Origin of the sequence: Lacrimispora sp. BS-2 (assembly GCF_040207125.1) — a bacterium.
Classification (GTDB): domain Bacteria; phylum Bacillota; class Clostridia; order Lachnospirales; family Lachnospiraceae; genus Lacrimispora.
The window spans coordinates 4,148,530-4,206,200 of the sequence record NZ_CP157940.1; the positions used below are offsets into that span (position 1 = coordinate 4,148,530).

Consider the following 57,671-nt stretch of genomic DNA (forward strand, 5'->3'; position numbering starts at 1 on the left):
GATAATAATAAACACCGGAGAGCTGTATCCAACCGGTCATCATATGTCCGGAATCATTAAAATAATACCAGGAGCCGTCAATCTGTTTCCAGCCATGGGCCATCTTTCCATTGTTGTCCATGTAATACTTGTTGGTTCCGTCACTGAGCCAGCCGGTCATCATCCGACCTAACACGGACTTGGAATCTACATTTAAGTAATAGTAGGCATTATCGATCTGCTTCCAGCCGGTGACCATCTTGCCGTCAGAGCCGAAATAAAACCAGTCACTTCCAATCTGCCCCCATCCAATGGTGCATTTACCATTTTCTTTAAAATAATACCAGCCGCCGTCCATTTCCCGCCATCCGGTGGACATGGAACCGTCGCCTTTCATGTAATAATAGTCATTGCCTATTTTTAGCCAGCCTTTTACAAGGACACCTGTGTCATCCATGAGGTAATAATATTTTCCGCCGTCTTGTATCCACTTGGTAGCCATGGCGCCGTTGGAATGAAAATAGTACCAGTTTCCGTTGATCTGCTTCCAGCCGGTAGCCATAATGCCTGTGGAGAGATCAAGAAAATAAAAGGTTCCGTCGGATGTCTTTACCCAGCCTTTATGAGCGGAACCATCCTGGTCTATATACTTCCACTGAGAACCTTCCGCAACCCAGCCGGTGGCTCCCCAGGCCGTATCTGCCGGTATCAGGGCAGCGGTTCCTACAAGCCCTGCTATGAGCAGCGCCGTCATCTTCTTTCGGTATTGCATACCGTCCTTCCTCCTGTTCTAGCTATTTTATTCACATAGTATAGTCCGCAGTGCAGCAAGTAAAACCTGCGGTTTTACTTGCTCACGGGCATTCGCCCTATGAAATAAGGCAGGAGAAGATTTTCTTATGTGCGGGCACAACGAAAATCTTCTCCTGCCTTATTTCGCACTGCTCATCGCTTTCGTGTACATTATAACACAGTACCGACAGGAATACCTAAACATTTTATTACGATTTGCGGACATTTTCCAAAATTCTCATATTATGGGAGGTAAAAAGCACTTCCCATAATCGGATGGACGGGCTGAAAACAGCCCTTTTATCGAAACTTGCGTTGCAAGTTCCGATAAGCTATATTTTGGAGATTTCGGAGCACTTTTTGTAATAGTGTTTCGCATAACGATACATGATTATGGTATATTCGCCAAATTCCTCCCCTAAGGCTGCCTTGTATACTGCCCAAAGGCTCCACAGGAAGCCGCCAAGAGCCATATAAGCGTAAATGGTGAACCGCTCTTCATCAGAAGGCTCCCGTTCCAGGTAGATCCTTATGAGGTCATCTGTTTCTTCTTCATTTAAATAGGAGTAAATCGCGCTCATGCCGATGTCTATAAGGGGATCGCACATTCCGGAATATTCCCAGTCAATTAAGCGCACGCCACCGTCTGGCATCATTAAAAAGTTGTCGACTACTGTATCAATATGAGAAAGGACCTTTTTATGTCCCAGACTGTCCAGCCGGTTCATAAGCTCAGTCATCTGCGTGCGGACCAGGCTGTAATCGTCAAACAGGATATCCCCGTGGGCCTTACATAGCTTTTCATAAAAATCGATCCGTTCACGAATGTCAAAGGAATGGTCAACCTTAAGACCGGATTTGTGGAGCTTTCGGACAACCGCCATGCAGCGTTCCATTTCTTCCCGGCAGTAAGGATTGGCATTGTGGGTGTCTTCATAAAATTCCGCAATCTTATATCCGGTTTCTCCATTAAAGTAAATAACCTTTTCCGTGATATCCAGTTTGCCCAGGACGTCATAAACCGCTTTTTCCTGCTGCCGGTTGATCAGGAGATCCGTTCCGGGTCCCGGGATGCGGCAGATATAATGGCGGTCCTTGATCTTAAACAGGAAGGATTTGTTGGTCATTCCCGATTTTAAGCACCGTATTTCTGTGATTTCTGATTCTGGCACATGGAATACTGTAGATACTAATTCCATGGCTTCATTATCGGAATGGCGCTGGTATTTTAGGTCAAAGAGGCGAAGCTCTTCCAGGTTTTCAAATTCATATACCTCGTCAGCCGGTCTTCGGTTGATGAATAAATCAATGTCCTGTTTTGCCTCGTGAATATGAGGAAGCCTTTTAGCTGCTTCTCCGGATAACATTTCCATGTAGACATTTTCCCAGTAGAATTGCTCTGTTCCAGGAAGCTGGTAATAATTCTCTAATACGGTCAGGAACTGCTCTGAGAATGATTTTGAGAAGAAAACAGGCCCGTACATCACCCATTTGTCCTGGCCGCCAACGGATACATTTAAAATGCGTCCCTTCTTATTATAATCAAGACACCATTCAGAGGTTTCCCCTTCCATGAATGACGCAGAGTACCATGCGCCGCCTTCGTAGGCGTGATACATGTTGTGGCGCATCCAGTTGTCAGAAGAAAGGACATACATATTTCTTCCACGGAGAAGCTCACGGGCGTGATAAATGGTGGTCAGTGTGTTTTTCTGGGAATATTCAGGATTATATAAAAGCTTAACCTGATATTTGTCTATAAGATATTCAAATTTTTCTTTTAAGTATCCGACCACAATGGTAATATCCCTGATTCCTGCTTCGTGAAGCTGGCGGATCTGCCGTTCGATCATGCGCTCTCCGAATACTTCCAGCAGACCTTTGGGGGTTTCGAAGGTTAATGGGACGAAACGGGAGCCGAAGCCGGCAGCGATGATGACCGCACCGTCTACTTTATTATTATTTAGAAGGGCTTGTCCTGCTGGGAGCAGTTCGTATAAATCATTACTATTTCCAAGATTAATATATTTTTTTTCTATGCATTCCTTTATTAGGTTATTAACGGTTCCCAAGGAAACGCTAAGCTCTTTCGATAAATCTCTCTGTGTGACTGCCGGGTTTTCCAGAATGGAACGGCAGATGATGACGTTACGATCCATAGTCGTGTGACCTCCATGTAGTTTATAAGTGGTAAATTGGTGTGGGGTGTTCAGATTTTGAAATTATTATTAATATATGAACATTATACCATTGAAATGGTAAATTGCAATAGGAGATTGTGATGAGATTATATATGGAAGATTGTATATAGAAGGTTGAAGGGGAGGGTTGTAATATAATTGCCTTTGAGGCTTAGTTATAGAGACCTGAAGATTGATTATAATATGCTGTTTAATCTCTTGTACTATTTAGCTCTATTATTAACAAGGATTATTATATATAGAAGTGAAAATGGTGGGAATTGATTAAAAGGGATCATTGTTTTCTACTGATGGGAGTCTTTCTATAATAGTGTTTATGAAGGTAAAACCGGTGAATAAGTCTTAAAATACAAGATTGTACTTATATAAATACAATTTTTTCGAGAAAATACATTTTCGTAATGATTATGTAAGAAAATGCACAGAGAAATGTTATAGCATTTTTCCACAAATTGTATTATACTATACCATGTGATGGAGGAATTGATAGCTTCTGGCGGAAATGTAAATATTTTTTTGATTTTGCAAAAAATGCAAAAAAAGTAAAAAAGGTATTGATAATTTCCATTATAGGAAGTATAATTACCTCGTAATGCAATTAGGAATTTCGAAGAGTATTTCAAAAAGAAAAAAGGAGAGTGCATTAATTATGAGAAAGCAGACAAAATTAGTTGCTGTATTATCTACAGCAGCACTGCTGGCATTAGGCGCTTCCATGTCCTCTTTCGCAGCAACTGGCTGGCAGGAAGAAAATGGTACATGGGTGTACTATGATAAGAGCGGCGACACAGTAACAGAGAAATGGGAAAAGTCCGGTGATAACTGGTTCTATCTTAATGAAGATGGTGAGATGGCTACCGATGTTGTTGTTGAATACAACGACAACTACTATTATGTAGATGAGAACGGTGCTATGGCAGCCAATAAGTGGGTTTCTGTAGAAAATGAAGATTATGGCGATGATGATGATCAGCCAACAAATCATTGGTATTATTTTGGTGCTAACGGTAAGGCTTTTAAGGCTTCCACTAATAGCAGCAATGCAAGCTTCAAGATCATTAATGGCAAGAAGTATGCTTTTGATGATGAAGGTAAGATGCTTTATGGTTGGATCGGCACAGATGGTGAGAGAAAAACCGGCGATGATGCTTGGCAGCAGGGTGTTTACTACTGTGGCGATGAAAATGATGGCGCTCAGGCTGTAGGTTGGGCTCATCTTGAAATCATAGATGACGCTTATGCTTATGATCAAACAAGTGAAGGCGCATCCAGCTATAATGTATTTGATGATGAAAATCAGACACGTTGGTTCTACTTTAAGACTAATGGAAAGAAGACAACCAAGGAAAAAGGCACAACCATCAATGGCAAGAAGTATAGCTTTGATGCTGATGGACGTATGAATGCTGAATGGGTTATCTTTGAAGCAAGCCCAACAAAGGCAACAGCAACTAGTGCAACAGCTGGAAAAGATGGTGGTCAGGGTGCAACTGGTTATACCGAAAGCTGGAGATACTATGGCTCCCCAGAAGATGGAGCAAGAGTTACTAAGGGTTGGTTTAAAGTTGTTCCGGATTCATACTTAAATACTGGCGATTATGAAGATGATGAAGATGCATGGTACTATTCCGATAAAGACGGAAAGTTAGTTGCTTCTAAGATTCAGACTATCAATGGTAAGAAGTATCTGTTTGATCACAAAGGAATCATGAAATCCGGTCTTAAGTTCATTAAGGTAGAGGGCAAGACCGTTATTGATATTGCTTCTGATGATAAGGAAGACAGATATGATACTGGCAGCGATTTCAAGGACAATGCAAAAGCATGGATTGAGAAAGACTATGCAGCATACTACTTTGGTTCTGGTGATGATGGTGCTATGAAGACTGGCAAGCAGACTGTAGGCATCGATGGAGAGAACTTTACTTTCCTCTTCAACAAATCCGGTGGTTCTCAGGGCGCTGGTAAGACAGCTATCGATAGCAACAAGTTTTATCTTGCAGGTATGCTTTTAACAGCTGATAAAGATGATAAATATGCAGTTGTTAAGAAGGAAACAAGTGATAGTGGTAAAGTATCATACAAAGTTATGACTTCTGATGAGTTCATTAAGGAAGATGTTGTTAAAAATAAAGTGACAACTGTTAATAATAAAGAGTATGATGCATACTATCCAGTTGAGGATACTAATTCTGAGTATAAGCTGATTAATACTGCTGGTACTATTCAGAAAAACAAGGATAAGGCAAAAGATGGTCTTGATTATTGCTTTAAGTTAAAGGGAGATAAGATCGAAGCAGTTTATTTAGAGAAATAAATTATTTTGAATAAACCTTTAGCAATACAAAAACCGGTAACAGGGAAACCTGTTACCGGTTTTTTGTGTTATTGTCTTGGCTTTTGTCAATTGTTGGGATGGGGGTGGACAAAATTTATTTACTGTCCGCCATATTATATGTGAATATACTGGTATATTTATATAGAAATGCTTTAGAATATTAAAGAAATAGTCCATTTAGAGGATAAAAAGGGCTTTAATCATAAGTTGCACAAAAGAATAGAAAATGTTATACTTGGTAAAACTGCATGATGATGAAAGGAAGATGCTATGTCTGTAAAAAAGGAAAAAGATGCAAAAATCATAGGCACAAAGAAAGATTTTTTATCAACAGTATTGGGAATCTATGTATTTCTAATAATGGTAGCATTGCCTCTGGTAATTAGGAACAAATATTTTGATATATTGGTTACAAAATATTACTTTTACTGTATATGTACGATTTCCATGTTGATATTGGTGCTGGTTTTTGTCTTTATTGATAGGGTTAGAGTGTTCTCACTTTTTAAGTCATCACAATCTGATAAACTTTTAAAGGGTAGTGATTACGCAGCTTTAGCGTTTTTGCTTATTTCCATTATATCAACAGTTAACTCAGACTATGTATATGAATCTTTTTGGGGTAACGAAGGAAGATTGACAGGACTATTCTTAATTAGCTTATATGTGATCTCATACTTTTGTGTCAGCAGGCTTTGGAGATTTAAATCATGGTATTTTAATTGGTTTCTTGTTGCGGGCATACTTGTGTGTATATTTGGCATAACTGATTATTTTCAGATGGATATATTGCATTTCAAAGTTCTTATGTTAGAATCTCAGAGATCAATTTTCACTTCCACGCTGGGGAATATCAATACGTATACTGCTTACGTGGGTATCATTATGGCTGTATCAATGGTCTTATTTACAACGAGTAAGAAAACCATACAGATAATCTGGTATTATATTAGTATGGTGATTAGCTTTTTTGCTATTATTATGGGCGTAAGCGATAATGCATATCTTTCATTGGCTGCTTTATTTGGCTTACTTCCCTTGTATTTATTCAAATATAAAAGTGGAATTAAAAGATATTTAGTTGTTTTAGCCACATTTTTTACAGTAATTCAATGCATTGATTGGATCAATATTTATTGGAAAGATATGGTTTTGGGAATTGACAGTACCTTTAATATGTTAGTGGCGTTTAGAGGACTACATTATCTGGTTATAGGGCTTTGGATAATTACTGCTTTTTGGTATTACATCGATATTAAGTACAAAACAGTGGAGATAGATTACGGAAATGTATTTCGATATGTATGGCTAGGAGTTATTGCATTTATTGTACTTGTTTTTTTGTATATGTTATATGATAGTAATATTGCGGAGAATTATGAAAGATATGGAAAGCTTTCTTCTTATCTTCTTTTTAATGATGAGTGGGGAACTCATAGAGGATATATCTGGAGAAATGCTATGGAATGCTTTTCTAAATTTTCGTTATGGAAGAAATTAATTGGATATGGTCCTGAGACATTCGGTATACTATTACTGAGAAAAACTGCAAACAACCAGTATCTGGAGATTTTTGATAATGCGCACAATGAATATTTACATTGTCTGATTACAGTGGGAATTGTCGGCTTAACATCATATGTAGCGTTGTTTCTGGCTTGTATAAGAAATTGTTTTAGAAGCGGAAAAAATAATCCTTATATTATAGCAGCTGCCTTTGGTATTATTTGTTATAGTACACAGGCTTTTGTAAATCTTAACCTCCCTATAACTGCACCCATTGTGTGGCTTTTATTAGGGATAGGATCCGCGAAATCAATTGAAGAGTAGTTTGATTATAGAGACTCTCAAAATCAATGGTTGTAGTAAGCAAACATTGATTTTGAGAGTTTTTAAATGTCTCTTTGCAAATAGCTGAAGGGGCTTTGAGCATCCAGTCATTAAATTCCTTTCATTACTGATTACTTTTTTCCAGCTGGCAGATATTATAAAATTATTCTTAGTTCTTCCACTTACGACCTTCAGCTTATTGTAACAGATTAGAATTAGCCTTCCGCAAGTGGCAGAAATAATGGTTTGTTGAAGGTTTCTTATATCACCTTTTTAATTAAAAGGTAATATCTTCATAAAATATTAAATAATAACAGTCCTTTTTACTGTCTATAAGATTGTACTTAGTATATAAAATATGATATACTAAATTAACTTGAGAAAAAATGCAATTAATAATTATGATAAACAAAGGTGTTTTAGATGAAAGTGAATCAAAAATATAAGCGGCTAATTAAACTTTTTTTTACGTTTGGGATTACTTCTTTACTTATTATTTTATATGGCTGGACATGGATTGGACATTATAACAAAATCATCGAATTTCCTTTTTTTAGAAGAGGAAACTGGATGATGATTTTTCTGTATGGAGTCCTGCTTGTTCTTTTTATGACTACATACGGAGGCTTTAAAGTCGGCTATTTGAAAAAGGGAAATCTTATTTATTCCCAGGTTTTGGCAGTAGTATTTACTAATGTTTTTACTTATTTGCAGATTGCGGTACTGGACAAACACTTTCTTAGTCCATGGAAACTTATCTGCATGACCTTGTTGGATTTCCTGGTGATTATAACCTGGACGTTGATATACCAATGGATTTATGGAAAGATGTTTCCTCCCAGAAAGATGCTTTTGATTTCAGGAAAAAGGTCTGATTATCATTTAGTTGAAAAGATAAATTCAAGAGAGGATAAGTATGTAATATGTCAGATTATGAATATAGAACAGGGCCTTTCTGCTTTGCAACAAGAGATTTTTAATTATGACGGTGTCATAATAGGAGATATATCGTCTCATGAACGAAATCTTCTGCTAAAACATTGTTTCGCAAATTCTATTCGTACATATAATGTGCCTAAAATATCAGATATTTTGTTAAAAAGTTCAGTGGAGTTAAACCTTTTTGATTCCCCTCTGTATTTGTCTAGAAATGAAGGTATGACAATCGAACAGCAATTTTTTAAGCGAGTGGTTGATATTGTAGGATCTTTGGCAGGCATTGTGGTATCAAGCCCTCTTTTTATTGTAATAGGACTTAGCATTAAGCTTACAGACCGGGGACCCATATTTTTTAAGCAGACCAGATTAACAAAAGATGATCAGGTTTTTGAAATTTATAAATTTCGGACAATGATACAGAATGCGGAAAAAGATGATGGCCCACGCCTGGCAGCTGAGGGAGATTCAAGAATATTACCGGTGGGGCATTTGCTTCGCAGGACGAGGCTGGATGAGCTGCCCCAGTTATTTAATATTTTAAAGGGTGAGATGTCATTTGTTGGTCCGCGCCCTGAGAGACCGGAGTTGGCAGAAGAGATTATCAGAGAGATTCCGGAATTTTCATATCGTACCAAGGTAAAGGCCGGTTTAACCGGATATGCTCAGATTTATGGAAAATACAACACTACATCTTATGACAAGCTGAAGCTGGATTTAACATATATACGGAATTATTCTTTTCTTCTCGATTTGAAATTAATATTTATGACCCCCAAGATTATGTTTATGAAAGAATCTGCCGAGGGTATTTTACCAGACGCAGAAAATCAAAGGAAGTAATTATGAAAATTTTAACAGTTATTGTTCCCACTTATAATGTAGAGAAATACCTGGATCAATGCTTAAAATCTTTTGTGATACCGGATATCATGGAAGAATTGGAAGTGTTGATTGTAAATGACGGGTCAACAGATACCAGTCCTCAGATTGGGGAAAGATATGCAAACGATTATCCTGGAACCTTTCGCATGATATCTAAGGAAAACGGAGGACACGGTTCAACAATCAATACTGGAATTGAAAATGCTGAAGGAAGATATTTTAAGGTAGTGGATGGTGATGACTGGGTTATTGCGGAAGGACTTAAAAACCTGATATGTTTTCTGAAGACTGTGGAGGCTGATATGGTCCTCAGCAATTATTATTGGGTAGATGATTTGACTAGAAAGGTGAGCAAAGAGGTCCCTAAGGTATGTCCAGAGGATTTGTACGGAAAAATTGTTTCGTTTAACAGTGTTTCAAATCAGATATTTTTTAAGATGCATGCTATTACATTCCGGACAGAAATTCTTAAAAAGATTCCTGATAAAATAGATGAACATTGTTATTATGTTGATATGGAATATATAACATTTCCTATTCCTTTTATCAAAACTGTCGGAGCTGTACCTGACTTTGTTTATATGTACCGTATTGGACAGCCGACTCAGAGCGTTAGCATGGAAAATATGAGAAAGCGCTGTATGCAGCATGAGAGAGTTGTAAACCGTTTGTTAGAATATTATGAAAAACATATGGATGTATCTAATGAAGCGAAGAATTGTATGGAAAAAATAATTGCTAGAAGTGTAACAAGTCAGTATAAGATTTACATGAGCTTTAAAGAAAATAACCTAGATAAGATTATTTTTTATGAGAAAGAATTGAAAAAGAAATATTTTAACATATTTCAGAAAATAACAAATCCGGCAGTATTAGTATTGAGATGGTCAAATTATAAATTATATTATTTGATCTCGCTGGTAGTTCGCCATTCCATTAAGTAACCCAATTTGCTGAGTGAATTTTATATATACGGAGCCAAGAATGAAAAATATTAAAATATATATTACACATACTCCTAATAAAGAGAACCAACTAATACAGCTCCCCATGATTCAGAATATAATAGCCGGCGCAGATTATCAGACTGAGCCGGTTCCGGAGGGCATGATTCTTGATAATACTGGAGACCATATTTCTTTACTAAATAAAAGTTATTGCGAATTAACTACTCAATATTGGGCATGGAAAAATCAAGAATCTGATTATTATGGTTTTTGCCATTACCGCCGGCTTTTTTCTTTTAATGAAGAAGAACTGAAAGAAGATGGTTGGGGAACTATACCTTTGAACTATTTAAATCATGAAAATCTTAAAAAATTAAAGTTTGATGAGAAAAATATTCGAAGTGTAGTTGAAGCGTATGACTTTATCATAGCGAAAGGAATCAATGTTAAGTTATTAAAAGCACGAACGGTAGCAGATCACTATAAAAAAGCTGAAGAGTTGAATTATAAAGATTTTGAGACGATGATGGATATTATAAGAGAGAAGTATCCGTTTTTGTATGACAGCGCAAAAGCATATGTGCAAGGTGATACGTTTTATCCATGCAATATGTTTGTTATGAAAAAAGATTTATTTCACCAATATTCGGAGGTCTTATTTGGTATATTGGGGGAATTTGAAAGAAAGTGGGATATTTCTGGCTATTCAATCCAGGCAATGCGGACTATCGGACATTTGGGAGAACGGATTGCTGGAATTTATTACACTTATATTCAATCACTAAAAACATATAAAACAAAAGAATTACAAATTGCTTTATTTAAGAATACTCAAAGACGCATTGCTGTGATGAATGATAAGGAGGACTCGGTAATCCCTGTTGTTGTAGCAGCAAATGATTTTTATGTTCCATATATGAGTGTATGTATTCAGTCTATCATTGAGTCAACAAAGAAGCAATTTTGTAAAATATTTGTGTTTCACACAGATATCAGTGCTGAGAATCAAAAACTGCTTTGTCTTCAGGTAAAAAAGAGTTCTAATATAGTGTTGAATTTTATTCAAATTGGAGAATACGTTGATAATTACAGGCTGCAATCCAAAGACCACATAACAGTTGAAACTTTTTACCGCTTCCTGATATTGGATATTATGAAGGAATATGAAAAAGTGATTTATTTGGATTGTGATTTAATTGTATGCCGGGATTTATCTGAATTGTATGAGACAGACTTGGAAAACAATTATATTGGTGCTGTCTATGATGTGGACTTTGCAGGGCAGCTTAATAGTCCATGGCTGCGTATAAAAGAGTATGAGCGTAAAACCTTGCATCTGAAAGATCCTTATAAATATTTTCAGGCTGGTGTCCTTTTAATGAATATCAGTAAGATGAGAAAGGCGATTACAGCGGAACAATTGCTGGAAATGGCAACTACTGGGATTTACAAGTATTCAGACCAGGATATATTAAATATTGTATGCGAAAACCGAATCACCTATTTGAATATGTCATGGAATGTGATTACGGATTGCAATGGCAGAAGAATTTCAGAGGTAGCCAGCAGAGCACCGGCTAATCTGTTTGAACAGTATATGGAGTCACGAAAATCTCCGTCGATTATTCACTATGCAGGAATACAAAAACCATGGAAGAGAGCTTCTGAAGATTATGGATGGATATTTTGGGAGACAGCCAGGCGGACTCCGTATTATGAACAGATTTTGGAGCGTCTATGTGCAGGCCATGATTCTCAAAAGAAGATATCCAATGCAGGAAATGGCGGTTTAGTCAAGCGTGTGGGATATTGTTTGTTTCCAGTAGGGACAAAACGGCGGGAACTAATTAAAAAAATATATTTTTCAATTGTAGATTAATATTGAACAATATAGAAAATGAGGAGAGTCATGAATTCGTTAGTAAATCGAATTATAAATTGTTATCGGTATAAAGATTTAATTATCCAGCTTGTTCAAAAGGATGTGAAGTTAAAATACAGGAGAAGCTTTCTTGGTTATATTTGGAGTATTTTAAATCCACTACTAATTATGTTGGTCATGATAATTGTTTTTGGTAATATGTTTGGATTCGCAACGCCTAATTATCCTGTATATTTATTAATTGGCCAGACCTGTTTTAATTTTCTGTCGGAATCCACAAACCAATCCATGTTTTCAATTATTGGGAATTCAGCCTTATTAAAAAAAACATACGTACCTAAGTACGTTTTTACAATTTCAAAAATCAGCAGTTCCATGGTAAATATGATATTTGCCATGGGGGCATTGGTGATTGTTAGTATAATTTGCAAGGTACCATTAAGCTGGTATGTACTCTTTGTTCCTGTTGTTGTGTTGCAATTGTATATTTTCTGTATGGGTTTAGGGCTGTTTTTAGCCCAGGCTACTGTCTATTTTAGGGATGTTCAACATATTTACAGTGCCTTTTTGACTGCTTGGATGTATTTGACTCCAATATTTTACTCGGCGAGTACTCTCCCGGAACCTTTGTTTAAAATTATTAAATATCTTAATCCCATGTATGGCTATATTACTCAGTTCAGAATAGTTGTATTAGAAGCGCGTATGCCTGATGCTCAGTTGGTTATCCAAGGGACAGGAGTGGCACTAATCATGCTGTTATTTGGGGCATGGTGTTTTTATAAGACACAAGATAATTTTATATTATATATTTAACCGTTGTAAGGAGAGGCAGGTCTTGAAAAAAAAAGAAAACATTGTTATGGGCAATAATGAATATGCAGTTCAGGCTACGGATGTGGTGGTTCGTTTTAATATGGCATCTGAGCGCATAGATAATCTGAAAGAATATTTTGTAAAGCTGATACAGCATAAACTGATGTTTCAGGAATTTTTAGCAATAAAAGATGTGACTTTTGATGTTAAAAAGGGTGAGGCATGGGGATTAATAGGGACCAATGGATCCGGGAAGTCTACATTACTTAAACTGATTTGTGGAATTATGAAGCCTTACAAGGGAAATGTCACTGTTAACGGAACAATTGCACCTTTAATTGAACTTGGAGCAGGATTTGATGGCGAGCTTACGGCAAGAGAAAATATTTTTTTGAACGGAGCAGTATTGGGGCATTCAAGAAAATACATGCAAGAGCATTTTGACCAGATTGTGGAGTTTGCAGAATTACGGGATTTCCTGGATATGCCAATTAAGAACTATTCTTCTGGTATGGCAGCACGATTGGGATTTTCTATTGCTACAGTAGTAAAACCGGATATTTTAATTGTTGATGAGGTTCTGTCCGTGGGGGATTGGGCTTTTCAGCAAAAGTGTCAGATAAGAATGAAAGAGATGCTGAATGCCGGTGTAACGCTTTTATATGTATCCCATGATATAGAATCTGTAAAGCGGCTTTGTACGCATGCACTTTGGCTTGATAAGGGAGTTAAGCGCATGGGTGGAGAGGTCAATGCTGTATGCGATGCATATATGGAGGCACTGGAGTAATTATAGTGTAAACTGCTAAAAGGGTAAAGTGAGGTGATTACAAATGAAGCAAAGCATTAACTTTAATAAGAAAAATTGGATTTCATTAAAAATAGATCTATTGTCATTGCCTGTTTTACTTTTGCAATTTAATTTACTGCTCAAGTTATTTTCCAATGTGATTGCTCATTGCAGGAGCATGCAATTGTATGTTTTAAAATTATTGAATGATTGTGCAGACTGGATTTCTGAAACTGTCAGATCCAATATTCAAACTCTAAAAGTATTTTACAAAGATTTTAAATTGAAAAACTTTCATTTAAATATCAACAACAAGGACATGTTGAGAAGATGCGGGAATCTTCTGTTTTTTATGTCGCTGAGCATTTTTTTCTTTCAAAATACCTTGGGAGTCAGTGTTTTAAATCTTGTTGGGGATTGGTGGAGATTAACTTTATTTTTAAAAAAGATCTGTGTTTTCATTGCTGTATTAAAAATAGCATTAGATATGGCTGCATGTCGATATGATTTAAAAGAATTTTGTGTAATTACGGTCATTAGTGTTTTACAATATGTAATTTATTTAAAAACGGGAAATATGGCAATGGTTGTTTTGTGGGTGTTTATTTTAGCTGCAAAAGACGTTGATTTTGACCTGATTATTAAATATTCTTTTATTATCAATGTTTATCTTATGGTTTTTGTGGTTACCAGCAGTCTTTTCGGAATAGTAGAGGACAGAATCTATATTCGTGCTAATGGAGCTTATCGGTATAGTTTGGGGTATCAGTATACTACAAATATAGCAAATCTTTATATGCATATGATTTTTATGTATGTGTATTGGAAGAAAAAAAGGATAAGTATTGTATCAATGATTTTGTTGATGATAGTGAATGTCCTCATTTTCAGACTGACTGACACGAAAAATGCATTTGCTATGGGCTGTATGGTATTGATTGGTGCTTTTATAATAAAAGTGTCTGTCTATTTTTCAAAACCTCATAAATGGATAAATTGGGTATATCTATGTTCCATACCATTTTTTGCAGTTGTATCTGTTGTAGTAACCAGTTTCTACAATAAAGATGTATCTTGGATGAATACGATAAACAACATTTTAAGCGGAAGGTTGAAGTTGGGGTATGAAGGAATTAAACAATATGGAATAGGCTTATTCGGGAATAAAATTGAATGGGTGGGTGGGGGATTTATTTATGAAATAGAAAATAAGAGTTATAATTATGTGGATTCCTCTTATGTTCAGTTTCTTTTAGAATTTGGTATGATTGCCTTAATATTAGCATGTATTTATTTTATAAAGCTGAATTATAAAGCGATAAAAAGGAAGGATGTCTGGTTCGGCCTGTCCATGTTTGTGATTGCAGTGCACAGCATTTCCGACCCTCAGCTTATGTGGCTGGAGTGTAATCCCTTTCTTTTATATGGACTAAGCAAGTCCTACGAGATGTCCGATGGTACAGAAACTAGTTCATTGATGCCCGAAAGCTGGAAGAAAGTAATAAATAAATGCTTAATGATAGGCGCATTTATTGCCGCATTATATTTCAGCTATAGAATCTGCCGCATTATACGTACTTGGATGACAATGTATCAGTTTTATGAAGTCGAAAGACAAAAATATTTTATTTTGTTTTATATTATTTTGGCAGGCATAATAACATGTGCAGGAATAAATATTGGTAAAGTGAAAATTATAAACCGGCTATTTACGGCTGGTAGCATACTGACAATTAGTATAGGCTTTTGTCTTATCCTATATATGATTACTGAAAAGCAGACGGATTACCAGAAGGATATAGAAAAAGGAATTGATTTGGTGGAAAACATAAAGGCACAGGGGATTCGGTTAGATTCGGTTTATGTGGATGACATTCCTTATTGTTATGAGAGAAAGTTGAAGAATGTTTCTGTAATTATGGGCAAGATGCCCCAGAAGGGCGAGAATGCTATAGTATTTACTAAAAAAGGAAATATTAATCAATTTCTTTATAATCATCAATATTATGGCAGCTTACTTTCTAATAAGGAATATGTGTTTGTAAGCAGTGAAGAATTAAAAGGTGAGATAGAAAGACAGGGCTTTGACTTAAAAAGATATTATGATGGAATCGAGTCTGTAAACTTAAAAAGCCTTGCTAGAATAAACCGGCTTCCTATAATATACCTGGAAAATGGAAAAAAGGCCATAGAGGTTAACGGAAATGAAGAATCTTTGATTTATGGACCATATCTGACTATTTATAAAGGGAAATTAAAGGTCACATATGAATTAACACTGCTTGATACGGATGTTGGAGTTGGTGAAGTGGCAAAAGCAAGAATATCAAGTGATTATGGGCAAAATATAATGACTTATAGAAGTATAGACAAAGAGGAATTTAATGATAAAAATCAATTGACTGTGAGTATGGTTCAGGACATTGGAGATAGTGCGAATATGGAGTTTCTACTCTTCGCTGTTGGAAAATCAAAAATAGCAATTTCATCAATAATTTATCAAATAATCAGCGAATAAATAAGGCTGATATGCAAGGAGAATATTAGAAATGAGCGAAATAAAAATATTTGTTACTCACACACCTAATAAAGAAGATTACAGAGTCAGAAATAGTCTTTTAGTAGATGTAATTGCTGGCTCTCATTATCAAATAAAGCCATTAGACGGCGACTATGTAATGGATAATACTGGTGATAATATATCTATAAAAAATAAAATGTACTGTGAATTAACAACACAATATTGGGCATGGAAAAATGTTGAAGCGGATTATTACGGCTTTTGCCATTATAGAAGATTTATGTCGTTTGCTAATGTGCAGGCAGAGACTCCGGACATCAGAGAGCAAATTTGTGTTAAGGTATTAAATGACTATACGGTAAAAAAATATAATTTGGATGATGAAATCTTAACAAAGAAATTTATAGAGCAATATGATTGTATTCTTCCTATGCAACAGGATCTGAGAAAGTTGCCGACTCCCAAGGGAAGGAAAAAAAATGTATACGATCATTTTGCAGGGCACGATAGACTTTTTATGAACCAGGACGATTTGAATAAATTACTGGAAGTAATTAATGATCTATTTCCGGAATATAGTGATGACGCCAAAGTATATATGGGGAACCCATATTTTTGGGGATTTAATTGTTTTGTTTTAAAAAAAGAGTTGTTTAATAGCTTATGTGAATTTGAATTTGGGGTCTTAGAAGAATTGGAGAAAAGGATTGATCTTAATCTATACAACCAGCAAATGACCAGAATATATGGTTTTATGGGGGAAATCTTATCAAGTATCTTTTTTTTCCATTTGCAAAAGGCAGATAAATCGTTGCGTGTGGCAAATGTTCGGCTGATATATTTTGAAGATACAAAAGATATCAAGCCTATATATCCGGTGGCGGACAGTAAAAAGCCGATTGTATTTAATATAGTTGGGGTAGAACCTTACTTATTTACTGTGACCATTCAATCTTTTTTGGCCAGGGTGAGAAATGACATTCCATATGATGTTATTATTTTACATGGAAATCTTTCGGACGGATATGCAGTTACCTTTAAAATGCTATTTGGGAATCATGAAAATATTCGAGTAAGCTTTATTGACACCAAATGTGTATTTGGTAATGTACAGGATTTAAAATCAAATAAAGTGGATGCACGTTTGCTGCTTCCTTGGATACTGACGGAGTATTCTCAGATTATTTGTATTAACTGGAACACCCTGTTTCAATGTGAACTTGAAAAAATTATAAATATGGAAATAGAGCCTGTCTGCATATCCGGAAGCAGAGATATTAGAATGCTTGGAAAAGTTAAGGGGCTGGATGATTCCTATGAACTGTTTGTAGAAAAGGAGTTGGGCATTCATAACATTTGTGATCTCATTGATACTGACATAATTTATATGAATTTGGATAAAATCAGATCCAGATATACAATGCAATCACTTTTTCAGCGGATAAGTGAAGTTAAAGTTCCATTACATTTTAGTGAATATGCCAATATGCTGTTTGAGGACAGGCAGGTATTAGATGCTTGTTTGTGTGTTTACTATACAGAGAGTATGAAGGAAAACAATTTAATTAGACAGGTTCCGCTGTTTATATTTAATGAATATAATAAGGCTAAGTTAAACCCATTGGTTTTAAGTTATTCTCCTGACTTGATTTGGAGTTTTGAGTCAAAAGATTTTATTGATAAATATTGGAGCCTTGCAGCGGAAACTGGATATTATCATAAGCTGATTGGTTATTTTGAGGGATATTCAAATGATAATAATAAGGATATAAATAGAGGACCGTATATTCTGAAACAATTAAGAGGTGGAATTCAATGTGTGAAAGACCATGGGGTTATTTATACTTTTTGTTATTCTCTAAAAAAGATGTTTAATTAAAAAATGATTAGGGTTCAAAGGTATTTACACCCAAAACGCCCGTACTACTCCCAATTCAACCTAACTTATGATAAAATAAGGTCAACATATATTAGAGGAGCTGTGTTTAGTTATGTCATCTGATTCTCCTTTAAAATAGGAGCTAACAATGTAAAAAAGGTACTAAAAATGGTGGCCGAAAAGGCTGCCATTCAATTAACTGTCAATATACCATGCTTATACATGGTCAAACAACTCCCCATACTGGTAATAAACATTAAAGGGAAACTGAAGATGTTTTTGCGTATATTTTCTATTACGATATTATCAAGGTTCAATATCCGGAAAACACACCGGATAAAAATATATACTGTACCGGTGGCACTTAGACGGCACCTGATTAGCAGGCATTAAATAAATGAACAGGAATGGATTAATATGAGAATACAAATCGAAGAAAATATAGGAAAAATTGAAGGACTTACTTTAATTATTCCAGAAATAATTAGAGATAATAAAGGTACGTTTATGGAGACCTTTAATGGGCAAGCATTAAATTCAGTCGGGCTATCCTCCAAGTTTGTACAAGATAATCAAGTTTTCAATATTGGGAGTGTATTACGAGGATTACATGTTAATATTAACAATCCTCAGGCAAAGCTTATAAGAGTTTTGAATGGAAGTATTTTTGATGTTGTTGTTGATTTGAGAAAGAGCAGTTCAACATATACAAAATGGTATGGAGTTGAGCTGAATTCAGAAAATAGAAAACAGTTATATATTCCCGAGGGTTTTGCGCACGGGTACTATGTCCAATCTAACACAGCAGAGGTATTATTCAAGGTTACAACACATTGGGTTCCCAATGATGAAATTGGAATAGCATGGGATTCAAAAGAATTAGGTATTCAATGGCCTCTTAAGGACCGGACAAAGCCTATTATGAATGAAAAGGATGCGAATAATAAGTCATTTGTGGATATATTTGGGAAAAGGTGAGTATTATGAATGTTTTATATACATGTGATGATAATTATATTTGGGTAATGGGGATTTCAATAATATCTCTTTATCAAAATAATACTGAGAATGATGATTTGAATGTGTTTTTATTAGGTGATCATATTTCTGATGTAAATAAAAATATTTTAAAAGATATTGCTGGAAAATATAATCGCATAATTAGCATTATTGATATCCCAATGTTAGATATCCCGAAGGAATTAGTTTCAAGGCGATGGCCGATTAGTGCCTTCACTCGATTGTTTTCAGCGGAATTGTTACCTGATAGGTTAGATAAAATTTTATATCTTGACTGTGATACAATTATTAATAGTGATATTAAGGAACTAGAATCTATAGATATGCATCACTATATCTTTTATGGAGTTAAAGATTGTATAGGTAGTTCATATAAAAAAAATATAGGTTTATCTAATAATGCACTATATGTGAACGCAGGAGTATTACTAATTGATTTGAATGAGTTAAGAAAAGTAAACGTTTATGAAGTATTAAGTAATTATTTAAAAAGATATATAGCATATATAAATTATGCAGATCAAGATTTATTAAATGGTGCTTTTGCTGGATATATTGGGATTCTTGATCCAAAATATGATGTGATGACTATCATGTCAGTTTATACTTATGAGGAAATTAAAACATTAAGAAAGCCCACAAATTACTATGAAAAAAAAGAAATTATTAATGCAATAAGTGAACCGGTAATTATACATTATACAACAAATATGCTAACAATAAGACCTTGGTATAATAATTCAAATCACCCATATATGGACTATTTTATAAGATATTACCAGATGAGTCCATGGAGCGATAAAAAATTAGATGACTTTATATTTAAGACAAAAGAATCAAAAATAATAAGGATTATACAGATGTTGCCTAGAAGAATAGCCAATAAATTATTAGGAATTATTCACTCTGAATTAAATCCTAAATATATTTTTTTAAAGGCTAAAATAAAGTTAGGCAAAATCTATTGACTATATGGGAGGTGTTTATTATGGTTACAGTAATTATACCTATATATAATCAACTAAAATATGTAAAACGTAGTATAGATAGTGTAATTGACCAGATATATTCAGATTTACAAATAATATTAGTCAACGATGGATCTACAGATGGATCTGCAGACGTATGTGATGAATATTTAAAGAAAGATAGTAGAATTACAGTAATACATAAAGCAAATGGTGGTTTATCATCTGCAAGAAATGCTGGTTTAGAAGTGGCGCAAGGTGAGTATATAACATTTTTGGATAGCGATGATTATTTATCGAAAACGTTTATAAAACATAGTATAGAAATGTGTGAAAAGCACAATGCAGATATTTCTGTTATGGATATGATTTATATTGATGAAGAGATGAATGATGAGATTGAGGATAATTTAGAAGAGAAAGTTTTTCCTCTGTCTCCTAAAAAAGCAATAGAAGCTTCATTATATCAAAATCTTTTTAGTTGCTGTGCACCAGGGAAATTATACAAAAAACATATCTTTGAAGATATCCGCTTTCCGTTAAAAAAATTATCTGAGGATTTAGCTATTAGTCATAGATTATTAAATAAAGCGAATAAAATCATTTATTCAAATCTTAAGGGATATTACTATAGGCAACAGCAAAAAAGTATAATGCATATTTTTAATCCTAGTAGATTAGATGCGATACAGTGGGCACACGATATTGAAAAATTTTGTGAAGATAACTATCCTGATATTATAGTTGCAGCTAAATGTAGGACGTTCAATATTGCAATTCATCTATTGTTAGATATTTCTAAAAATAGTAATTTTGATAAAAATTTTTCACCTATACTATGGAAAGATATAAAAAGAACACGAAAAACAGTTTTACTATGTAGAACAGTTAGATTTAGAGAAAAGGCAGCTGCCATACTATCTTTTGGGGGAAGTACAATTCTTAGAAATGTATGGAATAGCAGATTGGCTATAAAAAAATTTTAATTAATAATTAGGTGGTGATTAAGATTAGCATTTATATTCTACTTACAATTGCTGTTATAGTATTTGGGCCTGTTTGTAAAATAAATCTAAGATATGGTAACCAATTTAAGGTGCGCGGTATACAACTATATTTATTTCTTATGTTTACTATGTTTACTTTTTTAATGTCGTTAAGAGCGCTATCTGTAGGTGTTGATACTGCTCCTTATTCTAGGATTTATGGGATTATTATTAATTCAGGATCATATAAAAATGCGTTAACAAGAGCACCCTTATCAGCACCAATATATATTCTGATTTGTAAAATATTAGGTTCTTTTTCGAGTAATCCACAAATACTGATAGTTTTTTCTTCGTTATTTGTTAATACTGGACTTTTTGTATTTATAATGCGAGTGTCAGATGACGTAGTTATGTCTACGTTCTGCTGGATGGGACTTGCTTTATTTTATTGTAGTATGAATGGTAATAGACAGTGTATGGCTTTGGTTCTTGTATTAAATGCCTTAGTTTATTTAACACATAACATAAAATCTATAAAAGGGTGGATACTTGTGTTGATAGCACTGGGGATCCATTCGACTTGTTTAATATCACTTGTTGCGATAGCTGGTATTATTATAGCTAATAAGCTTAAGGAAAATCAACTAATATTCATAGTTTCGGCTATTGGAAGTGTTATGGCCTCAATATTACTAAATAAAATCATCCCCTTATTTTTGCGTTTGTTTCCAAGATATAGCATGTATGTAACGGGCGAGTCACCATTTTCAATCTTTGTAAGTAATGGCGGAGGACGTATAGTTTTAGTTTACATTTTTTTATTGGGTATTTGTATCGTGTGGTTGCTAACAAATAAAAATAGTAATATTTCATTAGATGTGTTTCATAGTAAAATGTTTCCGGCTGTAATCTTTTGTTCTTTTTTTGGTATATTAAATTGTAAAAATGAGTTGATTAATAGAATGCTCTGGTTTTACATTGCTATATTTATCAGTTTTATCCCAGCATCTTTAAAAAAATATAGGGGTATAGTGAAATTTGCTTTACAGACAGGAATTATAGTGGTGTTAGGAGCTTATAGTATCTTTTCTTTACTAGAAAACCATAATGGTGTGGTACCATATACTTTTTTTGGAAAATAGGAGATTTAAATTATTATGAAAATTATGTATATAGTATATAAAGTATTTAGTAAAGTTGGTCAGAAAATATCTTATAGAATTAATAAAAATAGAATTGATAAAAATAGAATTAATAAAAATAATAATTTAAATTATTATGAATTAGATAGTGATAGATTATTCAAAAGTTTTAAGAGACTTCCAGAAAGCATTACTAAACAATACTCTAAAGGTATTTGGGTTAATAGTCAATATTCAGCAGGATTAAAACTCGGTTTTGTAACAGCATCAAGTATTGTAAATATAAAAATACTATATAAGAAAAAAAGTGTATTTAATCATATGTCAATTAAAGGAATAAGTGGTGTGGATGTTTATGTCAAAAATGACTCATCATATAAATGGATAACGTGTATATCTCCATTATCTAATATTGAAATGATAGCTGAATGCGAATTAGATTTGCAAAAGGGAGATAAGCAAGTTGAGTTATTTCTACCGCCTTTTGCACAGATAGAACGTATTTTAGTTGGAGTAGACCACGATTATAAATTAAATATGGTAACTAATTCATATAATGATTCAATTTTGATTTATGGTTCTAGTATATCTCAAGGAAGTGCAGCATCAAGGCCATCTATGTCGTATGGAAATATTATTGCAAGGAAATTAAAGTGTGACATAGTTAATATGGGATTTTCGGAATCTGCAAAAGGGGAGGAAGAATTAATTAATTATATTGCATCTATAAATTCTAAAGTAATTATTATGGAATATGATCATAATGTCACTGTTGAAGAGTTAAAGAAAACCCATTATAATGTATATGAAATTTTTAGAAAATACAATCAAAATAGTTTAATTATAATGATGACGAGGTTTTCAGGTGGTCTATCAATAACTTTGTCAGAAGAACGTCAAAGAATAGCTATTGTTAAAGAAACATTTGAGCGTGCTATAAATAACGGAGATTATAATGTAGAGATAGTATATGGAAATAACATCTTTCCGAGCTGTAAGGATGACTATTTTGTTGATGATAGACACCCGAATGATATAGGAATGATGTTAATAGCAGAATGTATTTGTGATGTTATTTGGAAAAGAGGACTTTATGATTGAAGAAATTAAAAAGTTAATGAAGTTAATATTGCCGGCGAACATTATTTTGCAAATAAAAATGAAATCGGATATCTTTTACTATTCTAAATTAATAAAAGAGATAGAAATAGAACAGAATTCTTGTGCATTTATTATAGGGACTCCAATACATACTAACTTAGGTGATCATTTAATTACTTTAGCGGAAAGATATTATATAAGCAAAATTGGTTTTGATAAAAAGGTGATTGAGATTCCTACCGAGATGTATCAATTATACAAGAAACGGTTGGAGAGCGCTATTTCTAGTAATTCTGTCATATTTATAAACGGTGGAGGCTGGATGGGGAACCTTTGGCCTGTTGAAGAGTTACTAATTCAAGATATGCTCTCTACTTTTCAAAAAAACAGAATAATAATTTTTCCACAAACTATCTATTATGATAAAAATATGCTACCATATTCTGAACTAATAAGATCTTCTAGGAATGCATTATTAAAGTGCGATAATTTAACTTTATTTGTAAGAGATAGACAATCATATGATTTTGCTGTTAATAATTTTGGAGTATGTACTTTTTTGGTTCCGGATATAGCATTAGCTTATTATAACAAAGCACCAAGAATCCCAAATGAAGATCGAAAAAATATTGCGGGAATTTGTCTTAGAGCAGACAGAGAAACTAGTAGAAGTAATGAGGTAGAGCAAATTGTTCTGAAGCTGTTGAAAAAGAATGATTTAATTACTGAGAAAATAGATACAATGTCTAAAAAGAGGGTTCCATTTTCGATAAGAGAAGAAACTGTACATAATCGTTTAATGGAGTTCTCCAAAAGAAAGATAATTTTTACGGATAGATTGCACGGCATGATTTTTTCCTTTTTGACAGATACTCCATGTATTGTTTTGGATAACAAGACACAAAAAGTTTCTGGTGTTCATAAGGAATGGTTAAAAAATTGCCCTCATATCTTTACTATTCTCAATGAAGTTGATGAAGAGAAATTGAATGCATTTATAAAAAGTGTAATTTACAATAAAGTTGATTGTGAAATTACATATAAATCAGAATTTGATTGCCTAAAGGAGGAAATATTAAATGGCAAAAATAAAGCGACTTGTGTTGGGATTAATACCGAATCAAAAGTGTAATCTAAAATGTGAGTATTGCTATATATCACAGGTAGAAGCATGGGATGAACCAACGTCTCTTAAATTTTCACCTAAGCATATCTCTAAATGTTTATCCAAAGAAAGGCTGGGTGGGATTTCGCTGATTAATCTAACGGGAAATGGTGAAACTATGCTTCAACCAGATATTGTAGAATTGATAGGTGCTCTTTTACAAGAAGGACATTATGTTGAAGTTGTGACAAATGGAACGGTGACAAAACATATTAATAAAGTATTAGAATATCCTGAAGAATGGTTATCACGTCTGTTTTTTAAAATTTCATTTCATTATAAGGAATTAAAGCGTTTAAATATAATGGATAAATTTTTTGATAATGTAAAAGCTATTCATAATGCGGGAGCTTCATTTTCCCTAGAATTAATGGCATACGATGAAATTGAGAAAGATATAGAAGATATAAAAGCGGTTTGTAAAAAAAATGTAGGGGCTGTCTGTCAGGCGACTATTGGTAGAAATGATAAAAGAAAAGACAAAGGATTATTATCTAAACATAGTAATGCGGAGTTTAGAGCAGTTTGGAAATCTTTAGATTCAGATATGATGGATTTCAAATTAAAGGTTATTGGTATTAAAAGAAAAGAATTCTGTTATGCGGGATCTTGGAGTTTGTTCGTAAATATGTATACTGGAGAATCCCAACCATGTTATTGGCAACCATATAACCAGAACCTATTTAAAAATCCAGATAAACCTATTAAGTTTGTGCCGGTAGGATATACTTGCACACAACCATATTGTACGAATGCACATGCACATATGACGTGGGGAATAATACCAGAATTAAGGACTCCTACATATTGTTCGATGAGAAATAGAAAATGTGATGGTGGAGAGGAGTGGTTAACTTCAGGCTGTAAAGAGTTTTTTAGTTCTAGATTATGGGAATCGAATAAAGAGTATACAAAATTTGATAAATTCACTCACACTATTTCTTATCCATTTAGATTAATAAAATGGTTTTTACGTGACTATAAAAATAATGTTAGAAGATTGCAAAACTATATGAAGAGGATTGATAAATAGAGAATGTTAAAGAATAAATATATGAGACTAGTCAATGATATGGCAGTATTTACTGTTGGTACAGTATTAACTAAACTTGTTCAATTTGTATTAATGCCTTTATACACGACCTATATGACGACTGAAGCATATGGGGTTGCCGAGTTAACAAATAATATGTCGGAATTATTGTTTCCGATTGTTACTTTGTGTATATATGAAGCTGTATTTAGGTATGTTATAGGCTCTAAATATTCTAAGGAAGAAATAGTTACCTCAAGTATAAAAGTTCTTTTCTTATCTTCATTATTTGGGGCAATACTTGTATTTTTTTTACATTTTGTATTGCATTATAAATATGCATTTTACCTATATCTAATTCTTTATGCGTATTCGTTTCGTATGCTGATAGCATATTATGCTAGAGGAAAAGGATATAGTAAATTGTTTGCAATTAGTGGAATAGTTAATGCGTTTTTTTTAGCCTTATTTAGTGTCTTATTTCTTGTATATTTCAGATGGGATGTGAAAGGCTACTTATTAGCTATTGCCTTTTCATATATTTTCTCAATGCTTTTTTTGTTGATTGGAGGTGGCTTATATAAAGAAATAAGATTTAATATAAAAACAAATCTGATTACAAGAGAGTTATTAAGATATAGCATGCCATTAATTATCTACAATGTAGGCTATTGGATTACAACAATGTCTGGCCGATATATACTATTATGGAATACAGATGTATCAACTGCAGGTGTATATGCAGCTGTAATAAAAATGGCATCCGTAATTAATATGCTACAGCAAGCTTTTTATGCAGCATTTCAACTAAATACATCAAGAGAATACGAAAGTTTAGATAAAGAGAATTATTTTTCAAATATATTTAGATTATATGCAGCAAGTATAGTTATGTTTGGCTCTGTTATTTTATGTTTTTCGCCTTTGCTTGCAAAAATAACATTAAAATATGAATTTTATGCAGCAAAAGAATTTTTACCGCTTATTTTATTCATTGCTATAATTGATTGCTTGTTTTGTTTTTTAAAAACAATGTATACTACATACAAATATACAAAAAGGGCTGTGCCAAGTATGTTGATAGGGTCGATTGTTAACGTTGTAGTCTGTCTATTAACTGTAAATAAATATGGTATATGGGGGATTTGTATAGCAAGCTTATTATGTTATATTTCTCAAGCTTTGTATCGGGTTATAGATGTTAAAAAATTTGTAAATATTAGATATGATTGGAAAATTATAATTTCAGGATTAGCGGCTTTATCTATTCAAGTTATTCTTCTTACTAAAGAAAATATTTCAGGCATAGTTATTGCATGCTTTATTGCTATACTTGTATTTGTTTTTAACTTTATATATTATAAAAAAGAAATAATGCAAGTTGTAAACAAAGTGGTTAAAAATATATAATAATATCACTGAAGTGATTACTCATATTTACGGTTGTGAATGGAACACTGAGGGCTAGTTCTATTGATCTACTAGAGGTTGTGGCATGGTTTGTTTGTTAAACGGAATGAATTGTTCGATGTAATAAAGGTAAATTGGACTTTAGTTGATATTTTCATTAATCTACAAAGATTATGTAACGCTGCAAACTCAATAAAATTTACTATTTTATCAATAAAAAGGAAATTATCATGCTTCATGTTTACTTATAAGATAATTTATAATATAATTTTCTTATCATGACCTTAAGGGGAACACTTATGTATCAAAAGAGAAAAACGATTGAAAACATACTAATATTATTAATAGATATTATCTGCATATGGATAAGCATTTGTCTAGCCTTTGTAATCCGCTATGGTTTGTTTTTGGGTATTTATAGAAACAGAGATAGTCTATGGCAGGTAATTATCATCACCCTATTATATGGATCAGTTGTATTTATTACTGATACCACAAGGCATTTTTTTCGAAGGGGTTACTTTGAAGAAATTACATCAGTAATCCGGGGGCAGTCAATGCTTTCTATTTTCTGGGTTGTGACATTATTTTTGCTTCATAGGAGTAGTGAATTATCCAGGTTAGTTTATGGATATTTTATTATTTTAAGCGTAATATTAATATTCATTGGCAGAATCTCATTCAAGCTTTTTATGATAAAAATCTATAAAACCAGTAAATACAGCAATAGGCTTCTTGTTGTGACTACTATGGAAAAAATAGAAGATGTAATTAAAAATGTCATCGAATATAATGAGTGGAGTCGGATACTGACAGGTATTGCTTTAACAGACCAGTCTTTAGTGGGAGAAGCGATATGCGGCATGCCCGTTGTTGCAGACAAAGATACTCTGATCGATTATGTTGTTCACCATAACGTGGATGAAGTTTTTATTAACGATACCTCTGCAATTTCCGGCAAACTATTGGAACAATGGGTTTCTGTGCTGAGAAATATGGGAATTATTGTAGATGTAAATATAGATATTTTTGATATTACTGAGGGGGGAGAAAAGGCACTGAACCGTGTTGGAAAATATTCTGTGGTCACCTTTGCCAGAAATATTTTTTCTACCAGACAAATCGCTGCAAAAAGGCTGTTGGATATTACTGGAAGCATAGTTGGCATTATCATACTGGGGATTACAGCGATTTTTGTTGCCCCTGCAATAAAAATGGAATCTCCCGGCCCGGTATTTTTTGGACAGACCAGAATCGGAAAAAATGGCCGGAAATTTACGTTTTATAAATTTCGCTCTATGTATCAGGATGCGGAGCAAAGAAAAAAGGAACTGATGAAAAAAAATGAAGTGAAAGGACTTATGTTTAAGCTGGAAAATGATCCAAGAATAACCAAGGTAGGCAACTTTATCCGAAAGACCAGTATTGATGAGCTTCCTCAGTTTTGGAATGTATTACGTGGAGATATGAGTTTAGTGGGGACCCGGCCACCGACGGCTGATGAATATGAGCAATATGAGGCAAAGCATAAATGTCGACTAAGTATGACGCCTGGTATGACTGGATTGTGGCAGATCAGCGGCAGAAGTGATATTAAGGATTTTGATGAGGTAGTGAAGCTTGATATGCAGTATATTGACAACTGGTCAATTTTAAAGGATATAAAGATCCTGATATTGACAGTCTGGGTAGTATTGATCGGTAAGGGATCCAGATAAACAAAGATACGAAGGAGCACAGCATGAATAATACATATGAACAGGAAATAGATTTAAAAGATCTAATATTTCACATATTAAAGAGATGGCGGTCGGTTTTGTTTATTGCGGTTGTTTTGGCAGTTTTAATGGGAGGCAGTAAATTTGGCCAGGGGGCATTGAAATATCAGGATAAACAGTATTTGGCTGAGTTACAGGAGACTTATGACACGGACCTTATGAATTACCGCGTAACGAAAGAAGGATATGAAAGAAATATAGAGACTCTTACTCAAAACATTGATTATGAAGAAAAGTATGAAAAGAATTCTGTTTTATTTAAGCTAGACCCATATAATAAATGGGTGGCGAAAATGGATTTGTTTTTGAAAATAAATGAAGAAAAAGGTGTAATTACCATGGTCGACCCGGCAGATAGCCTGGTAAAAGCATATTCCTCCATTTTAAGAAGTGAAAGCTCTCTTAAGGAAGCTTCAAAGGAAAATGACATAGAGACCAGGTATTTAAGAGAACTGATTAATATTGAGGAAAATATTGATGGAAATATGATTACTGTTTCCGTCACTTATAAAGATGGTGAGGGAGCTCAGAAGATATTAGGCAATATTCTGGAAGGTGTCAATGCCAGGCAATCAGAATTGAAAGACAGCCTGGGGCCCCACCGTGTTATTCTTATGAATGGTGAAACCAGCATGGTGGCGGACCAGGAGCTGGCTGAAAGCCAGAATAAAAGAGTGGATAGCTTCTCAGAGATGCAAACAAGTCTGAAAGAAGTTCAGTTATCTTTAGATGAGCTGGAGGAGCCGCAGGCGCCAACTGGTCTGTCTTTTAAAGGAGTTCTCAAGTCTGCAGCTAAATATGGTATTTTGGGAGCAGTTCTTGGCGGATTTCTGACAGCATTCTTCTGGTGCGTTATATATGTAATAAATCCCAGATTGCATTCAGCAGAAGAATTTAAAAACCGTTTTGGGGTAAAGATCTTGGGTGCATTTTTTCAGGAAGGAAAAGAGAAAAAAAACTTGGGAATTGATGCCTGGTTTGAGAAGCTAGAAGGAAAAGAGTCTGTTTCCAGAGAAGATGTCTTAAAGAGGATTATTGCGAATATTTCAATTTATATGGAAAAGGAACGGACAGTGCTGTTGACAGGGACAGCGGAACTGGATATATTAAGGAGCATTGAGACGGAGCTTAAGGATAGCTTCCCAGGAGTGAGCTTTGAAGTGAGAGCGGATATGAACCGGAATCCTGAAACCCTGATCGCACTTCCTGCTGCAGATGGCGTGATCTTAGTTGAAAAATGCGGGGTTTCAAAATATAAAGATATTGAAGATGAATTAGAAACCATTTATGATTTGAACAAAAAAATAATAGGATGCATTATTCTTTAATCTGATTTAATAAGACGTTATAAAAAGATATAAATTTGATAATCGGTTCCGCCTTCATTATAAAATTTGGCGGAACCGGTTAATCACTCATTCTGTCAACACATCTTCATAGAATAGATGAGAAACAGCTTCGCTTATTCAACCCCATTTTGGAAGAAACACCATACTCAACAGGGTTCATCATTTTTATTAATGAATCTGAGACAATTCTTTTTCAGCCATTTTCATGGCTGATTCAATGACCTTATCCATGTCATAGTATTTATATTCACCTAAACGTCCCCCAAATATCACTTTGGGCTCTTTTTCTGCCAGGTCTGCATATTTCTGAAACAATTCCTGATTCCGTCCATCGTTCACTGGATAATAAGGCTCCATGCCCTCGCTCCATGCGACCGAATATTCTCTGGTAATGACCGTTTTAGGCTGGGTACCGAATTCGAAATGTTTGTGCTCGATGATACGGGTATAAGGCGTTTCCCTGTCCGTGTAATTAACCACTGCAACTCCCTGGTAGTTGTTCGTGCCCAGGATCTCTGTTTCAAACTTTAGGCTTCTATATTCTAGCTTTCCAAATTGATATCCGTAAAAGGCATCGATCATTCCCGTATATATCACCTTTTCTCCTAGTTCATCATAGGTTTCCCGGTCTTCCAGGTAATCTGTGTCAAGTTTCACATCACAGCCCTCAAACAACTTTTCAATGATCACGTTGTAGCCTCCAATGGGTATTCCCTGGTATAGATCGTTGAAATAATTGTTGTCATAGGTAAAACGGACAGGAAGTCGCCTGATGATAAAGGCAGGAAGTTCTTTACAGTCTCTTCCCCACTGCTTTTCCGTATATCCCTTTACCAATTTCTCATAAATATCCGTTCCCACAAGGCTTACAGCCTGTTCCTCCAGATTCCGGGGTTCTCCAGAAACAGAGGCTTTCTGCTCTTCAATTTTTGCCATGGCCTGGGCTGGAGTAGATATGCCCCACATCTTGCTGAAGGTATTCATATTAAAGGGGAGATTGTACATCTCTCCCTTATAGTTGGCAACGGGACTATTGGTATAGCGGTTAAATTCTGCCAGCTCATTTACGAACTGCCACACCTGCCGGTTGCTGGTGTGAAAAATATGGGCGCCGTAGCGGTGTACATGGATCCCTTCTGTTTCCTCACAGTAAATATTGCCGCCCATATGGTCCCTTTTTTCAAGTACCAGGCATTTTTTGCCCTTTTTTCCGGCCAGATAAGCAAATACGCCGGAGTACAGGCCGCTGCCTACCAGAACATAATCGTATTTTTTCATGGTTTTATTCTCCTGTTCCTGTTATATAACACTTTTTTATTGTGATATTACTAAAATAACTTTTTAGGATAAACTCCTTCTGAAACTAGTTTTTTTATTGCTGCGGATACGGCTGCTTTATCTTCTTTATAGGTTACGCCAAACCATTTATCTTTGGATTCAAGAACCCGGACCCGTGCTTTTCCGGAACGGACAAGCTTGTCTATGATTTTAGGAAGTAAATATTCCTTTTTTTCATCGCCTTCTTTTAATTCATCTAAAAATTGGGGAAAGTCTCTTTCCAGTTCTTTTATAAAGGCAGGGGAAAGTCCCCACATATTCATGGACACATTCTGTTCCAGGGAAATTTTTATTAAGTTTCCATATTCATCCCGTCCCTCTGCGAAATCTGTACGACGGTTGATTTCGTAGGTTTCTGTTACTTCTTCTAAGGTTCCGTTCTCATCCACCTTGCATATGCCCCGGGTAACTCCTCCGTTATCGCTTAGGGTATTGCCTAAAATAAATCCGCTCATGCAGATGTCAAAAGGAACGGAAAGTGGATTCATCTCATTTACAAGATATTCGTGAATTTTTAAAAATCCTTCCTTACCGTAATAGTCATCTGCATTGATCACAACAAATGGTTCGTGAATGACATCTTTGGCACACAGGATTGCTTGTCCTGTCCCCCATGGCTTCAAACGATTGTTAGGTTTGGTGTAACCAGACGGGAGATCATCCAGCTCCTGGTACGCATATTTAACCGGTGCGATCTGTTCAATTCGCCTCCCTATTATTTCCTTAAAATCTTTTTCCAGATCTTTTCTGATAATAAAAACAATTTTGTTAAAGCCGGCTTCAAGCGCATCGTGTATGGAATAATCCATGATGATTTCATTGCTGGGGCCTACCGGCTCTAACTGTTTGATTCCCCCTCCAAATCTGCTTCCGATACCGGCAGCCATAATTACTAGTGATGTTTCCTGCATGATTTATTCTCCCTGTATATATTAATATTGTTATAGAATAGCATGTGCCACTGGGTTTTTTGCAAATATTTATAAAAGAATGTCTTGTTAAGTCCCAAATAAGGCAGTAGATAAAATTATGGAAGTAACTTGCTATATATTTTTTCCATACAATTTTTTACGTAGCAGATGCTGAATTCTTTTGCCCTTTTGCTGTTCCATTCGCCCATTTTTTTTCTTGCCGAATTTTCCGTCAGCAATAACCGGATCGCTTTGCTGAAGCCGGATATATCATTAGCTCGTTTTACAACAATCCCTCCGGAGCAGTAATTGAACGGTTGATTTTCGCAGTTTCCGATCAGATCTCTGCTTCCTCTGATATCTGAACATATAACAGGGAGTCCATATGCCATGGCCTCCAGCAGAGCCATGGGGAGTCCCTCCTGATAGGAAGGAAACAGGAATACATCGGCAACTTGGAAAATCTCCATCATATCTTCCCGGTATCCTAAAAAGGATATACAGTCGGATACCTGAAGGCTCTCTGCAAGTTTTTTTAGGCTGTCATTTAGTATTCCATGTCCGCAAATAATATAGTGATATTCAGACGATGATAATGCCGGAGCTTTTTTCTTTAAATCCGCAAGCGCTCTTATAATAGTTTCATGATTTTTCCTCTTTATCAGTTCTCCGGAAGAGAGCAGAACTATTTTATCTTGAGAAATTCCCAGTTCTGTTTTCTTTTTATCTTTATCTATGCTTTTTCTGGTTTTTTCAAGATCTATTCCTACTCCTGGAATGTAATCAACATATTTAGCGTGAAAATGCTTTTTTGCCCGTTCATAATCTTCTTTATTGATACAAATCTGTTCATCGGTAAAGCGGGACAGAAATTTTTCCATGGGATAGTAGCATAGCCAGTTTATGAGAGAGGCACCTTTAAAAAAGTGAAATCCATGTGCAGTATATATGACGGGGGCTGTTGTGGTTGCATGAGCAGCCAGTCTTGCAAGAACGCCGCCCATTGGGGTGTGACAGTGTACAAGGTCAAAATGTTCCTTGTTCATCAGATCCTTTAACTGACGGAAAACAGTGATATTGTGAAGGCTGAATGGGGTTCTGATAAAATCGACCTGATGCGGTATAATGTTTGTTCCATCCAGTCGTTTATTATCATTCCCATAGGAAGGTGTCTTATAATTGGCAGCATAATGTATTTCATACCCCATGCTTTGGAGAATATTTACATTTGACATTTCAAATTGGGGAACGAATCCGCTGACAGTCGTGACTAAAAGCGCTTTTTTAGTTAGTTCCATTTGTATTCACCATACCTTTGATTGATAGTGGTAGTATACCATATTTTTCATAATCATTTTGAAAAGTATGGAAAAATTAATAAATTATTAGGTATTTTGTATATTGAAGCACATTTCTTCTGTACAGTTTTTCGTTCTCATGATTTTCTTATATGAAAAATCAAAAAGCTTCATATAAATCAATATCGTTTGGAGATCAGGCCGGAATGAGAAACAGCAAAAAATCGTAGGAACTTTATCTTGAAATGGAATTGGTCAAGAAAAATTTCGACTATTTAAAGATAAAATAGAATCCATTCCAAATAAAAATTAAAAAACCTCTTGCAATTTGCCCCTACATAGAGTAATATATAACTACATAGAGATAATATAGATGAATATAGGAGAAGGCAATGGCAAAAACAGAGTTAAAAATCCTAATCGGCCTCCATCGGGCCGTAAACTACATTGACCGCCAATCAACCAAGATTTTTTCAGAGTATAACCTGACCATGGGCCAATTTGCTGTATTAGAAGCATTGTACCACAAAGGGGACATGACCGTTGGCCAGGTTCAGGAAAAAATACTAAGTTCCAGCGGTACCATTCCTCTTATTATAAATAACCTTGAAAAAAGAGGGTATCTTATAAGGAAAGCAGACAGCAAGGATAAGAGGCGGTGCATTCTCCATATCACAGCTCAGGGACAGGAATTGATTGGACAGGTTTATCCAAGAAATGAAGCCAGAATTATCGAGTTAATGGCTCATTGGACTGATGAAGAAAAAGAACAGTTAGCAGTTTTATTAAAAAAGTTTGGAGATGAGATTAATGGAGAGAAAGATTAAAAGACAGGTGAGAGGTTTTAGAACCCAGGACGGTGCCGGCGTAAACCTGGTCAGGGTATTAGGACATGAAACAATGGAGGAATACGACCCCATACTGATGCTGGATTCCTTTGACAGCACAAATCCCGATGATTACGCGGCCGGATTCCCTATGCACCCTCATCGGGGCATTGAAACCATCAGTTATGTATACCGCGGGCAGATGGTCCACAGGGACAGCTTAGGAAATGAAGATTCTATTTCCGATGGAGAGGTCCAGTGGATGACAGCAGGTTCCGGCATCCTGCATGAAGAGAAATTACCCGCATCAGAACGAATGCTTGGAGTGCAGCTGTGGCTGAATTTACCATCAAGGCATAAAATGACCGCTCCTTCCTACCACAGCATCAAAAATGCTGAAATTGAAGAGATTGATCTTAAAAATGGAAAGCTCAGGCTCCTTGCCGGGCAATACAAGGACAGAAAGGGATACATGGGCAGATATCTACCTCTTGATTACTACGATATCCATCTTGATCCCAATGCGTCCATTGTCATAGATACAGAGCCAGACCGCTCGGTCATGCTTTTCACCCTGTCAGGAGAGGTTTCAGTCGGCGGCGAACTGGTAAGAGAGAAGACAGCGGCAAAGCTTACCTCTGGAGACAAGGTAGAGATAAAAAGCGCTGAGAAGAATGCCCAGGTATTATTTATAAGTTCAACGCCTCTTGGAGAGCCTATAGCCTGGGGCGGACCTATTGTAATGAATACGAAAGCTGAGTTACAAAAAGCTTTTGCGGACCTGGATCAGGGTACTTTCTTGCAAAAGAAAATGTCATATGATAACGAATAAAATATTCTAATTAAATAAGGAGGAATTAAAATGGGCATTATTGAATCATTAGAAAAGCGAAGAAGCTATTACAGCATTAATAAAGAACTTCCCGTTAATACCGGCGAAGTCATTAAGCGGATTGAAAAATTAACAGAACTGGTACCTGATGCTTTTAATATGAAAAGCTCCCGCATTGTTGTAGCTTTAGGAGAAAAGCAGGACTTATTATGGGACTCTATTTACGATGTTTTTGAGGGTAAGGTTCCAAGAGAAAAGATTGACAGCTTTAAAGCCGGTGCAGGAACCATCCTTTATTTCTACGATCAGGAGGTCGTAAAAGGCTTGCAGGGACAGTTCCCACTGTATGCGGACAATTTCCCGGCCTGGGCTATGCAGGCCAGTGCAATGCTTCAAATCAGCATCTGGAGCGGGCTGCGGGAATTAGGGATCGGTGCTTCCTTACAGCATTATAACCCGGTTATAGACCAGAAGATCCATGAATTGTTTAATGTACCGGAAAGCTATCTGCTGATCGCCCAAATGCCTTTCGGAGGGATTGTAAAGGAGCCTGATTCAAAAGATAAGGAAGACATTTCCAAACGGGTCCGGATTGAAAGATAAGCGAAAAAATTCATTCGTAATTTGGAGAAAAGCAAGTGTATGGTTTAATCATATGCTTGCTTTTTGTTAAACAAGGATTTAAACGGCTGACTGTATCAGGTAAGACTTTATTCTCAAATTAAACTGTATCTTCCATACCTCCGCACATGGCCTTTAAAAGCTGCTGGAGCCTTAGATTCATGGTCAACCTAAATTTTCGGCACATGTCTCATAAAAAGGCTTGAAGCGGCCTTAAGAGCGTTTTCAATGGTGGCAGCGATATCGATGGTAAGAGCCAGCTTTTCTCTGCCCGTCTACGTGAGATATGAGGATCACTGATTCCTTTTCCAGGTATCAGCGATTCCAGCTTTTGTTTTCATTGGTTCCATTGCAGAGCAATGAGACGGAATCCGGTTCTATGATTAATTATAGCTAGAGACAGCAATTCTCCGCCAGTTTCATAATCCAGTCATGTTCAATTATGTCTATAACATACACCTCCAACAATCTGCGAAGGCGTCCAACAGCTCACAAAATCTCCTTCCCCACAAGCTTCAATAGGCGACTCTTCATCCTAAATATCAAAAGAATAAAATGAAATGTTACATTTAGTCATTAAAATGTTCTCAAAATTGATCAATTTTTTACGAATATTATCGACAATCCCATACAGCACATATAGTATCTTGTTTAATTAAAATAAATAGATGTAGTATTTTCGTTTCTTTTTATAAAAAAATATGCCTAAATTATTAAGGAATAACAAATAAATGTCGAATATTGCGATTAGTTTCGCTTTTCAAACAATTAAAAACGGCTTATAGTGATTACAAGAAAAGCGAAAAAAAGGAGGGTTTTCTATATGACAGATGCTGAGAAGCTAAGGATTATAGAGATTGAGAATGAGAGGCTTATGGAAGAGAATGAAAAACTCCATAAAGTGATTAAAAGGTTAAATCAGACGCTTAATAGATTGATAGGTCGTTACATAAGCGCAAACGAGGTTGCCTGATCAGGGATAGCCGGGGAGTGCGGGGGCACTCCCGGGAAGTATCCCAGTCAGGGATCAATTCCGGTTTTGGAATTTTCTTCACTACCGGGATCAAACCCTTTGGTCTTGCGCATCAGTTCCCAGATAGTCTGGTGCATCCATTCAATAGTTTTATTCAGCTTTTCATTTTCTATTTCTAATTCGGTAATGTGTTCCCCCATACGGGCGATAATCTCCCTGTTGTTATTGACCTTGTGTGGCGCCAAGAGGCGCCGGACATAGGGAGAAGATGCTGCAACAATATGGGCGGAAAGCAATTCGTCCCTTGCTTCGCAGGAGAGATCCATAAAATCCTGATAACTGATGGATAATGTTACCATATCCTCCCTGCACTTGGGGCAAACTGCGTTCCGCTGAAGCTGATAATATCCATAGTAACCGCATTTAGGACAATAGTACACGGACAGTTCTCTCATCGGTCTCCTCCTTTTTTTTACCATAAAGACAATCTACCTCTATAATATATAACGTAAAATAATTCAAATTATAACGCAGAAAGGTGCAAATTATATAAAAAATTGTAATTTTATAGAAGCTACACAAAAACCTCCGTATTATTGGTGCAAAATGCATAAAAGAGATCCCCACGCTGTAAACGTGCGGACCTCTTTATAATTGAACGGATGAATCTTTTGTAATATATTTTTACTTTACTGGATAATGCCGTTTACATCGACAACCCATACTTTGTCATTGGAATCCTTATAATCCTTATATCCTGCTCCAAGCTCTGGCTTTGTAGCTGATTTGGAAGAGGAAGTTGCTTTCTGGAGGGAACCGCTGGCATTTACAAGATACTGCTTGCCATCAAAGGAAATAGGAGCAACCTTTAAGTCGGCATCAGCTTCTTTTCTTAAACCATATTCATACAGGATGTTGTCACGGACACCGTGAACTCCCTGTCCTTTGTTAGTACCTTCTGCCTGGAAGAACCATACCTGGTCTTCATCAAGATCCTCGTTGTAGATCGTCTGCTTTCCGGTAGCCATAGCGCCGTCTGTTCCAAAATAGAAATTGGCAATTCCGCCGTCTTCTAAGTTCACGACTTTCAGTCCGGTCTGCATTTCTCCCTTTGTATTAAACGCATATTTTTTGGAATCAATGGTGAATAATTCAAGACCATTTGCTGCACAGAAAGGAGCGCCATTCTTGAAGTAGAATGTATAAGTCTCTCCCTCTTCGCTGAGTCCTGCAATACCTTCGATTTCCTTCCAACCGTTAACCCGTGCACCGTTATCTGGATCATAATACTGGTATCCAGCTGCTGTAGCTGCATCGGCAGTTGCTTCGGATTCGGTTGCAGTAACAGGAAGCTTGTACCAACCGGTCTGCATGATTCCGCTTACAAAGGTATAATAGTTTCCATCGATCTTTCTGTCGACCTGGTTTTCCACCATACGGCCGCTCTTATCAAAATAGTACCAGGAGTGGGTTTCGTCAAGATCGTCGGAGTCATTCTCAAGCTTAATCCAGCCTGTCTTCATAACGCCGTCATTCTCTTCTCCTAAATAATAAATACCTCCTTCAATTTCGATTTTACCGGTCTGCATTTCACCCTGGTCGTTGAAGTAGTATGAATTATCGTTGATTTTCTGCCATTTGGAAACAACTTCCTTACCGTTTTTTCCATAGTAGTGCCATAAAAACTCAGGAGCATCAGCTGCGTCCCAGAAGTTTTCATTGTACATGGAAATCCATTTGTCAGAAACCCTTATCCCATTTTCGTCTACGTAATATTCATCGATTTGTGCATTAGTGGCTACATTGCCGTCTTCGTTTAAGTAGTACCAGTCTTCGCCGCGCTTTTTCCAGGCATCGGTTACGTAACTGTCATTATCTTCATAAAATTTCCAGCTTCCGTTTTCCTCAACCCAGCCGATTACCTTCGCATAGGCGGTGGCTGCTGTGCTGATTAAGCCCAGCTCTGGAGCTGCTACGGTTAAAACACCCGCAGCGGATAATACAGCCATCAATTTTAAATGCTTTTTCATAAATATGTTCTCTCCTTTTTTGCAATAAGTTTTATCGTGGCCGAAAATCCATAGTTGCATTACTCTGCGATTATAACGTACCTGGAAGGCACATTGATAGTGTGGTTTGCTGGCAGATATGGAAGGAGATAACATAACAAGAAAAAAGAAGAGAAAAGCCAGGGGTATCCCCATAGGCGCAAAGGGAAAATTACATAATAAGGTATTTGGGGAGAAAAATGGAAGCTTTAAGAAAGTAAGAAAACTTTAATAGGAAAATGGAGGGGAGGTGTGGTATAATCTTCACGAAAGCAATGAGCAGTGCGAATTAGAACGCGGAAAAATTTTCGTCGTGCTCGCACGTAAGAAAACTTTTCCGCGTTCTAATTCATAGGGCGAATGCCCGTGAGCCTGTGAAGCCGCAGGATTCGCAGGCTGCACTGCGGACTAGCGGGTTGCATTACGGGCTTACAGGCTGCACTGCGGACCAGCGGACTGCACTACGAACTAAAAAAATAAAATAAACATTCCTCCAAAATACCCACCAGGTATACCTACATGCCCAAAGACCCCGGGCGGGGAAGAGGAAAGGAGAGAAAATCCATGAGAATGAAAGTATCCAACTACATCTCCCAAAAGCTGGTAGATTCCGGGATTACACAGGTATTTACGGTTACCGGCGGCGGAGCCATGCATTTAAACGACGCTTTAGGGCATCAGGAGGGAATGCACTGCTTATATAACCATCACGAGCAGGCATGTGCCATTGCTGCAGAATCCTATGCCAGAATAGAAGGCCGCATAGCGGCTGTCTGCGTGACCACAGGCCCTGGCGGGACCAATGCCATTACCGGAGTGCTTGGAGGTTATCTGGATTCGATTCCCATGTTAATTTTATCAGGCCAGGTGCGCTATGACACAACGGCCAGATGGTCGGAAGTCGGGATCAGAGCCATGGGAGACCAGGAGTTTGATATAACAAAGGCTATTGACTGTATGACAAAATACAGCGAGATGGTAATTGACCCCATGAGGATCCGTTACACTCTGGAAAAAGCCATTTACCTTGCCTTATCCGGCCGCCCCGGCCCCACCTGGCTGGACATCCCGTTAAACGTCCAGGGCGCCTATATTGAAACAGATGACTTGATCGGTTTTTCAGCGAAAAATTATGAGCAGGGCGGAGACGGCTGGACTTGTGAAAACGAAGCGAAAATAAAAGAAGACGAAGCAGGCTCCGGCGAAAAACGCCAGGTCCTTCCCCCCAAGGTAACGTCAGATGTTGCCCGCACCATTTTAGATAAAATAAAATCCTCTTCCAGACCGGTAATTAATGCAGGCAACGGAATCCGTATCGGACAAGCCCATGAGGTATTCATGCGGGTAGCAGAAAAGCTGGGAATCCCCGTTGTGACAGGATGGAACAGCCAGGACTGCATAGAAGACGAACACCCTCTATATACAGGGCGTGGCGGCGGAATGGGAGACCGTGCAGGAAACTTTGCCATTCAAAACAGCGATCTGGTTCTTTCCCTCGGAAGCCGCTTAAGCATCCGGCAGGTAGGGTACAATTATACGACTTGGGCCAGGGATGCCTATGTGATCGTCAATGATATCGATCCTGAGGAGCTGAAGAAGCCTTCCGTTCATGCCGACATGAGAGTCCATGCCGATGTCAAAGGTTTGCTGACAGCTTTGGAAAAGCTTCTGGATTCAGAATACCAGTCTTCTCCCCAACACCCTCTTTTTTCCGGCGGAAAAGGTCTTAACAACATGACCTGGAACGAGACCTGCCGGATGTGGAAGGAAACATATCCGGTCGTGCTTCCAAAGCATTACAGCAATGGAGACAATGAGGAAGCCAATGTTTACGCATTCATTAACAAACTGAGCAGCCGGGTTCCTGAAAACAGGGTCACTGTAGTAGGAAACGGTTCAGCCTGTGTTGTTGGAGGACATGCCTATATTATTAAGAAGGAGCAGCGGTTCATATCCAACTCAGCAGTTGCCTCCATGGGCTATGATCTCCCAGCCGCTATTGGAGCCTGTATGGCGGAACATGGAAAAGACATAATTCTGGTTACAGGTGACGGAAGCATTCAGATGAACTTACAGGAGCTTCAGACCATCATTCATCACCGTATGCCAATTAAGATATTTCTTATTAATAATGGAGGATACCATTCCATCCGCCAGACCCAGAAGAATTTCTTTGGGGAGCCGCTGGTGGGAATCGGAGTGGACAGCCAGGACTTAAGCTTTCCTGACATGGAAAAGCTTTCAGCAGCCTATGGCTATCCTTATGTTCGTGCATGCCATAACAGCCAGCTGGAGCATGCTGTTGAAACGGCACTGTCCACGGAGGGACCGGTGATCTGTGAGGTATTTGTAAGCAAGGATCAGAATTTTGAACCAAAGTCCTCTGCCAAGCGCCTGCCGGACGGAACCCTTACTTCCCCGCCGCTAGAGGATCTGTCCCCATTTCTTTCCGATGAAGAGATGGACCGGAATATGATCATCTCTAGAATCAGGTAATCCTGCAGCATCGGCCGGATGCAGGAATGGAATCATTCCTGCACCTGGCTCATTGCCGGCAGAAATAAAAACCAACAAGTGGAGGAAAAACGTTGAACGTTGTTGTAACAGGGGCCACCAGTTTTCTTGGAAGAGCATTGGTTGACCGGCTTTTATTAGAAAAAAACCAGGTATTTGCGGTGGTCCGTCCCGGTTCCAAGAATATGGGAAGCCTTATAAACGAGCGGGAGGGCCTCATACGGATCGAGCGGAACTTAGAAGAACTTCATGAGCTTTCCCAGTTAATCCATGAGCCATGCCAGGCATTTTACCATTTTGGCTGGGATGGATCAGGAAGTGAAAACCGGATGAAAAGGGAGGTTCAGCAAAAGAACGTGGAGGATTCCTTAAAGGCTTTGGAAGGAGCCAGACGTCTTGGCTGCAAGCGCTTCCTCTTCAGCGGTTCTCAGGCAGAATACGGAATTCACAGAGAGGCAATGACAGAAGAGACAGAATGCAAGCCTGTTTCCGAATATGGCAGGGCAAAACTGGAATTTTCAGAAAAGGCCAAGTCACTGACAGAGAACTGGAGAAAAACAGGGATATCAGAGATGGAATACATCCATACCAGAATATTCAGCGTGTACGGTCCAGGTGATCATCCCTGGTCCCTGGTGGAAAGCTGCCTTAGAGCATTTGGCAGGGGAGAGTACATTTCCCTGGGGGAGTGTACGCAAATATGGAATTTTTTATATCTTGACGATTGCATCCGGGCGCTGATACTTTTGATGGAACAGGAGAAAGAATCGGTTTCCGGAATTTATAATGTGGCAGGACCGGAAGGGGAAAACCGTCCTTTAAGGGAATACATCCGGACCATGTATGAGGACCTTGGTTTTCACGGAAGCTACAGCTACGGCAGAAGGGCGCCCAATGCAGAGGGACCGGCAAATCTTATTCCCGATATTAAAAAGCTGGAAAAAGCAACCGGATGGCAGCCGCTTGTGAATTTTCAGGAAGGAATCCGGCGGACTTATCAGGCGGCTGCCATATCCGATTGATTCGCTAGGATACAAAAATATTGACTTGGAGGAATTTTTGTGGTATGAGAGATAGGATTTGTATTGTATGCGGCAGGCCACTTGGGGAAAAGCCACTGATGACCCTTACGGATATGCCTGCTTCGGCTCAGGATATCCCGGCAAGAGAAGAACTGGAAGAGGAACAGGGAATCACCCTTTCTCTTCATCAGTGTCAGGCATGCGGTCTGGTGCAGTTTGATTGTGAACCTGTGGCATACTACAAGGACGTGATCCGTTCCGGCGGCTTTACCACCACCATGGTAAACTTAAGAAAGAGCCAGTACCGGCATTTTATTGATAAGTATGATCTGAAAGGAAAGAAGCTGATTGAGGCCGGATGCGGCCAGGGAGAATTTCTTTCTGTGCTGTCGGAGTTTCCGGTAAAGGCTTATGGAATCGAAAACAGGGAAAGTCTTGTCAGCCTTGCAAGGGAAAAGGGACTTACCGTCTGGAAGCAGTTTGCAGCAGAAGGAGAAGTCCTTGCAGCCGATGACGGCAGTGCAGCCGGCCCCTATGACGGGTTTCTGTCCTTTAATTTTCTGGAGCACCAGCCGGATCCGGTGGGAATGCTCCGCGGCATCGCGGACAACTTATCAGAAGAGGGAGTAGGCTTAATTACGGTTCCAAGCCTGGAATATATCCTGCAGTATGACGGGTATTATGAACTGATCCGGGACCATCTTGCCTATTATACCTTTGATACTCTGCGCTATGCGGTAGAAATGGCCGGGTTTCAGGTATTGGAGGAGGAAATGGTAAATCGGGATACTCTTTCTGTCATTGTGAGAAAAAGAAAGCAGTCAGAAGGAAAGCCGGATGACGGCAGAAAAGGGACTCCGGTGGACATATCAGGTCTTGTGGAAAGCCTGGATACCATTGGCAGGGAACTGGAAGAGCTGGCCGGCAGGCTTAAGGACCAGGGAAAGAGCCTGGCAATATGGGGAGCCAGCCACCAGGGCTTTACTCTGGCTTCTACAACGGTCATTGGCCGGTTTGCAAGATACGTGATTGATTCCGCACCCTTTAAGCAGGGAAAGTACGCCCCTGCCTCCCATCTTCCCATTGTACCACCGGATCATTACCATAAGGACCCGGTAGATGCCATTTTAATTGTGGCTCCTGGTTATACGGATGAGATAGCGGGAATCATACAGGAAAAATTTGGCCGGAATCTAGAGATTTTGGCGTTAAAATCCAATCATTTGGAAAGGATATAAGAAAAACCTATGAAAGCTTTTGTTTTGATCGAACCTGGCAAGGTCGGCTGGTATGATGCGCCGGAACCTTCCATAACTCCTTATGGAGCCATTCTCCGCCCCATCGCGGTGACCCCCTGCTCCTCTGATGTCCATACGGTATATGGGGGAGGCTCGCGGAAGGCTCCCAACCTGATTTTGGGACATGAATGCGTGGCGGAGGTCCTGGAGACCGGAGAACTGGTCTGCGACTTTAAAGCCGGAGATCTGGTGGCGGTTCCTGCCATCACGCCGGACTGGAGAGCCTGCGGAATCCAGGAAGGGAATTTTAAGCATGCGTCCGCCCCTTTTTCCGGTCATCAGCTTGGAAGGACGGCGCCGGGAGTATTTGCAGAGAAATTTTTAATTCCTGATGCAGATACCACTTTGGCGAAAATTCCGGAGGGAATCAGCCTGGAACAGGCCCTTATGTGCGTGGATGTAGTTACTACAGGCTTTACGGGAGCGGAATTTGCAGATATTAAAATCGGTGATACCGTAGTGGTCCTGGGGATCGGCCCCATTGGGCTTATGGCGGTTGAAGGAGCACGACATTTGGGGGCTGCAAGGATCCTGGCAGTTGGCAGCAGGCCCATTTGTGTGGAACTTGCCAGGGAGTTCGGAGCCACAGAGGTCTTAAGCTATAAGGATGGAAACGTGACGGAACAGGTCATGGAACGGACGGGAGGTCTTGGAGCCGACAGTGTTATCATATGCGGAGGCGGGGATGAGGTCTTTGCCCAGGCGGTAGATATGGCCAGGTACGGAATCGGAACCATATCCAATGTAAATTACTATGGCGGAACCGGAAGTCTGCCATTCCCCAAGTTTTCAGGAGGACGGGGCATGGCGGGAAAGACCATCCACACAGAGCTTGCAAAGGGCGGCAGAGTGAGAATGGAACGCCTCTTAAAAATGGTCCAGTATGGAAGGATCAATCCAGAGAAGCTGGTGACTCACCACCTTTATGGCCTGGAGCAGGTTGAGACAGCTCTGCAGCTTATGAAAGAAAAGCCGGAAGATCTGATTAAAGTGATGGTTCGGATAGATTGGAAGTGAACATATGAAAACAATAAGCATCGTGATTCCCTGTTACAATGAGGAAGAAAATGTAAATGCCATGTACCAGGCGATTGACAATATATTTAAAACTGATTTGCCAGATTACTCCTATGAGCTGATTTTTATTGACAATGATTCTAAGGACCGTACCAGGGAAATTATCCGGGACTTATGTTCTCAGGAGAAAAGGGTAAAAGGGATTTTTAACGCCAAGAATTTCGGGCAGTTCAATTCCCCTTATTACGCCATGCTCCAGTCAACAGGAGACTGCACCATCCTTATGGCCGCGGATTTCCAGGACCCTGTAGAGATGATCCCAAAGTATGTAAAGGAATGGGAAAAGGGCTATAAGATCGTCATTGGGATCAAGAAATCCAGCAAAGAGAATAAGATCATGTACTGGCTGAGAAGCTGCTATTATAAGACCATTAAGAGGCTTTCCGATGTGGAGCAGATCGAGCATTTTACCGGCTTTGGCTTATACGACCAAAGGTTTATAAAGGTTCTTAGGGAGTTAGATGACCCTACGCCTTTCCTCCGCGGAATTGTGGCGGAGCTTGGCTTCCGGCGCAAGGAGATTCCGTATGAGCAGCCTAAAAGACGGGCAGGAAAGACAAGCAATAATTTTTACCGTCTGTATGACGCGGCCATGTTAAGTGTTACTTCTTACACCAAGGTAGGGCTTCGCCTTGCGACCATATTTGGGAGCATATGCTCCTTTGCTAGTATGATGGTAGCCCTTATTTATCTGGTCATGAAGCTGGTGTACTGGGACCGTTTTCCAGCCGGCATGGCTCCTCTATTGATCGGCATGTGTTTTCTTGGCTCCGTACAGATCTTTTTTATAGGACTTGTGGGAGAATATGTTCTGTCCATCAATGCCCGTGTTATGAAGCGGCCTCTTGTGATTGAAGAGGAGAGGATCAATTTTACAGAAAAAGCGGAAGGCAGTTTGGATGAAGAGATTTTTTTAATGACGGCATCCATGGAGAATAGCGATGAAATATAAGATAGATGTAGCAAGAATCCGTGAAAATTCAATCGTATTAAACGGCTGGGTCATTGGAAAGAGCCTTGACTCAGAGGCAGCGTTTGAGGTTTTGGACGGGCAGGAAAAAAGCGTGGAATTTAAGTATGTGGCCGTGCGCAGAGATGATGTGTGCCAGATCTATTTTAAGAAGGCGGCCGAAAAGGATTTAGGATTTGACATCCGCATTCCCTATATCCGGGAAAAAAATGAGGACAGGACCCTGGTGATCCGGTGTGACGGGAAAACTGTCAGAGTGAAGTTAAATGCCGATATCATTGAAAGACAGAACAGTTCTGCCCATAAAAAAAGCACAAAGCTGAAAAGCATGATGAATGTACAGACCTTCCGGTCTGCCGTGGATTTCTGGAAGGAAAACGGCTTTAAGGCATTTGTGTTAAAATCCAGGCACAAGCTTCAGGGAATTGACAGTGATTATGATTATCCGGAATGGTACGCACTTACGAAAACCACGGACGAGGAGCTGGAAGCCCAGAAAAAGGCGGATTTTGACTATAGACCTAAGATGTCTGTGGTAATACCTGCTTACAAGACGCCGGAGCGTTATCTGTCAGCCATGCTGGATTCCCTCCTTGCCCAGACCTATGGGAACTGGGAAGTGTGCATTGCAGACGGAAGCCCAAAGGGAGAGGGCGTGGAACGGGTATTAAAGCGTTATGCCATAAAGGATGAACGGATTCGTTATGTGATCCTTGGAGAAAATAAAGGCATTGCAGGAAATACCAATGCTGCCATGGAAATGGCGACGGGAGATTTTATTGTCCTGGCGGACCATGACGATACCCTGGCACCGGATGCGTTGTTTGAGTGCGTAAAGGCCATTAATTCTGATCCGGAAATTGATGTGGTTTATACCGATGAAGATAAGCTTGACATTGACGGAGGAGAATTGTTTGAACCTCATTTTAAACCTGATTTTAACCCGGATCTTTTGACAAGCGTCAATTATATCTGCCATTTGTTTGTGGTGAACCATGAGCTGCTTATGGAGGTGGGAGGCTTTCGTGAAGAATTTGACGGAGCCCAGGATTATGATTTTATTTTCCGGTGCACGGAAAAAGCCAGAAAAATATACCATATTCCCAAGGCCCTGTATCACTGGCGCTGCCATCAAAACTCCACTTCAAGTAACCCGGAGAGCAAATTATACGCCTTTGAGGCGGGAGCAAGAGCCATCAAGGCCCACTATGACAGGGTTGGCATAGAGGTACAGTCCGTGGAAAAGGGAATTGATTACGGAATTTATCATACTACGTTTAAAATAACAGAAACTCCCCTGGTTTCTGTCATCATACCCAACAAGGATCACAGCGCTGATCTGGATTTATGCATTCGCTCCATCATGGAGAAATCTACCTATCAGAACCTGGAATTTATTGTTGTGGAAAATAACAGCACTGCCACGGAAACCTTTGAATATTATGACAGGATCCAGAAGGAATTCGATTTCGTCCATGTGGTTACATGGGAGAGGGAATTTAACTACTCTGCCATCAATAACTTTGGTGTTGCCCATGCAAAAGGCGAATATCTCCTGTTTTTAAATAATGACACGGAAATGATTAACCGAGAAAGCATCCATGAGATGTTAGGCTTCTGCCAGAGAGAGGATGTAGGCGCTGTCGGAGTCAGGCTTCTTTATTCCGATGACACCATTCAGCATGCCGGTGTGGTGGTTGGCTTCGGCGGCATTGCCGGGCATACCTTTATCGGACTTCACAAGGCGGAGAGCAGCTATTTCAATCAGGCCATGTGTGCCAGAGATTACAGCGCAGTAACAGCTGCCTGTATGATGAGCAAAAAATCCCTGTTTGAGGAAGCGGGCGGTTTTTCAGAAGACCTTGCCGTTGCCTTTAATGATATTGATTTCTGCATGAAGATCCGGTCCTTAAATAAGCTGGTGGTTTATGCACCATATGCCCTGTTCTATCATTATGAGTCAAAATCAAGAGGGCTTGAGGATACGCCGGAGAAAGTGGTCCGTTTTAATCAGGAGATTAAAAAGTTTTCCCAGAAGTGGCCGGATATCTTAAGAGACGGGGATCCTTATTACAACCCCAATTTAACCCTGCGTAAATCCAATTTTGCCCTGCGGGACCTTCGAAAAGAAAAAATCGGGGAACCCTATAAGCTTGAGGTATGAGATGGAAAAGAAAGTAACGGTTATTATTCCTAATTATAACGGATTAAAATTTATGGAACCTTGTTTTAAGGCCCTGGAAGCTCAGAGTGATAAGAACTTTGAGCTTCTTGTGGTGGATAACGGTTCCACAGATGGAAGCGTAAAATGGCTGAAGGACAGAAAAATTCCATCTGTTTTCCTGGAGGAGAACACAGGCTTTTCCGGAGCTGTAAATGTGGGAATCCGCCAAGCAAAAACGCCTTATATCATTTTGCTGAACAATGATACGGAGCCGGAACCTGATTATGTAAAGGAACTGGTCCGTGCCATGGACCGGTCGCCTAAGATATTTTCCGTCAGCAGCAAGATGATCCAGCTATACCATAAAGAGCTTATGGACGATGCAGGGGATATGTACAGCATTTTAGGTTGGGCTTATCAAAGGGGCGTGGGACAAAGCAGCAAGGGCTATCAAAAGGCCCGCAGCGTTTTTGCAGCCTGCGCAGGAGCCGCCATTTACAGGCGGGAAGTGTTTCAGGAAATCGGTGGCTTTGACGAGGCCCATTTTGCATATCTGGAAGATATTGATGTGGGTTACCGGGCAAAGATCTACGGATATGAAAACCTATACTGCCCCACAGCCGTGGTTTACCATGTGGGCAGCGGAACCAGCGGATCCAAGTATAATTCCTTTAAAGTCCGGCTGGCTGCCAGAAATAATGTTTATTTAAATTATAAGAATATGCCTGTTTTGCAGCTTCTGGTGAATCTGCTTCCCATATTAGCCGGAACCTTTGTGAAGTACCTGTTTTTTAAGAAGATCGGCTTTGCTTCCGACTATGCAGAGGGGCTTAAAGAGGGATTGAGAACGGCAAAAAATACCAGAAAGGTACCGTTCCGGATGTCTCACCTTGGCAATTATTTTCGGATTGAGGGAGAGCTGATTCTTGGAACGTTCCTCTATATATGGGAATTTTTACGAAGAAAGTTAAAAATTTTCAGGTCATTTTAAGAATATTTTAATGGCATCATATTGACATATCATGTATAATATACGGGAATTATGGTGGAGAAGTATGGTGCAATGCACGAATGGAAGGTCTTGCTGCTATGATTAAGGATAATCAGAAAAAATTAAATGGGTTTCATGTAGTACTGGATGGACTGGTCATTGTTGTATCCTATGTATTGGCCTGGCTGCTGCTTTTGCTGGGAAACCGGCTGTTCAGCCCTTATAAACAGGTTTTAGGTCCACAGTACTATTTTGCGGCGCTTCTTATTATACTGCCGACCTATCTGTTGCTTTACGGCATCTTTCATTTGTATGCGCCGAAGAGAGTTCAGGAGAGACGGTATGAGTTCGCCAATATCTGCAAGGCCAATCTTTTAGGGGTTCTGCTCTTTACCCTGATTTTGTTCCTGGTTAAGAAGAACCCTTATTTTCGTGAGTTCTCTACCAGGATGGTATTTTATTTTTGTGTCATTAACATTGTTCTGGAGTCGGTTGTCCGGAATTTACTCCGTACTGTGCTCCGTTCCATGCGCTCCAAGGGCTACAACCAGAAGCACATCCTTTTGATCGGTTACAGCCGGGCGGCGGAAGGCTTCATAGACAGAGTCCGGGTTAATCCCGAATGGGGCTATCAGGTCAAGGGTATCCTTGACGACACAAAAGAATGGGGAACCGGATACAAGGGCATTAATGTCATTGGCAAGATTCGTGACCTAAATGAGATCCTTGCGTTAAACTCCCTTGATGAAATTGCCATTACCTTAAGCATCAGCGAATATGCAAATTTAGAAGATATTGTAGCATCCTGTGAAAAATCAGGCGTCCATACCAAGTTTATACCGGACTACAATAATATGATACCTACAAGGCCATTTATTGAGGATTTGCAGGGCCTTCCGGTAATCAACATCCGCAGGGTGCCTCTTACCGATACGGTAAATGCTCTGGTAAAACGGCTGGTGGACATTTTCGGAGCTTCTGTTGCTCTGATTTTATTTTCTCCTGTTATGCTACTGACAGCGGCTCTTATCAAGCTGACCGCACCGGGACCGCTGATTTACAGGCAGGAGAGAGTTGGCCTTCATAACAGGCCGTTTGATATGTATAAATTCCGTTCCATGGTGGTGCAGGCTCCATCTGAGGAAAAAATGAAGTGGACGACCCCCCATGATTCCCGCGTGACGCCTGTGGGACGTTTTATCAGGAAGACAAGCATTGATGAAATGCCCCAGTTTATCAATGTCCTTCGCGGAGATATGAGCTTAGTGGGGCCAAGGCCGGAGAGGCCTCTCTTTGTTGAGAAGTTTAAAGAGGAGATTCCCCGTTATATGATCAAGCACCAGGTCCGTCCCGGAATCACCGGCTGGGCCCAGGTCAACGGATACCGGGGAGATACTTCCATTACAAAGAGAATTGAACACGATTTATATTATATCGAAAACTGGACCCTGGGATTTGATTTTAAGATTTTATTCCTTACCATATTCAAAGGGTTTATTAATAAAAATGCGTACTGATACTGGATACGACACGATTAGGATGAGGTTAAATAAATGAGAAATGAATTTGATGATGATGAAGCAGGCCGTGAGAATATCAGAAATAGAAAGCGCGGTTTCGATTCAAAACCAGATCCGTCTGATGATGATTACTACCTGGATGATGATTATGAAAATTATCAGGAACAGAAATACGGCAGATCAAATCAAGCGGCAGCCGGTCACGATTTAACGAAAAAGGCTGATGATGCATCTGTAAGGAGAAGCGGAGCTGGAGAAAGAACCAGGAGCACTGACAGGTCCCAGTCTTCATCTGGAAACGTCCAGGCAGCATTTAGAGGGCAACCCTCATCGGTCGCCGGTACAAGTAAAAATCAGGGAACAGCGGGAAGCCGCACAGCTTCAGGAAACAGCCAGGGAGCGTCGGGAAGCCGCGCTGCTTTAGGAAATAGCCAGGGGGTGTCGGGAAGCCGGACTGCTTCAGGGAATAGCCAGGGCGCGTCGGGAAGCCGGACTGCTTCAGGAAATAGCCAGGGGGCAGCGGGAAACCGGACTGCTTCAGGAAATAGCCAGGGGGCAGCGGGAAACCGGACTGCTTCAGGGAATAGCCAAGGTGCAGCGGGAAGCCGAACTGCTTCAGGAAACAGTCAGGGAATAGCGGGAAGCCGCACAGCCTCAGGAAACAGCCAGGGCTCAGCAAGAGGCCAGATTGTTATTGGTGACGGAGGCACAAGGCAGCAGCAGAGAGTGCAGGGACAGGACAGAGGTGTGGCTGCCAGCAGGTCGGCAGCGCAGGCTGAAAAAAAGAGAAAAGTAAGGCGTATCATTATTTTAGCGGTTCTGGAAATCTTTACACTGGCAGGCATTTTCGCTTATGCATATGTAGCCAGACTGATGGGAGCCATCCAAAGGCCGGATGATTTTAATGAAAACCAGGTACGAAATGAAGTCATGTCTCCGGAACAGAAAAAGCATATGACAGGCTACCGTAACATCGCCGTATTCGGCGTTGACAGCCGGGATGGCAATGTAAATAAGGGAACCAATGCTGACGTTATCATGATCTGTAATATAAACAGGGATACCGGAGAGATCAGACTGGTATCCGTGTTCCGTGATACATACTTAAACACCGGGAATGGAAATGTTTATAACAAGATAAACTCCGCCTATGCAAACGGAGGAGCCGCTCAGGCATTAGCTGCCCTTAATAAGAATCTGGATCTGGATATCAGCGAATACGTTACCTTTAACTGGAAATCAGTTGCCGACGGAATCAATATGCTGAACGGTGTGGATATTGAAATCAGCAAAGCAGAATTCCGTTACATCAATTCCTTTATCACAGAAACCGTGGAGAAAACAGGTGTGCCGTCGGTTCATTTAAAATCAGCGGGCATGAATCACCTGGATGGAGTGCAGGCAGTTGCCTATGCCAGACTGAGAAAGATGGATACTGACTTCCAGAGAACAGAGCGTCAGCGTCTGGTCATTCAAAAAACCTTTGAAAAGGCAAAGAAGGCTGATCTTGGACTGCTGAACAGAATTTTATTGATGGAAGTGGACCAGATCGGATCAAACCTTACCTTTAGTGATTTTACAGAGCTGCTTTTGGATATAAGCAAGTATCATATCGGCGAAACAGGAGGTTTTCCTTTTACCCGCGGCGATATGACAATAGGAAAAAAAGGTGACTGTGTAGTACCGCAGACTCTGGAATCAAATGTTTCTGAACTTCATAAGCTTCTTTTTGATAAAGAAGGCTATGAGCCATCAGACGTGGTTAAGAAAATAAGCGCCAAAATTGCTGCGGATTCCGGCATGTATAAACAGGGGAGCAAACCTGGGAATACTTCCAAGGACGATGAAGACAATTCAAAGAAGACCACGGAAGCTACAAAGCCGGAGAAAACCACTGAGGCAGAAGAATCTTCCGCTCAGGGAGATTCAACAGGAGCTACTGATGAAAACGGAAAGCCAGGAAAGCCTTCGGATTCCTCGGAAGGCAGTACGGGTGAGACTAAGGAAACCAAGCCTGGAGAGTCAAAGCCTTCAGAAACAACAACAGGGCCAACGAAACCAGGAGAAACAAAGCCTTTGCCATCCACCAGTACCCCGGAGACGACCACAGCTCCGAATGGACCAGGACCCGGTCAGACAACGGAAGCTAACGAGACAACGGCTCCCCAGACCACCTCAGCAGGACCGGGGGGATCAGGTGAAACAACGGCATCTCATCCTTCCAATGCAACGTCTGGCGGGAATTCTGAAGTTCCGGTGGTATCCGCCCCGCCAACCAATAATTGATCAGGTAAATGAATGATAAATACCCCGCACACAGGGCCTTGACGATTGAAAAGGCCGCTGATGCGGGGATTTTTTTCTTTTCACATATTCAATATAATTTTATCACAAAATGGTCACAATTCATTGATAGACTCTGATTATCAAAAGAAATAAGAAGCATACGTGAAAGGAGATAGATCTTATGTATGATGAAAATGAAAACAAAGATACAGGCCGTATGAATCCTGAAGAGCATAAAGAAGAAACAGTTACCACTAATTTTATTATGAGGGACCCGGATCCGGTAAAATCCAGCCCCCAGGCTTCTGAAAGCAGCAGCCAGAACCAGACTGACAGCTCTTATGAAGCACAGCAGAATATTCCTCACTACCAGGAATACCAGTATCACAGGGCAGCAGAACAAAATGTGTTCCAGGAGGAAGCAAAACCTGGAAAGAAAGGCGGCTTTGCAAAGAAGGCAGCAGCCCTTGTAGGAGCAGCTCTTGTTTTCGGAGTGGTTGCAGGAAGCACCATGGTTGGGATCAACTGGGCAGCAGGAGCTTATGGAAACAGAGGTTCCGTGGAAATCAGCCAGACGGAAACCATTCCATCTTCCGCTAATGAATCAGGAATCCAGGCGTCAAACACTTCCAGTATTACCGCTGCCAACGATGTTTCAGCCATCGTAGACAAAGCCATGCCGTCCGTAGTTGCCATTACAAGCAAAATGGTTTATGAAAGCCAGACCTGGTTCGGTCCCATGCAGAGAGAAGGGGTGGGCAGCGGCTCCGGTATTGTGGTTGGAAAGAATGATGATGAACTTTTAATCGTAACAAATAACCATGTAGTACAGGGAGCGGATGAACTAAAAGTTGCCTTTATCGACGGGGAAGCCGTAGATGCTTCCATTAAGGGAACGGATGCGGACAGCGACTTGGCAGTGATCGCGGTGCCGATAAAAAATATTTCTTCTGACACATTGTCAAAGATTGCCATTGCCTCCCTTGGAAATTCAGATAACTTAAAGGTCGGCCAGGGAGTTGTTGCTATCGGTAATGCTCTAGGCTATGGACAGTCCGTTACCGTTGGTTATGTCAGCGCACTTGACCGTTCCGTACAGACCGAAGATGGCACGAGCCGCGATCTTCTTCAGACCGATGCAGCCATTAATCCCGGCAACAGCGGCGGCGCTCTTTTAAATATGCGGGGCGAGGTGGTCGGAATCAATTCAGCCAAATATTCTTCTACAGAAGTAGAGGGAATGGGTTATGCAATTCCCATTTCCAAGGCTCAGAATATCATTGATACCCTGATGACCAGAAAAACCAGAGCTCAGGTTACCGATGCAAACCAGGGATATCTGGGAATCCAGTGCAAGAACATTGACGCAGTCACAAGCCAGCAGCTTGGTATGCCTCAGGGCGTATTTATCTATAAGATCGTGGAAGGCGGAGCAGCATCAAAGTCCGATCTGCGGGAAAAGGATATTATCACCAAATTTGACGGCCAGGGCATTAAGACCTATGATGACCTGACCAACATGCTTAAGTATTACGAAGGCGGAACCACCGTGACCCTTACGGTCCAGTCTCTTGAAAACGGACAGTATGTAGAAAGAAATGTAGATATTACCCTTGGCAAGAGGCCGGCAGAGGTTTCGCAGCAGGGTTAATAGTAAAAAAGTCTCTCCAGGCTCATTGATTGGGCCGGGAGATTTTTTTGACATAAAAATGGCTTGGTTGATATGAGAGTGACGGCAAAGAATAAATGCAGCATTACCATTGATAATATCCATGCGGCAAAAGAAGCAGTGGAACATTTGATCCGCCTTGGGCGCAGAAAAATCGGTATGGTCAATGAAAGCGAAACAGCGGAGGTATGCACAGTGCGCTATAACGGATATGTGTTGGCCTTGGAGTTGTCAGAGCCGTGGAGGTTTAGAAATATTACGCTGTCTATTAAAAAATGCTTGACAAATGCAGGCGTTTCCAGTATTGTAATATATAGTTAGTTGATGCTAACTAAATGATTAACCAGCTGTCCTTCTTCTTACCGGATATATAAAGTGAGGAAGGCTGTTTGCCCTTTCAACCAGAGGGATATGGTGTATATTTTCTTTCTACTAATTCACAGCGCCTTAAGGCGCATATATTTTAATATATAGTTAGCTTTGACTAACTCAAGGATTGGAGGTAATTGCATGAGCGTAGTGATCGTTGGAGGAAATGAGTGCATGGTACGCCAGTATAAAGAGCTATGTCAGGAGTACAGCTGCTGTGCAAAGGTCTTTACAGAGCTAAAGGGAGGACTGAAAAATAAAATCGGCAGGCCTGATCTGATGGTGCTTTTTACCAGTACCATGTCACATAAGATGGTGCGGTGTGCCTTAAGTGAGACAAAGGGGATGAATACCATAATTGCCCGTTCTCATTCCAGCTCCATGTCAGCTCTGAAAAACATCTTAAAAGAACACGTTGGATAGGAGGCAACAACATGTCAGAAGAAATGCTGATCAGGCATTGTGCGCCAACCCTGGCCGGGATAAAAACCGGAAGTATGTTTTCCTGTCCCTGCCGGTCCCAGGAAGAAATTCAAAATGAGGTGAGGAAGCTAAACCGTGTGCTTGCACCAAAAGGACTCCGGGTTTTGCCGCTGCGCTATTTTAAACAAAGGGCTTTGATCTACCTTTATCGTCCAAGCCATTTAAAAAGGGATCTGGAAGATGGGTATGCTTCCGCTTTGCTGAAGCAATACGGATATTCCTTTGAAAACTCCCAGCGCTGTGTGGTCCAGCTTGTGAACCGGCTGCGCACCTGTTCCGGGTTTCCTCACGAAATCGGTTTATTTCTTGGTTATCCGCCGGAGGATGTTCAGGGCTTCATTGACAACAAAGCCTGTCACTGTAAATGTATCGGATGCTGGAAGGTCTATGGTGATGAGGAAAAGGCAAGGCAAACCTTTAACCGCTATAAAAAATGCACCGAAACCTATTATGCGCAATGGTCAAAAGGCACCGCTGTTGAACGGCTCGCAGTAGCCGTTTAATATAAAATGAACGATTGAGAAAGGTTGGTTATATTTTATGAGTAAAATCGCAGTAGTTTATTGGAGTGGAACTGGAAATACTGAGGCAATGGCAGCTGCCGTCCTGGAGGGAGTGAAGGAAAAGGGGGCAGAAGGAGTCGTACTCACCCCTTCTGAATTTGACGCTTCCATGATTGATTCCTTTGATGCCATTGCATTTGGCTGTCCTGCCATGGGGGCAGAGGTTCTGGAGGAAAGTGAATTTGATCCCATGTTTACCGCCTGCTTATCTAAGCTTGGGGGTAAAAAGGTGGCGCTGTTTGGTTCCTACGGCTGGGGAGACGGCGAATGGATGCGTTCCTGGGAGTCGACTTGCGAAGATGCAGGCGTGAAGCTTGTTTGCGACAGTGTGATCTGCAATGAGGCGCCTGACGGGGAGGCAACAGCAGCCTGCAAAGCACTTGGTGCAGCCCTGGCAGAATAGGGAGGCAGATCCGGAGAGGAAGCAGTTACATAAAAAGCAGAAAAACCAAAATTCATTTAAATGCGCTGAATATTTATCCTTTCAATATTCAGCGCTATATTTTTGCATATTGGTATGCTGTCATACCGCTAAAAACTAACTCATTAAAAAAGTCTAAATTCCCGGCCTGTACTTGTAAGAGACTTTTAAATGCTTTATAATAATCTGGTATGCGGTGCATAATTACAGATAGAAGGAGAGTACAATTTGGACGAGAAGGATTTTCCTGAAGAGAAAATAGAAGATACAGCTGCCACCGGCTCTGACAGCAGCAAAAAGAAAAAAGACGAAGATGAGTATGAAAAAGTCTGCTATGTCTGCCGCAGGCCGGAGAATGTGACAGGACCAATGGTTTCCATGCCCGGAGGCATGAATCTGTGCCATGATTGTATGCAGAAGGCATTTGATTCCGTAACTCAGGGCGGATTTGATATAACAAAGATTCAGAATATGCCTTATATGAATTTGAATTTCAGCGATTTAGGCAGCTTAAACGGAAAAGACCTTGAGATACCCAATAAGCAGAGGGTCAAAAAAAGGGCTGAAAAGGAGCCGGAGCAGAAGCTTAATTTAAAGGACATTCCGGCGCCTCATGTGATCAGACAGAAGCTGGATGAATATGTGATCGGCCAGGACCAGGCCAAAAAGGTGATTTCCGTAGCAGTTTATAACCATTACAAAAGGGTTTATCTGGCAAATTCCAAAAAAGTGGATGAGGAAGGGAATGTACAGATTGAAAAATCCAACATTTTAATGATCGGTCCAACGGGAAGCGGAAAGACCTACCTGGTTAAGACCCTGGCAAAGCTTCTTGATGTTCCCCTGGCAATTGCTGATGCCACTTCCCTTACAGAAGCCGGATATATAGGCGATGACATAGAGAGTGTGGTTTCCAAGCTGCTTACAGCGGCTGACAATGATGTGGAAAAGGCGGAACGGGGGATTATATTTATTGACGAGATCGATAAAATTGCAAAAAAGAAGAATACCAACAGCAGGGATGTAAGCGGGGAGTCTGTGCAGCAGGAGCTTTTAAAGCTCTTAGAGGGAAGTACCGTGGAGGTTCCGGTGGGTTCCAACCAGAAAAATGCCCTCACCCCAATGACTGCGGTGAGTACCGAGAATATCCTTTTCATCTGCGGAGGAGCGTTCCCGGACTTAGAGGATATCATAAAGGAGCGGCTGAAGGAAAAGTCATCCATTGGTTTTTCGGCCGAATTAAAAGACCGGTACGAGAAGGACCCTAATATTTTGTCTCACGTGACCAATGAGGATTTACGTAAGTTCGGTATGATTCCGGAATTTTTAGGCCGTCTGCCCATTACTGTGACCCTGAAATCTTTGGATAAGGAGCTGTTGGTCCGGGTTTTAAAGGAACCGAAAAACGCCATCTTAAAACAGTATAAAAAGCTTTTGGAGCTTGATGAGGTGAATCTGGTATTTGAGGATGAGGCATTGGAATGGATCGCGGAAGAAGCTCTTAAGAAAAAGACAGGAGCAAGAGCCTTAAGAGCCATTATAGAAAATTTCATGCTTGATATCATGTATGAGGTTCCCAAGGATCCTAACATCGGATCAGTGGTTATAACGAGAGCTTATTTAGACAAGAACGGCGGGCCGCTCATCCAGATGAGATGTTAATAAAGCTGGAATTCCTGGGTCAGGGATAAAAAATACAAAAGAGTGGAGATAATAAGGACGGAA

46 protein-coding genes (1 of these 46 running past the window's edge) are annotated in these 57,671 nt (G+C 39.3%); 39 read left to right on the top strand and 7 right to left on the bottom strand.

Annotated features, from left to right (window positions below; all coding sequences use genetic code 11):
* Positions 1 to 751 carry the 5' portion of a cell wall-binding protein gene (locus ABFV83_RS19440; protein ID WP_349946232.1) on the bottom strand. It extends 350 nt beyond the left edge of the window, so only the first 751 of its 1,101 coding nucleotides appear in the window; the start codon lies at positions 749 to 751; its stop codon lies beyond the left edge, outside the window.
* A gap of 352 nt (positions 752 to 1,103) precedes the next feature.
* On the bottom strand, positions 1,104 to 2,930 hold the full coding sequence (locus ABFV83_RS19445; protein ID WP_349946234.1) for a sugar phosphate nucleotidyltransferase: 1,827 nt from the start codon (positions 2,928 to 2,930) through the stop codon (positions 1,104 to 1,106).
* A gap of 691 nt (positions 2,931 to 3,621) precedes the next feature.
* Between ABFV83_RS19445 and ABFV83_RS19450 the strand changes: the two genes are divergently transcribed.
* From ABFV83_RS19450 to ABFV83_RS19540, 19 genes are all read left to right on the top strand, one after another.
* Positions 3,622 to 5,289 (top strand): cell wall-binding protein, encoded by a 1,668-nt coding sequence (locus ABFV83_RS19450; protein WP_349946236.1) that lies wholly within the window; start codon positions 3,622 to 3,624, stop codon positions 5,287 to 5,289.
* Positions 5,290 to 5,580: 291 nt separating this feature from the next.
* Entirely contained in the window at positions 5,581 to 7,140 is a 1,560-nt protein-coding gene (locus tag ABFV83_RS19455) for an O-antigen ligase family protein (RefSeq protein ID WP_349946237.1), read from the top strand.
* Positions 7,141 to 7,563: 423 nt separating this feature from the next.
* Positions 7,564 to 8,919, top strand: coding sequence for a sugar transferase (locus ABFV83_RS19460; protein ID WP_349946239.1), 1,356 nt, complete (start codon positions 7,564 to 7,566; stop codon positions 8,917 to 8,919).
* Between the two features lie 2 nt (positions 8,920 to 8,921).
* Entirely contained in the window at positions 8,922 to 9,905 is a 984-nt protein-coding gene (locus tag ABFV83_RS19465) for a glycosyltransferase family A protein (protein ID WP_349946241.1), read from the top strand.
* Between the two features lie 40 nt (positions 9,906 to 9,945).
* The gene (locus tag ABFV83_RS19470) at positions 9,946 to 11,787 is read left to right on the top strand and encodes a DUF4422 domain-containing protein (protein ID WP_349946243.1); all 1,842 of its coding nucleotides are present in this window, start codon (positions 9,946 to 9,948) and stop codon (positions 11,785 to 11,787) included.
* Positions 11,788 to 11,817: 30 nt separating this feature from the next.
* A complete protein-coding gene (locus ABFV83_RS19475) occupies positions 11,818 to 12,606 on the top strand; it encodes an ABC transporter permease (RefSeq protein ID WP_349946245.1) in 789 nt (262 codons plus the stop codon).
* Positions 12,607 to 12,652: 46 nt separating this feature from the next.
* Positions 12,653 to 13,396 carry an ABC transporter ATP-binding protein gene (locus tag ABFV83_RS19480; protein ID WP_349948954.1) on the top strand — a complete coding sequence of 248 codons (744 nt, stop codon included), beginning with the start codon at positions 12,653 to 12,655 and terminating at the stop codon, positions 13,394 to 13,396.
* A 43-nt stretch (positions 13,397 to 13,439) separates the two neighbouring features.
* On the top strand, positions 13,440 to 15,914 hold the full coding sequence (locus tag ABFV83_RS19485) for a hypothetical protein (RefSeq protein WP_349946246.1): 2,475 nt from the start codon (positions 13,440 to 13,442) through the stop codon (positions 15,912 to 15,914).
* Between the two features lie 31 nt (positions 15,915 to 15,945).
* The gene (locus tag ABFV83_RS19490) at positions 15,946 to 17,796 is read left to right on the top strand and encodes a DUF4422 domain-containing protein (protein WP_349946247.1); all 1,851 of its coding nucleotides are present in this window, start codon (positions 15,946 to 15,948) and stop codon (positions 17,794 to 17,796) included.
* Between the two features lie 417 nt (positions 17,797 to 18,213).
* The gene (gene rfbC / locus ABFV83_RS19495) at positions 18,214 to 18,774 is read left to right on the top strand and encodes a dTDP-4-dehydrorhamnose 3,5-epimerase (protein ID WP_349946248.1); all 561 of its coding nucleotides are present in this window, start codon (positions 18,214 to 18,216) and stop codon (positions 18,772 to 18,774) included.
* 5 nt (positions 18,775 to 18,779) lie between these two features.
* Positions 18,780 to 19,784: a glycosyltransferase family 8 protein gene (locus tag ABFV83_RS19500; protein ID WP_349946250.1), complete on the top strand. Its 1,005-nt coding sequence runs from the start codon at positions 18,780 to 18,782 to the stop codon at positions 19,782 to 19,784.
* A gap of 20 nt (positions 19,785 to 19,804) precedes the next feature.
* Entirely contained in the window at positions 19,805 to 20,770 is a 966-nt protein-coding gene (locus ABFV83_RS19505) for a glycosyltransferase family 2 protein (protein ID WP_349946251.1), read from the top strand.
* Positions 20,771 to 20,880: 110 nt separating this feature from the next.
* Positions 20,881 to 21,915 (top strand): EpsG family protein, encoded by a 1,035-nt coding sequence (locus ABFV83_RS19510; RefSeq protein WP_349946253.1) that lies wholly within the window; start codon positions 20,881 to 20,883, stop codon positions 21,913 to 21,915.
* Between the two features lie 15 nt (positions 21,916 to 21,930).
* Positions 21,931 to 23,016, top strand: a complete 1,086-nt coding sequence (locus ABFV83_RS19515) for an SGNH/GDSL hydrolase family protein (RefSeq protein WP_349946255.1) — start codon at positions 21,931 to 21,933, stop codon at positions 23,014 to 23,016.
* Positions 23,009 to 24,148: a polysaccharide pyruvyl transferase family protein gene (locus tag ABFV83_RS19520; RefSeq protein ID WP_349946257.1), complete on the top strand. Its 1,140-nt coding sequence runs from the start codon at positions 23,009 to 23,011 to the stop codon at positions 24,146 to 24,148. The genes ABFV83_RS19515 and ABFV83_RS19520 overlap by 8 nt, the downstream gene beginning before the upstream one ends.
* Positions 24,096 to 25,214, top strand: coding sequence for a radical SAM protein (locus ABFV83_RS19525; protein ID WP_349946259.1), 1,119 nt, complete (start codon positions 24,096 to 24,098; stop codon positions 25,212 to 25,214). Before ABFV83_RS19520 ends, ABFV83_RS19525 begins: the two co-directional genes overlap by 53 nt.
* 3 nt (positions 25,215 to 25,217) lie before the next feature.
* Positions 25,218 to 26,624, top strand: coding sequence for a polysaccharide biosynthesis C-terminal domain-containing protein (locus ABFV83_RS19530; RefSeq protein ID WP_349946260.1), 1,407 nt, complete (start codon positions 25,218 to 25,220; stop codon positions 26,622 to 26,624).
* A 299-nt stretch (positions 26,625 to 26,923) separates the two neighbouring features.
* Positions 26,924 to 28,342 carry a sugar transferase gene (locus ABFV83_RS19535; protein WP_349946262.1) on the top strand — a complete coding sequence of 473 codons (1,419 nt, stop codon included), beginning with the start codon at positions 26,924 to 26,926 and terminating at the stop codon, positions 28,340 to 28,342.
* A 23-nt stretch (positions 28,343 to 28,365) separates the two neighbouring features.
* Positions 28,366 to 29,730 (top strand): hypothetical protein, encoded by a 1,365-nt coding sequence (locus ABFV83_RS19540; RefSeq protein WP_349946264.1) that lies wholly within the window; start codon positions 28,366 to 28,368, stop codon positions 29,728 to 29,730.
* Positions 29,731 to 29,919: 189 nt separating this feature from the next.
* On the opposite strand, the gene glf is transcribed toward ABFV83_RS19540, so the two are convergent.
* The 3 genes from glf to ABFV83_RS19555 form a co-directional block, all read right to left on the bottom strand.
* Positions 29,920 to 31,029, bottom strand: a complete 1,110-nt coding sequence (glf, locus tag ABFV83_RS19545; protein ID WP_349946265.1) for a UDP-galactopyranose mutase — start codon at positions 31,027 to 31,029, stop codon at positions 29,920 to 29,922.
* A 50-nt stretch (positions 31,030 to 31,079) separates the two neighbouring features.
* Positions 31,080 to 32,000 carry a sugar phosphate nucleotidyltransferase gene (locus ABFV83_RS19550; RefSeq protein WP_349946266.1) on the bottom strand — a complete coding sequence of 307 codons (921 nt, stop codon included), beginning with the start codon at positions 31,998 to 32,000 and terminating at the stop codon, positions 31,080 to 31,082.
* A gap of 116 nt (positions 32,001 to 32,116) precedes the next feature.
* The gene (locus tag ABFV83_RS19555; protein WP_349946267.1) at positions 32,117 to 33,298 is read right to left on the bottom strand and encodes a glycosyltransferase family 4 protein; all 1,182 of its coding nucleotides are present in this window, start codon (positions 33,296 to 33,298) and stop codon (positions 32,117 to 32,119) included.
* 392 nt (positions 33,299 to 33,690) lie between these two features.
* On the opposite strand from ABFV83_RS19555, the gene ABFV83_RS19560 reads away from it, so the two are divergent.
* The 4 genes from ABFV83_RS19560 (at position 33,691) to ABFV83_RS19575 (ending at position 36,551) form a co-directional block, all read left to right on the top strand.
* Positions 33,691 to 34,125, top strand: a complete 435-nt coding sequence (locus tag ABFV83_RS19560) for a MarR family transcriptional regulator (protein ID WP_349946269.1) — start codon at positions 33,691 to 33,693, stop codon at positions 34,123 to 34,125.
* Entirely contained in the window at positions 34,109 to 34,957 is an 849-nt protein-coding gene (locus ABFV83_RS19565; protein ID WP_349946270.1) for a pirin family protein, read from the top strand. The genes ABFV83_RS19560 and ABFV83_RS19565 overlap by 17 nt, the downstream gene beginning before the upstream one ends.
* Positions 34,958 to 34,987: 30 nt before the next feature.
* Positions 34,988 to 35,560, top strand: coding sequence for a nitroreductase family protein (locus ABFV83_RS19570; RefSeq protein ID WP_349946272.1), 573 nt, complete (start codon positions 34,988 to 34,990; stop codon positions 35,558 to 35,560).
* A gap of 841 nt (positions 35,561 to 36,401) precedes the next feature.
* Positions 36,402 to 36,551, top strand: coding sequence for a hypothetical protein (locus ABFV83_RS19575; protein WP_347843444.1), 150 nt, complete (start codon positions 36,402 to 36,404; stop codon positions 36,549 to 36,551).
* Between the two features lie 47 nt (positions 36,552 to 36,598).
* Here ABFV83_RS19575 and ABFV83_RS19580 read toward each other — a convergent pair whose 3' ends face one another.
* Together ABFV83_RS19580 and ABFV83_RS19585 are read right to left on the bottom strand one after the other, a co-directional pair.
* Complete coding sequence (locus ABFV83_RS19580; protein WP_349946273.1) at positions 36,599 to 37,006, bottom strand: hypothetical protein; 408 nt, start codon at positions 37,004 to 37,006, stop codon at positions 36,599 to 36,601.
* Positions 37,007 to 37,240: 234 nt separating this feature from the next.
* Positions 37,241 to 38,581, bottom strand: coding sequence for a cell wall-binding protein (locus tag ABFV83_RS19585; protein WP_349946275.1), 1,341 nt, complete (start codon positions 38,579 to 38,581; stop codon positions 37,241 to 37,243).
* Between the two features lie 118 nt (positions 38,582 to 38,699).
* Here ABFV83_RS19585 and ABFV83_RS19590 point away from each other — a divergent pair, with 118 nt between their 5' ends.
* The 16 genes from ABFV83_RS19590 (at position 38,700) to clpX (ending at position 57,608) form a co-directional block, all read left to right on the top strand.
* Positions 38,700 to 38,831, top strand: a complete 132-nt coding sequence (locus ABFV83_RS19590; protein ID WP_349946276.1) for a hypothetical protein — start codon at positions 38,700 to 38,702, stop codon at positions 38,829 to 38,831.
* 332 nt (positions 38,832 to 39,163) lie between these two features.
* Entirely contained in the window at positions 39,164 to 41,095 is a 1,932-nt protein-coding gene (locus ABFV83_RS19595) for a thiamine pyrophosphate-binding protein (protein ID WP_349946278.1), read from the top strand.
* A 92-nt stretch (positions 41,096 to 41,187) separates the two neighbouring features.
* Complete coding sequence (locus ABFV83_RS19600) at positions 41,188 to 42,135, top strand: NAD(P)-dependent oxidoreductase (protein ID WP_349946279.1); 948 nt, start codon at positions 41,188 to 41,190, stop codon at positions 42,133 to 42,135.
* Positions 42,136 to 42,179: 44 nt separating this feature from the next.
* The gene (locus ABFV83_RS19605) at positions 42,180 to 43,373 is read left to right on the top strand and encodes a class I SAM-dependent methyltransferase (RefSeq protein ID WP_349946281.1); all 1,194 of its coding nucleotides are present in this window, start codon (positions 42,180 to 42,182) and stop codon (positions 43,371 to 43,373) included.
* 9 nt (positions 43,374 to 43,382) lie between these two features.
* Positions 43,383 to 44,450 (top strand): zinc-binding dehydrogenase, encoded by a 1,068-nt coding sequence (locus ABFV83_RS19610; protein WP_349946283.1) that lies wholly within the window; start codon positions 43,383 to 43,385, stop codon positions 44,448 to 44,450.
* A gap of 4 nt (positions 44,451 to 44,454) precedes the next feature.
* Positions 44,455 to 45,462: a glycosyltransferase family 2 protein gene (locus tag ABFV83_RS19615; RefSeq protein WP_349946285.1), complete on the top strand. Its 1,008-nt coding sequence runs from the start codon at positions 44,455 to 44,457 to the stop codon at positions 45,460 to 45,462.
* Positions 45,452 to 47,644: a glycosyltransferase gene (locus ABFV83_RS19620; RefSeq protein WP_349946287.1), complete on the top strand. Its 2,193-nt coding sequence runs from the start codon at positions 45,452 to 45,454 to the stop codon at positions 47,642 to 47,644. Before ABFV83_RS19615 ends, ABFV83_RS19620 begins: the two co-directional genes overlap by 11 nt.
* A 1-nt stretch (position 47,645) precedes the next feature.
* Entirely contained in the window at positions 47,646 to 48,635 is a 990-nt protein-coding gene (locus ABFV83_RS19625; protein WP_349946288.1) for a glycosyltransferase family 2 protein, read from the top strand.
* 98 nt (positions 48,636 to 48,733) lie between these two features.
* On the top strand, positions 48,734 to 50,152 hold the full coding sequence (locus tag ABFV83_RS19630; RefSeq protein WP_349946290.1) for an undecaprenyl-phosphate glucose phosphotransferase: 1,419 nt from the start codon (positions 48,734 to 48,736) through the stop codon (positions 50,150 to 50,152).
* A gap of 36 nt (positions 50,153 to 50,188) precedes the next feature.
* Positions 50,189 to 52,441 carry an LCP family protein gene (locus ABFV83_RS19635; protein WP_349946292.1) on the top strand — a complete coding sequence of 751 codons (2,253 nt, stop codon included), beginning with the start codon at positions 50,189 to 50,191 and terminating at the stop codon, positions 52,439 to 52,441.
* A gap of 181 nt (positions 52,442 to 52,622) precedes the next feature.
* Positions 52,623 to 54,092, top strand: coding sequence for a trypsin-like peptidase domain-containing protein (locus ABFV83_RS19640; RefSeq protein WP_349946294.1), 1,470 nt, complete (start codon positions 52,623 to 52,625; stop codon positions 54,090 to 54,092).
* A 78-nt stretch (positions 54,093 to 54,170) separates the two neighbouring features.
* Positions 54,171 to 54,431 carry a hypothetical protein gene (locus ABFV83_RS19645; RefSeq protein WP_349946296.1) on the top strand — a complete coding sequence of 87 codons (261 nt, stop codon included), beginning with the start codon at positions 54,171 to 54,173 and terminating at the stop codon, positions 54,429 to 54,431.
* Positions 54,432 to 54,620: 189 nt separating this feature from the next.
* Complete coding sequence (locus ABFV83_RS19650; RefSeq protein ID WP_054738440.1) at positions 54,621 to 54,902, top strand: DUF2325 domain-containing protein; 282 nt, start codon at positions 54,621 to 54,623, stop codon at positions 54,900 to 54,902.
* Between the two features lie 11 nt (positions 54,903 to 54,913).
* Positions 54,914 to 55,465 (top strand): DUF3793 family protein, encoded by a 552-nt coding sequence (locus ABFV83_RS19655; protein WP_349946298.1) that lies wholly within the window; start codon positions 54,914 to 54,916, stop codon positions 55,463 to 55,465.
* Between the two features lie 37 nt (positions 55,466 to 55,502).
* Positions 55,503 to 55,928 (top strand): flavodoxin, encoded by a 426-nt coding sequence (locus ABFV83_RS19660; protein ID WP_349946300.1) that lies wholly within the window; start codon positions 55,503 to 55,505, stop codon positions 55,926 to 55,928.
* Between the two features lie 246 nt (positions 55,929 to 56,174).
* Complete coding sequence (gene clpX, locus ABFV83_RS19665; RefSeq protein ID WP_349946302.1) at positions 56,175 to 57,608, top strand: ATP-dependent Clp protease ATP-binding subunit ClpX; 1,434 nt, start codon at positions 56,175 to 56,177, stop codon at positions 57,606 to 57,608.
* The last annotated feature ends 63 nt before the right edge of the window (positions 57,609 to 57,671 follow it).

Excerpts from the sequence above, each read along its gene's own strand:
- ABFV83_RS19540 (WP_349946264.1), top strand. The coding sequence starts at position 28,366 with ATGAATAATACATATGAACAGGAAATAGATTTAAAAGATCTAATATTT.
- ABFV83_RS19470 (WP_349946243.1), top strand. The coding sequence starts at position 9,946 with ATGAAAAATATTAAAATATATATTACACATACTCCTAATAAAGAGAAC.
- rfbC (WP_349946248.1), top strand. The coding sequence starts at position 18,214 with ATGAGAATACAAATCGAAGAAAATATAGGAAAAATTGAAGGACTTACT.
- ABFV83_RS19520 (WP_349946257.1), top strand. The coding sequence starts at position 23,009 with ATGATTGAAGAAATTAAAAAGTTAATGAAGTTAATATTGCCGGCGAAC.
- ABFV83_RS19475 (WP_349946245.1), top strand. The coding sequence starts at position 11,818 with ATGAATTCGTTAGTAAATCGAATTATAAATTGTTATCGGTATAAAGAT.
- ABFV83_RS19465 (WP_349946241.1), top strand. The coding sequence starts at position 8,922 with ATGAAAATTTTAACAGTTATTGTTCCCACTTATAATGTAGAGAAATAC.
- ABFV83_RS19555 (WP_349946267.1), bottom strand. The coding sequence starts at position 33,298 with ATGGAACTAACTAAAAAAGCGCTTTTAGTCACGACTGTCAGCGGATTC.
- ABFV83_RS19615 (WP_349946285.1), top strand. The coding sequence starts at position 44,455 with ATGAAAACAATAAGCATCGTGATTCCCTGTTACAATGAGGAAGAAAAT.
- ABFV83_RS19575 (WP_347843444.1), top strand. The coding sequence starts at position 36,402 with ATGACAGATGCTGAGAAGCTAAGGATTATAGAGATTGAGAATGAGAGG.
- ABFV83_RS19590 (WP_349946276.1), top strand. The coding sequence starts at position 38,700 with ATGGAAGGAGATAACATAACAAGAAAAAAGAAGAGAAAAGCCAGGGGT.
- ABFV83_RS19525 (WP_349946259.1), top strand. The coding sequence starts at position 24,096 with ATGGCAAAAATAAAGCGACTTGTGTTGGGATTAATACCGAATCAAAAG.
- ABFV83_RS19485 (WP_349946246.1), top strand. The coding sequence starts at position 13,440 with ATGAAGCAAAGCATTAACTTTAATAAGAAAAATTGGATTTCATTAAAA.
- ABFV83_RS19605 (WP_349946281.1), top strand. The coding sequence starts at position 42,180 with ATGAGAGATAGGATTTGTATTGTATGCGGCAGGCCACTTGGGGAAAAG.
- ABFV83_RS19455 (WP_349946237.1), top strand. The coding sequence starts at position 5,581 with ATGTCTGTAAAAAAGGAAAAAGATGCAAAAATCATAGGCACAAAGAAA.
- ABFV83_RS19595 (WP_349946278.1), top strand. The coding sequence starts at position 39,164 with ATGAGAATGAAAGTATCCAACTACATCTCCCAAAAGCTGGTAGATTCC.
- ABFV83_RS19505 (WP_349946251.1), top strand. The coding sequence starts at position 19,805 with ATGGTTACAGTAATTATACCTATATATAATCAACTAAAATATGTAAAA.
- ABFV83_RS19460 (WP_349946239.1), top strand. The coding sequence starts at position 7,564 with ATGAAAGTGAATCAAAAATATAAGCGGCTAATTAAACTTTTTTTTACG.
- ABFV83_RS19585 (WP_349946275.1), bottom strand. The coding sequence starts at position 38,581 with ATGAAAAAGCATTTAAAATTGATGGCTGTATTATCCGCTGCGGGTGTT.
- ABFV83_RS19490 (WP_349946247.1), top strand. The coding sequence starts at position 15,946 with ATGAGCGAAATAAAAATATTTGTTACTCACACACCTAATAAAGAAGAT.
- ABFV83_RS19635 (WP_349946292.1), top strand. The coding sequence starts at position 50,189 with ATGAGAAATGAATTTGATGATGATGAAGCAGGCCGTGAGAATATCAGA.
- ABFV83_RS19450 (WP_349946236.1), top strand. The coding sequence starts at position 3,622 with ATGAGAAAGCAGACAAAATTAGTTGCTGTATTATCTACAGCAGCACTG.
- ABFV83_RS19560 (WP_349946269.1), top strand. The coding sequence starts at position 33,691 with ATGGCAAAAACAGAGTTAAAAATCCTAATCGGCCTCCATCGGGCCGTA.
- ABFV83_RS19620 (WP_349946287.1), top strand. The coding sequence starts at position 45,452 with ATGAAATATAAGATAGATGTAGCAAGAATCCGTGAAAATTCAATCGTA.
- ABFV83_RS19515 (WP_349946255.1), top strand. The coding sequence starts at position 21,931 with ATGAAAATTATGTATATAGTATATAAAGTATTTAGTAAAGTTGGTCAG.
- ABFV83_RS19650 (WP_054738440.1), top strand. The coding sequence starts at position 54,621 with ATGAGCGTAGTGATCGTTGGAGGAAATGAGTGCATGGTACGCCAGTAT.
- ABFV83_RS19500 (WP_349946250.1), top strand. The coding sequence starts at position 18,780 with ATGAATGTTTTATATACATGTGATGATAATTATATTTGGGTAATGGGG.
- ABFV83_RS19630 (WP_349946290.1), top strand. The coding sequence starts at position 48,734 with ATGATTAAGGATAATCAGAAAAAATTAAATGGGTTTCATGTAGTACTG.
- ABFV83_RS19660 (WP_349946300.1), top strand. The coding sequence starts at position 55,503 with ATGAGTAAAATCGCAGTAGTTTATTGGAGTGGAACTGGAAATACTGAG.
- ABFV83_RS19640 (WP_349946294.1), top strand. The coding sequence starts at position 52,623 with ATGTATGATGAAAATGAAAACAAAGATACAGGCCGTATGAATCCTGAA.
- ABFV83_RS19445 (WP_349946234.1), bottom strand. The coding sequence starts at position 2,930 with ATGGATCGTAACGTCATCATCTGCCGTTCCATTCTGGAAAACCCGGCA.
- ABFV83_RS19610 (WP_349946283.1), top strand. The coding sequence starts at position 43,383 with ATGAAAGCTTTTGTTTTGATCGAACCTGGCAAGGTCGGCTGGTATGAT.
- ABFV83_RS19655 (WP_349946298.1), top strand. The coding sequence starts at position 54,914 with ATGTCAGAAGAAATGCTGATCAGGCATTGTGCGCCAACCCTGGCCGGG.
- ABFV83_RS19570 (WP_349946272.1), top strand. The coding sequence starts at position 34,988 with ATGGGCATTATTGAATCATTAGAAAAGCGAAGAAGCTATTACAGCATT.
- ABFV83_RS19625 (WP_349946288.1), top strand. The coding sequence starts at position 47,646 with ATGGAAAAGAAAGTAACGGTTATTATTCCTAATTATAACGGATTAAAA.
- ABFV83_RS19530 (WP_349946260.1), top strand. The coding sequence starts at position 25,218 with ATGTTAAAGAATAAATATATGAGACTAGTCAATGATATGGCAGTATTT.
- ABFV83_RS19480 (WP_349948954.1), top strand. The coding sequence starts at position 12,653 with ATGGGCAATAATGAATATGCAGTTCAGGCTACGGATGTGGTGGTTCGT.
- ABFV83_RS19550 (WP_349946266.1), bottom strand. The coding sequence starts at position 32,000 with ATGCAGGAAACATCACTAGTAATTATGGCTGCCGGTATCGGAAGCAGA.
- ABFV83_RS19580 (WP_349946273.1), bottom strand. The coding sequence starts at position 37,006 with ATGAGAGAACTGTCCGTGTACTATTGTCCTAAATGCGGTTACTATGGA.
- ABFV83_RS19565 (WP_349946270.1), top strand. The coding sequence starts at position 34,109 with ATGGAGAGAAAGATTAAAAGACAGGTGAGAGGTTTTAGAACCCAGGAC.
- glf (WP_349946265.1), bottom strand. The coding sequence starts at position 31,029 with ATGAAAAAATACGATTATGTTCTGGTAGGCAGCGGCCTGTACTCCGGC.
- ABFV83_RS19535 (WP_349946262.1), top strand. The coding sequence starts at position 26,924 with ATGTATCAAAAGAGAAAAACGATTGAAAACATACTAATATTATTAATA.